Raw genomic sequence first — 56,579 nt, forward strand, 5'->3', positions numbered from 1 at the left:
CTGCCAAGGGCCACGTGATCGCCTACGTCGGCGATGTCGTCGGTACCGGATCATCGCGCAAATCCGCCACCAACTCGGTGCTGTGGTTCACCGGCGAGGACATTCCCTTCGTCCCCAACAAGCGTTTCGGCGGCGTCTGCCTTGGCTCCAAGATCGCTCCGATCTTCTTCAACACGATGGAAGATGCCGGCGCACTGCCGATCGAAATCGACGCCGGCCAGATGGACATGGGCGACGAGATCAACCTCACGGTTGATCGGGAAACCGGCAAGGTCACCGCCACCAAGAACGGTACCGTGATCGCCGAATCGCAGCTCAAGACCCTGGTCATCCTCGACGAAGTCCGCGCCGGTGGCCGCATTCCGCTGATCGTCGGGCGTGGCCTGACGACCAAGGCGCGCGAATTCCTTGGCCTGCCGCAGAGCACCCTGTTCCGCCTGCCGCAGGATCCGGTCGACAGCGGCAAGGGCTTCTCGCTGGCCCAGAAGATGGTCGGCCGCGCCTGCGGCCTGCCGGAAGGCAAGGGTATCCGTCCGGGCACCTATTGCGAGCCCAAGATGACCACCGTCGGTTCGCAAGACACGACCGGCCCGATGACCCGCGACGAACTCAAGGATCTGGCCTGCCTCGGCTTCTCGGCCGACCTCGTCATGCAGTCTTTCTGCCACACCGCCGCCTATCCCAAGCTGGTCGACGTCAAGACGCACCGCGAACTGCCGTCGTTCATCTCGACCCGTGGCGGCGTCTCGCTGCGCCCCGGCGACGGCATCATCCACTCCTGGCTGAACCGCCTGCTGTTGCCGGATACCGTCGGCACCGGCGGCGACTCGCACACCCGCTTCCCGATCGGCATCTCGTTCCCGGCCGGTTCCGGTCTGGTCGCCTTCGCCGCCGCCACCGGCGTCATGCCGCTCGACATGCCGGAATCGGTGCTGGTTCGCTTCAAGGGCAAGATGCAGGACGGCATCACGCTGCGCGATCTGGTCAACGCCATTCCCTACTATGCGATCAAGGCCGGCCTGCTGACAGTCGAGAAGAAGGGCAAGATCAACGTCTTCTCCGGCCGCATCCTCGAAATCGAAGGGCTGCCCGATCTCAAGATCGAGCAGGCATTCGAGCTTTCCGACGCCGCCGCCGAGCGTTCCGCCGCCGCCTGTTCGGTGCACCTCAACAAGGAGCCGATGGTCGAGTACATGAGCTCGAACATCACCCTGATGAAGTGGATGATCGCCGAAGGCTACCAGGATGCCCGCACCCTGAAGCGCCGCATCATCGCCATGGAAGACTGGATCGCCAACGGCACGCTGCTGCAGCCGGATGCCGACGCCGAATACGCGGCGGTAATCGAGATCGATCTCGCCGACGTCAAGGAACCGATCCTCGCTTGCCCGAACGACCCGGACGACGCCAAGCTGCTCTCCGAAGTCGCCGGCGACAAGATCGACGAAGTCTTCATCGGTTCGTGCATGACCAACATCGGTCACTTCCGCGCTGCCGCCAAGGTCCTCGAAGGCAAGTCGGATATCCCGACCCGCCTGTGGATTGCCCCGCCGACCAAGATGGATGCGCTGATCCTGACCGAAGAAGGCTACTACAGCATCCTCGGCAAGTCCGGCGCGCGCATGGAAATGCCGGGCTGTTCGCTGTGCATGGGCAACCAGGCGCAGATCAAGAGGGGCAGCACGGCGATCTCGACCTCGACGCGCAACTTCCCGAACCGCCTAGGCATCGACACCCGCGTCTACCTCGGTTCCGCCGAACTGGCCGCCATGTGCGCGCTGGCCGGCCGCATCGTCACGGTCGCGGAATACATGGAGCAGATCAAGCTGGTCAATGCCAAGGCAGCCGAAGTCTATCGCTACATGAACTTCGACAAGATTGCAGAATTCGTGGAAGTGGCGGAAACCGTCGAGATGTAAGTTGTGAAAATCAACGCTTTTTGAGCGTCGACCGCGCCCGTAGGAAGTGCCCTTGGGGTGCAACAAAGAGCCCCCGCCAGTTTCCCGGCGGGGGCTTTTGGCCTATGTTAGAAGAACTGCCATCCAGTCGGAGATATCAGCCGCTCAACGCGTGCGCGCCCGTCGGCAGGTCGTATCGTGCTTGCGCGGACTTCCCTGAAAAATTTTGGCAACCGCCTGCAGCACACGGTCACCTTGGTTGCGTCCGCCGGTGGCGTTGAATTTCCTAATCACCTGGAGCGTGAGGTGATCCATCAGATTCATACATATCTGCGCGTGAGGCGACAACGCCGCTTCATCTGCTACCGGCGGAGGGGGCGCCGCTTTGGGTGTTGCGTGAGGCCGGCCTTGCCGATACCGACCTGCAACTCAACTGAGATCAGACTATGGGTTCGATCAGCGCACTGCGTGGTAGGGCCAGTCCAGCAACTCTGCTCGATGTTCGCTGGCCCACTTCAACACCATCCTCATCTCCCATAGTGGCATCCGGCCTTCGACGGTTTCAAGCGTTGGAATATCAATCAGCGCTTTGAGTTCCACATAGAGAGAATAAAAATGCGGCAGATCATGTTCGGCATGAATTAATGTTTGGATCAGAATACTGAAGAAGCGGCTAATGGTAGGCATGGAATTCGAAAAGGTATAGCTGGAATTATGGTCTGATCCCTTGCTCAGGTTTGCCACCTTGCGGCCATAGTCGCCTCTGCAGCTTTAGCACCACTACAACTCAGGCAGCCAACAGGAGCTCGATTTCCGCATCGAATATTTCGTCCAGTTCATCATTTGCTGGCTGCCGTCCAACGCCAGCGGAACTGATGCCGAAACCATTCCGAACGAGTTCGAAAACGCGAACTTCCCCGAATTTCATCTGGCTCTGCCGACCACCGAGCACGCGCGCCAGGTTGCCCGCCTGGTCGCCGCGATTCTGCGCCGCCTCCACGTGCAGGCGTATCAGGTCAAGCGGTATCACGTTGGCGGGTAGCGCGGAAAGTATTGTTCGAGCTGCCTCGAACTCTCTCTCGCGAAGCGCCACCAAGGCCAGTCCGCTCCGGAATGCAGCTGGGTCCCGCGGCGCAAGAACTGCTTTCAGCCCCAGTTCGAGCGCAACCCGTGCATCTCCGAGACGGCCCAGATCAAGCAGTATCATCGCGCGCAAATGCAGGTCGTAAGTATCTTGGGGCGTCACTAGACTGCCCGAACGGTCGCTCAATAGTTCAAGCGCCTCGACATGGCGTTTTTGTTTGCGCAACACATTGGCCAAGCCGTTGACAGCGATGCGATCATTCGGCCAGCGCGCCGTGTTTTGCCGGTACTGCGTTTCCGCCGCCTCCAGTTCGCCGCGCGCCTTCAGAACGTCCGCCAGACCGTTGGCCGATACTTCGTCATTCGGCCAGCGCGCCGTGTTTTGCCGGTACTGCGTTTCCGCCGCCTCCAGTTCGCCGCGCGCCTTCAGAACGTCCGCCAGACCGTTGGCCGATACTTCGTCATTCGGCCAGCGCGCCGTGTTTTGCCGGTACTGCGTTTCCGCCGCCTCCAGTTCGCCGCGCGCCTTCAGAACGTCCGCCAGACCGCACGCCGATACTTCGTTATTCGGCCAGCGCGCCGTGTTTTGCCGGTACTGCGTTTCCGCCGCCTCCAGTTCGCCGCGCGCCTTCAGAACGTCCGCCAGACCGTTGGCCGATACTTCGTCATTCGGCCAGCGCGCCGTGTTTTGCCGGTACTGCGTTTCCGCCGCCTCCAGTTCGCCGCGCGCCTTCAGAACGTCCGCCAGACCGCACGCCGATACTTCGTTATTCGGCCAGCGCGCCGTGTTTTGCCGGTACTGCGTTTCCGCCGCCTCCAGTTCGCCGCGCGCCTTCAGAACGTCCGCCAGACCGTTGGCCGATACTTCGTTATTCGGCCAGCGCGCCGTGTTTTGCCGGTACTGCGTTTCCGCCGCCTCCAGTTCGCCGCGCGCCTTCAGAACGTCCGCCAGACCGCACGCCGATACTTCGTTATTCGGCCAGCGCGCCGTGTTTTGCCGGTACTGCGTTTCCGCCGCCTCCAGTTCGCCGCGCGCCTTCAGAACGTCCGCCAGACCGTTGGCCGATACTTCGTTATTCGGCCAGCGCGCCGTGTTTTGCCGGTACTGCGTTTCCGCCGCCTCCAGTTCGCCGCGCGCCTTCAGAACGTCCGCCAGACCGTTGGCCGATACTTCGTTATTCGGCCAGCGCGCCGTGTTTTGCCGGTACTGCGTTTCCGCCGCCTCCAGTTCGCCGCGCGCCTTCAGAACGTCCGCCAGACCGTTGGCCGATACTTCGTTATTCGGCCAGCGCGCCGTGTTTTGCCGGTACTGCGTTTCCGCCGCCTCCAGTTCGCCGCGCGCCTTCAGAACGTCCGCCAGACCGTTGGCCGATACTTCGTTATTCGGCCAGCGCGCCGTGTTTTGCCGGTACTGCGTTTCCGCCGCCTCCAGTTCGCCGCGCGCCTTCAGAACGTCCGCCAGACCGTTGGCCGATACTTCGTCGTCGTGATTCTCGCGACAGGCCTCGCGCAACAATCTTTCCGCCCATTCCAACTCGCCGAAACGTTGCACGATGGTCGCCGCATTGGCCAGAGTCTTGGCCGTATGTAGATATCGGTCTGCAAGCGGTGAGTTGCGCTGCTGTTCGAGCAATTCGTCGAGGAAACGCCGCGCAGCAGCATCGTCGCCTTCGCTCAGGCGGCGTTCGATTTCCGTTAGCGTTCGGTTGACAGCTTCCAAGCGCGCCAGACGATCAATGGATCCCCTGCGTGCAGGACGGTTGTTGTAACCCGATCCGGCCCATTCCTCGCCTTCGTGTTGCGTCATGCTGGAAACGGTTCTTTTACCGGTTGGCCACAGGTGCTCGAGCAATCTGTTGAGTAAGGTGCGAACTGCTTGCGGCGGCTGGCCGGCAATAGTTGGTGGTGAAAAAACAAGGCCGTTAATTAAGTTCCTCGCTTCGTCCGCAGCACCGCGCTGAAGAATGTCGCGCAATTTTTCTTGATCGCTGACCTGCATTGCTGCGACAAGCGCGTCCAAGTCGTCCGGCAACAGCGGCATTTCTTCGTGCGCTTTGGGTTCCAGGCCGGGCCAGGTGCGAGTCGCGACATCCTGCAACAGTTCTGGCCATTTCGCCCAAGCGGGTGACAGATAGCTGACCCAGGTGAGCGGATCGAGCGGATAGGCATTGCCTAGGCGCCACAGCGCCATCTCCAGCAGTGCTATGGCTTCGGGATGGCGTTCGATGCTCCCATGCAGAGCCCGCAATCCCTTGTCGAGACTGGACAGCGTGTCTTGCAGGTCGGCGTCGAAATCCAAGGTAGCGAGCAAGCCGTGCCAAGCTTCGAGCAATTCGGTTCGGCGCGCCGGATTCCAGTTGCGCCCCCGCTCCTCCAGCAAATCCATCCAGTAAGCGCGCAATTCGCTGCCGCTCTGTTGTTCGGCAAGGGCGCGGCGCAACTGGAAACCCACACGATTGTTGGAACTGGCAAGCACCACGTCACGCTGGAAACCAATTTCATGGAAACGCTGCAAGCCAACGAACAATTCTTCTTGGCGGGGTAGTGCTGAGGCCAACAGGAACAGGTTGAAAACGTAGGTTTCGTCTTCCAGGTAACAGCGCTCGAATGCCTGCGTGCTACCGCCAGCAATCGCCGCGCCTTCCAGCGCGGCGAGCCGTTGCTCCAGCGCATCTGTGCGCCGTTGGATCAAACGGGCCAGCAGGCGAGCGATGCGCCGCGCCAGATTGGCGTAGCGGTCGCCAGCCTCAAGCGCATCGTGGATTTGTTCCGCCGCTTCGGCATCATGCGTAGTGGCGGGCAAGCCTGCACCACTCAACAACGCTTGAAGCGCTTCTGCCTTGCCACTGTTAGCGATGTGGACTAGCTGGTCGCGCAGGATGGCCCGTGCGGCTTGAGTGATATTCATGTCAATATGGCGTGCCGTTGCAACCAGGAACGAGCCGGGATCTCCGGCGGCTGATTCTGAACAAGCGCTTGGCCGTGCTCACGTCGCCTTTTCTGGAACCACGGTGCAATGTCATGCGGCCCTCGTACGACCACTGGAATGTTGACAATCCTGCCAAAACCGATGCAGGCTTCGGCACTGATCTCACCCTTGAGCGGTGCGTGAATCAACTCGCGGACAACAGGTAGACCAGCCGCAAGCGGCATCGCTATGCCGTAGCTGGCCAGTGGTGGCGAGGGAAAGTGGAAGGCGTATGAACCGGCTTCGGCTACAGTCGGACGGTAGAGTTTGCCGGCCAACTCCGGCGAATAACGCCAAGCCAGCATCCATTCGCCTTGTTCGACATGCCCTTGCCCGGTTTTCCTGACGGCATCCGTCCAGTCGAAAACGGCGCTCAGGTCCCCGATTTCATGAGAAAACGCTGCCCACCAATGGGGCTCGCTGTTACCAAGTCCGTCGGAAATTGCTTGCGCAAACTCCTTGATCGTATCCAACCCTTTTGTTTGTAGCGCGGTGACCAGTCTATCAATATCGCTGCCGCCTGGAGTCGCGGGAAGGCGAATGCCGGTCAAGCGAACAACAGCGATCTCGAAGTCCACTTTAGCGGCCACCGAAGGCTTCATGAGACGCCTCAGGAGACTATTTACGGATGCTAGGTGCAGAAGTCGATGGTTACGCGCGGGGCGCTCTTCAAACGGTATCAGATTGCTCCGGTTTGCGTTTTCGGCATAGTCAGCGCATGGCACTGCAGCGGGAGAACGACATAGGAAGTGCGCGAAATATTCAGAGATGGCGGCGTCGAAGCCTCCACCGGAACTCCCCGACGGGAAACAACCTGCACTTACTAGATGAGCTTCCCGTTCGGCATCTACCCGCACGTCCATGCGCCAGTTTTGCGCGAGCGGTGCATGTCCGGGCATGCTGCTGCCTTGCAGCGTACCAAGCGCCGCAAGCCACGGATGGGAATTGCGAGCGCGGTCAAACAGAAAGCTCGCAGGTTGAGACGAAACCAACGGAATTGGGACCATGGGGAGTGAGCAGTTTATGCTGAGTAACGGCGACTATCGCGAGTGCTAATTGACAAAACCTGTTTTCATTATCCTATTTTCCTCAGTTAGCTGCTAGCCCCAGCCACAGTGCGCGTGAATCGATGGAAACCCTGCACCGCACCCCGCTCTGGCTTTCTTCGAAGCAGTTGAGTCGCCGTCTCCCCAGAGCCAACTTTTCGTAAATGCGGTGCCCTAAATTTCCATCGGCGCAGCTATGTGAGGGATTGTCTGGCTAGAGCCACCGAGCCGATCCTCGCTTGCCCGAACGATCCGGACGACGCCAAGCTGCTGTCCGAAGTCGCCGGTGACAAGATCGAGGAAGTCTTCATCGGTTCGTGCATGACCAACATCGGCCACTTCCGTGCCGCCGCCAAGGTCCTCGAAGGCAAGTCGGACATCCCGACCCGCCTGTGGATCGCCCCGCCGACCAAGATGGATGCGCTGATCCTGACCGAAGAAGGCTACTACAGCATCCTCGGCAAGTCCGGTGCGCGCATGGAAATGCCCGGCTGTTCGCTGTGCATGGGCAACCAGGCGCAGATCAAGAGGGGCAGCACTGCGATCTCGACCTCGACGCGCAACTTCCCGAACCGCCTCGGCATCGACACCCGCGTCTACCTCGGTTCCGCCGAACTGGCCGCCATGTGCGCGCTGGCCGGCCGCATCGTCACGGTCGCGGAATACATGGAGCAGATCAAGCTGGTCAACGCCAAGGCCGCCGAAGTCTATCGCTACATGAACTTCGACAAGATTGCGGAATTCGTGGAAGTGGCGGAAACCGTCGAGATGTAACAAGCGAAAACCGTCGCCGGACTTTTCTGGGAATTTTGGCGTCGACCGCAACAATCCACCGTCGGCTCGTTGGCAACCGGCTGGCGGCTCCGCAGGCTGCGTTTGGGTACTGCTTGCCGTGGCGCAGCAGGGACATGGCGAACTGGCGCAGGGCCAACAGGGTCTGTGGTAGATGGTCCTTTTGCGCACCCGGCGCTCGTCGTCGCGGAAGCGGACATCGAGCACCCAATGCAGGCGATTTTCCACCCGCCAGGGACGGTGTGCCGCCCAGACAAAGGTCTCGGCATTGGCGGTACCCTTCGAGCCGACGTACAACGTCCGCCAACTTCGGCCAGTGCTGCCGGATCGGGCGACCCAGCCGGGACAGGTTGCTGATCCACAACGCCTGTCGCGTCTCGATTCTCCCATGATCCTTCGCGAGCGTTTGCCATCGACTCACACACAGGGTAAGGTTTACCCGAGCCAAAGAGCAGTGATTTCGATTCGTATCAAGGAAAGAGACCTGCTGCTTTGTCACAATTTCCATCGGCTGCCAATCCGGTAGCGTCGCTGAGGAATCCCAATGGAACCAATTCACGTCTGCAACCACACCACCCAGGAAGCTCTCTACCCTTTCGATGCACGCGGCATCGCCAAGCGTTTCCGCCACGCCGCGATTTTTGGTGCGCTCGATGCGCTGATGCCGGGTGAAACGATGCGCTTCTGCAACGACCATGATCCGCTGCCGCTGCTGGCCCAGTTGCAGCAACGCTACGGCGATCGTCTGGGCATCGAGTACAAGCAGCGCGAGCCGGGCGCCATCGTGATCGACTTTACCGTTGTGAGCTGATTGCTTCATACCGCGAGCCTGACCCTCCTTGCTTTGCTGGGCAGCGCCGTTCTGGCGCTGAGTGGGGTCGGCTCGCCGCTGGCGGTGGCGCATCTGGCGTTCGCCGTCGGCATCGTGCCGCTGATCTTCGCGGCAATGAGCCATTTTGTCCCGGTCCTGACCCGTACCGGCGATCCCGGGCGCTTGGTCACACATTTGCCTGGCGCCGCCCAGTTGGCGGGCATCGTCGTCGTTGCCGCGATGCAGGGCTTGGTGCCGTACTGGCTGTTATATGTGGCTGCCGCGGTCGACCTGCTTTTGGCGGCAATTTTGCTCAACTGGATTGCTGCCCGCGTGCGTGCCACGCTCGGTTCGCCGCATCCCGGCTGGCGCTGGTACGGCGCGGCGCTCGGTTGCCTGATGCTGGCCCTGCTGGCTATTCTGCTGGAGGCGCTCTGGCCGCAGTACTGGAAACCCTTACGCCTGTTTCACCTGCACTTGAACACGCTTGGTCTGGTCGGGCTGGCGGCGCTTGGCACGCTGCCTGTGCTGCTGCCCACTGCGCTCGGCAAGCCCGATCCGGAAGCGGCCAGTTGGCTGCGTCGCCGTCTGTGGCTGGCGGTGGGTGGGGCGCTGGTCATCGCTAGCGGTGTCGCTGTGATGTGGCCATTTGCCATGCCGGGCGCCGCGCTGATGCTGGTTGCCACGATCGGCCTGGCCGGCCAGTGGGTGCGACGTTTCGGAATGCGCAGCCTGCTGGGCGACGGCGTCGCCGTTTCCTTGCTCGGCGCGACAATCGGTCTGCTGATCACGCTGGGCGCCGGACTGGCGCACGGTGCCGGTTTGATGCCGGGACGGCCGACCCTGCTCGCCTGGGGCGTCGGCTTCCTGCTGCCACTGGTGACCGGAGCGCTCAGCCAACTGCTGCCGGTATGGCGCTGGCCGGGGCCGAGCATTCCGGCGCGCCAGATCATGCGCCAGAAACTGGCCGCCACCGGCGGCTGGCGGACAGCGTTGTTTATCGCTGCGGCGCTGGCGCTGCTTGGTGGTTTGAATGAGCTTGGCGGAGCGCTGCTGGCCGGCGGATTGCTGCTGCTCGCCAGCGGGCTGGTGCAGGCTATGCGTGTCTCCCGGTCAACGCGGTAAAATCACTTTTTTCGTATTTCAGGGCTTCGCCATGCATTACATTTCGACCCGCGGCCACGCCGTGCCCCAGTCTTTCTGCGACATCCTGCTCGGCGGGCTGGCCCCGGATGGTGGCCTTTACCTGCCTGAAACCTATCCGCAGATCGGCCGGGCCGAACTCGATACCTGGCGCAAGCTGGCGTACGCCGATCTGGCCTACGCGATCCTGTCACGTTTCATCACCGACATTCCGGCGGCCGACCTCAAGGCGCTGGTCGCCAAAACCTACACGGCGCAGGTCTATTGCCATACCCGCAACGGTGGCGATGCGGCGCAGATCACACCGCTGACCCGGCTCGAAGACCGCTTGTACACGCAGGAACTGTCCAATGGCCCGACCCTGGCCTTCAAGGACATGGCGATGCAGTTGCTCGGCAACCTGTTCGAGTATGTGCTGGACAAACGCGGTGAGTCGATCAACATCCTCGGCGCCACCTCGGGCGACACCGGCTCGGCGGCCGAATACGCCATGCGCGGCAAGCACAATGTCAAGGTCTTCATGCTGTCACCGGACGGCAAGATGAGCGCCTTCCAGCGCGCCCAGATGTATTCGCTGCAGGACGCCAATATCTTCAACATTGCCGTCACCGCCATGTTCGACGACGCGCAGGACATCGTCAAAGCGGTTTCCAACGATGCCGAATTCAAGGCCAGGTACAAGATTGGTGCCGTCAATTCGATCAACTGGGCGCGCGTCGCCGCGCAGATCGTCTATTACTTCCAGGGCTATTTCCTGGCGACGAAATCGAATGACGAGCAGGTCGCCTTCGCTGTACCGTCCGGCAACTTCGGCAACATCTGCGCCGGCCATATCGCGCGCCAGATGGGGCTGCCGATTGCCCGTCTGGTACTGGCCACCAATGAGAACGACGTACTCGACGAGTTCTTCCGCAGCGGCGTCTATAGGCCGCGCACCTCGGTCGAAACCAGCATCACGTCCAGCCCGTCGATGGATATTTCCAAGGCTTCCAACTTCGAGCGCTTCGTGTTCGATCTGGTCGGCCGCGATCCGGCCGTTGTTGCCGAATTGTGGGCCAAGGTGGATAAGGGGCAGGCTTTCGACCTGTCTGCTACGGTCTACTGGAAAAACCTGCCGAATTTTGCCTTCGTTTCCGGCAAGAGCACGCACAACGACCGCATCAAGACTATCCGCTTCGCGCAGGGTCGCTACAACGTGATGCTCGACACCCACACCGCCGATGGCCTGAAGGTGGCGCTCGAACATCGTCTACCCAACATCCCGATGATCGTCCTCGAAACGGCCCAGCCGGCCAAGTTCGAGGAAACCATCCGCGAGGCCCTGGGCACCGAGCCGGTGCGTCCGGCCGACCTCAAGGGTATCGAGAACCTGCCGCAACGCGTGGTCGTCATGGCGCCGGATGTCGCTGCGATCAAGCAGTTTATCGTCGAGCACGTGTGAGTTTCGATTACGAAGCCTTCTGGTCGGCCCGCTATCGCGATGCGGGTGATGACTACCTGTTCGGCACGGCGCCCAACAAGTTTCTCGCCGCGCAGAGCGAATATTTCGGAGCTGGCGTGAATGTGCTGTCGGTAGCCGATGGCGAAGGGCGGAATTCGGTGTGGCTGGCCGAGCAGGGCTGCACTGTTACGGCGACCGAAATTTCGCCGGTGGCGCTGAAAAAAGCGGCGAAGCTGGCGCGCGTGCGACATGTCGCGGTCGACTTCATTGAGACCGATATTTTTGACTGGGACTGGCCGAACGAAGCGTTCGATGCTGTAGTTGGCATTTTCATCCAGTTCGCTGGGCCAGCCGAGCGGCCGCGGCAGATTGCCGGCATGCAGCAGGCGGTCAAACCCGGTGCTTTGCTGTTCCTGCAAGGCTATACCCCGAAACAGCTGGAATACCGAACCGGCGGCCCATCGGCTGTGGAAAACCTCTATACCGAGCCGTTGCTGCGTGAATTATTTTCGGAATGGGAGATCGTGCTGCTAAGAGAGCACGAAGATCTGATCGACGAGGGCAATGCGCACAGCGGACATTCGGCCCTGATCGACCTGATCGCGCGCAAGCCTGCTGCTACAGGTAGATGACCGCCGGAAAAACGGTAACGGCGAGTACCAGAACGAGCCATTCGAGGTTGTTACGGGCAAGGAAGCCCGTGAAATGCAGAATCAGAACCAGAATCGCAACCACGTAAAACAGTGCAAACAGCATTCGAGCCCCCATCAAGAATTGACGTTTTCCGCCAGTCGTTACCGATTATGACCAAAAATCCCGGCAGCGCATAGTCCGTCAGGCTAATCCATGAAGCGCATTGACAGGTCGAGCGCCTTGACGTCCTTGGTCAGCGCGCCAACCGAAATGCGGTCGATGCCGGTTTCGGCGATACCACGGATGGTTTCGAGCGTGACGTTGCCCGATGCCTCGAGTATCGCGCGACCGGCATTGATCGCGGCGGCCTCGCGCAGCGTGGCGAGCGTGAAATTGTCGAGCAGGACCATCGTCGCGCCGGCATCGAGCGCGACGCGCAGTTCGGCGAGCGATTCGACCTCGATCTGGATGAACCTGCAGCGGTCGCCAGCCTGTCCGGCAACCCGCCGTGCCGCAGCCAGGACTTCCGCGATTCCCCCGGCGGCATGGATATGGTTCTCCTTGATCAGGATCGCGTCCCACAGCGCCAGGCGGTGATTGCCGCCGCCGCCGCAGCGCACGGCGTATTTCTGGGCGATGCGCAGTCCGGGCAGCGTTTTGCGGGTGTCGACGACCTGTGCGCCGCTGTTGGCGATCGCGTCGGCGTAGATACGAGCCTTGCTGGCCACCGCTGACAACAGTTGCAGGAAGTTCAGCGCGCTGCGTTCGGCCGAAAGCAACGCGCGGGCATTGGCGCGGATCTGGCAAAGCAGTTGATCGGGTGCGATGCGCTCGCCATCGGCGGCGCGCCAGACGATCTCGGCGGCCGGGTCGAGACCCTTGACGCAGCCTTCGAACCAGGCGCGGCCACAGAGCACGCCGGCTTCGCGCGAAATCACCGTGGCCCGCGAAACATGCCCACCCGGAACCAGACTGGCGGTCAGGTCGCCGGGACCGATATCCTCGGCGAGGGCGGCATCCACATTGCGGGCGATTTCGGCGGCGAGGAGATGATCGATTTCGATGGACATGAGGGCGGCCACAAGGCATGCTGGAGAAACGATTGTACCGTCCGAAGGCGTGCCATGTCCGAGTTAGCCAGCGTTTTTCGTGTCAGCGTCGGCGTTCTGGTAGCGCTGCTGGTTGTCCTGTTCATAGTCTATTGGTTTATCCGGGACATCACGCAGAAGCGCCACACGGTGTTGCGCAATTTTCCGGTCATCGGCCATCTACGTTTCTTCTTCGAGAATCTCGGCGAGTATTTCCGGCAATACCTTTTCCTCAACGACCGCGAGGAAATGCCCTACAACCGCGCAACGCGGGCCTGGGTCTATCGCCTGGCAAAGAACGAGGCCGGGATTCTCGGTTTCGGCTCGACTTATGAACTGTCGCAGCCGGGGGCGCTGGTCTTCGTCAATGCCGCATTCCCGGTCCTCGACAACGAGTTCGTGCCGACGCCGCCGCTGATCATCGGCGAAGGCTGGTGCGACACTCCTTTCGCCGCCCGGTCCGTCATCAACATCAGCGGCATGAGCTACGGCGCCATTTCGCAACCGGCGGTGCGGGCATTGTCGCGCGGTGCCGGGCAGGCCGGCTGCTACATGGATACCGGCGAAGGCGGACTCAGCCCCTACCATCTGGAGGGCGGCTGCGATCTGATCTACCAGATTGGCACGGCCAAGTACGGGGTGCGCGACGCCAGTGGCCGGCTCGATCCGGAAAAGCTGCGCCAAGTGGCCGCGCAGGAAAACGTTCGGGCTTTTGAAATCAAGCTTTCACAGGGCGCCAAACCCGGCAAGGGCGGCGTCCTGCCGGCGGCCAAGGTGACCGAGGAAATCGCCCGCATCCGCGGCATTCCGTTTGGCAAGGATTCGCTGTCACCCAATCGCCATCCGGAAATCGGCAACATGGACGAATTGCTTGACATGGTCGTGCGGGTACGCGAAATCACCGGCAAACCGGTTGGCATCAAGACGGCGATCGGTGGCTGGCAGTTCATGCATCAACTGGTCGACGCCATCCACCGGCGCGGCCTGGGCAGCGCACCGGATTTCCTGACCGTCGACGGTGGCGAAGGCGGTTCAGGCGCGGCCCCGCAGGCCCTTGCCGACCACATGGCGATGTCGATCAAAGAAGCCCTGCCGCTTGTCGTCGACGCCCTGATCGAGAGCGGATTGCGCGAACGGATCAAGGTCATCGCTTCCGGAAAACTGGTGACGCCGGCCAAGGTCGCCTGGGCGCTGGCCTGCGGCGCCGACTGCATCAATACCGCACGCGGCTACATGTTCTCGCTCGGTTGCATTCAGGCACTGCGCTGCCACCAGAATTCCTGCCCGACGGGCATCGCGACCCATTTGCCACGTCTGCAGCGCGGTCTGGTGGTCGAGGACAAGGCCGAGCGGGTTGCCGCCTACACGCGGAACCTGAACAAGGAGGTCGAAATGATCGCTCACGCCTGCGGCCTCCGGCATGCACGGGAATTTCGTCGCGAGCACGCGCGCGTCGTCCAGCCCGACGGCAAGAGCGTCGCTCTCAACATGCTTTATCCGTACCCGCCCACTCGTTGAACAGCACGCGCGCGGCATCGATGACCTCGCCGGCGGTCAGGCCGATCGGCCCGACCCCGCTGGTGACCAGCCGGTCCGCCGCCGCGCCATGCAGATGGACGCCGGCGAGGAGGGCGGCTTCCGCTGGCCAGCCCTGGGCGAGGAGGGCGACGATCATGCCGCTGAGGACGTCGCCCATGCCGGCCGTCGCCATTCCCGGGTTGCCTGTGGAATTGATCCACCAGCGGCCGTCGACTGTGGCAATCACCGTCCCGCAGCCTTTCAGGGCGATGTGGCTGCAATAGCGCTCGGCCAGTTCGCAGGCGGCGCGGACGCGGTCGCCCTGGATCTCGCGGATTGGGCAATCGAGCAGGCGGGCAGCTTCGGCCGGGTGCGGGGTCAGAATGGCGGGGTCGACACGGTTGTGAAGGTGGCCCGCAATGCGTCCGTTGTCAGCCAGCAGATTCAGCGCGTCGGCGTCGAGAAGTAGCTGGACGGGCGCCTTGAGCGATTGCTCGAGGAGGCGGAGTGCCTCCGCCGAGCGGCCCATGCCGGGGCCGCAGGCGAGCGCCTGGAGGTCGCTCTGCAGCAGCGTGTCGGCACGGCGCATCATCAATTCGGGCTGGACGAGATCGACCGCTGGCGCATCCGCATCGAGCAGGCCGAGGTAGATGCGGCCGGCGCCAAGCTTGAGTGCGGCACGACCGGCCAGGAAAGCGGCGCCGACCATGGACTTGCCGCCACCGAGGATGCCGGCGCTGCCAAAACTGCCCTTGTGGGTGTTCAGGCGCCGCGGTTTCAGGTGCGCGGCAAAGTCGGCGAGAGCGACGACGTGCCCGTCGGCGTCGACTTCGGCGGCGAGATGCAGGTCAAGCCTGGCAACGCGGATCTCCCCGCAATGATCCGGGCCGTCCGCGGTCAGCAGCCCGGGTTTGGCGCCGATGAAGGTCAGCGTATGGCTGGCGTGGATGCACGGACTGAAGGCCCGGCCGCTGTCGGCATCGAGGCCGGAAGGGCAGTCAAGAGCGAGCAACGGGCAGACGTCGCGCCCGGCAAGCTGGTTGGCGGTCGCGATCCAGTCAGCGTAACGGCCATCTGGCGCACGAGTGAGGCCGATGCCGAACAGCCCGTCGATGATCAGCGCCCAGCGGCCGTCGCCCGGAATCGTCGGCAGAGTGATGCCGCCGGCTCCGATGAATTGCCGATGGGCGGCTGCCGCATCGGCGGGCAGGTGCCCGGGATCGCCCGCAAACACGACGCAGGTCTTGAAAAAGCGTTCGCGCAGCAGGCGCGCGGCGACGAAGGCGTCGCCACCGTTGTTGCCCGGGCCGGCGAGAATCAGGATCGGCACATCGCTTTCCAGCGCCAAGGCAGAAGCCCAGTCCGCGGCGGCCGCGCCGGCTCGTTCCATGAGGGGTTCGCCGGCGTGAGCGGCTTCGATTTGGCGCAGCCTGGCGCTGTGGTAAAGGTTGGTGTCCATCGGGAAATTTTATCCCCAAATCCGGCGGGCGAGCCGCAGCGTTGATGCGTGGATGGCGACGGTGTCGGCGATCTGCCGGGCATAACCGCCGGCCATGGCGATGGCGACCGGGATCGCATTCATCCGGCAGCGCGAGAGCACCCGACGGTCGCGCTCGGCGAGGCCGGCGAAGCTCAGCGCGAGGCGGCCGAGGCGGTCGTCGCGGTAAGGATCGGCGCCGGCAAGGTAGATGACGAGGTCGGGCCGGGCCCGGTCGAAGGCGGTATCCAGACCTTCCGCAAGGCGGGTCAGATAGGCGTCGTCGGTGCAGCCGTCGGGCAACTCGATGTCGAGGTCGCTGGCTTCCTTGGTGAACGGAAAGTTGCGGGCGCCGTGGATCGAGAAAGTGAAGACGCGGTCGTCGCCGGCAAGGATGCTGGCGGTCCCGTTGCCCTGATGGACGTCGCAATCGACGATCAGCACCCGCTCGGCGCGACCTTCGGCCTGCATGGCGCGAGCGGCGACGGCGGCATCGTTGAAGACGCAGAATCCCTCGCCGCGATCGCGGAAGGCATGGTGGGTGCCGCCGGCCAGGTTGGCCGACACGGCGCCGCCGCGCAGGGCCGAACGACAGGCCGAGATCGTTGCGCCGGCGGAGCGCCGCGAGCGTTCGACCATGCCCGGGCTCCATGGAAAGCCGATGGCTTTTTGGGCCTTTTCCGGCAGTTGACCGCAACAGACCTGCCGGATGTATTCGGGATCGTGGGCGCGCGCCAGCTCCTCGTCGCTGGCGGCATGCGGCAGGTGAAAGTCGCTCTCGGCGAACTCACCGGTGGCGAGCAGTTCGGCGCGTAAGCGAACGTACTTTTCCATCGGGAAACGATGGCCTGCCGGCAGGGGCAGGACAAAGACGTCGGTGTAGAAAAGATCCACCGCCGAGGTACGCGCGGTTCAGTTCAGCGCGGCGGACAGCTTGCGGCGGAATTCGCGAACCAGGTCGTCGTACTGTTCGCTGCCGGCAAGGGCCTCGAAGATTTGCAGCAGCGCCTTGCGACCGGCGCCTTCGTCGAAGAAACGGTCACGGATGACAACCTCAAGCGCATTTTCGAGCGCTTCGCGAAAGCGGTTCTGGCCGGCGTAGGCGCGCGCCAGTTCGAGGCGGGTGGCGTGATCGGCCGGGTCGGCGGCAAGCCTGGACTCCAGTTCGCCGGTGTCGGCAGCGCCAGCGGCCAGCGCCAGACGGGCGCGCAGCGCATTGGCGCGCCCGGCTTCGAGGGTGAATTCGCTGGCGAGCAACTGTCCGGCCTCGTCGTTACGTCCGAGTTGCAGCAGGACATCGATGGCATCGAGACGCAGCGCCTCGTCATCCGGCCTTTCCCGGCTGGCTTCCGAGAGCCTGGCCAGCGCCTCATCGAGACTGCCCTCGGCGACCAGGGCGGCAGCCTCCTCGCGCGGGTTGCCGCCGGCAGCGGGCAGGGCGATGCGGTCGAGGAAGGCGCGGATCTGGCCTTCCGGCAACGCGCCATTGAACTCGTCGACCAGTTGTCCCTGAAAAAGCACCTTGACCGAAGGAATGCTGCGCACGCCGAAATGCTGCGCCAGCTCCGGATTCTGGTCGGAATCGACCTTGGCCAGCAGGAAGCGGCCGGCATACTCCTCAGCGAGCTTTTCGAGCATCGGCTTCAGCGTCTTGCACGGTTCGCACCATGGCGCCCAGAAATCGATGACCACAGGTACCTGCGACGAGGGCTCGATGACCTTGGCTTCGAATTCTTCGATGGAGACGTCAAAGGAAAATTGGGGCATGGGGAAAGGCCAGTCAATAAAGAAAGGGGAATTATAGATTATGCCGATTTGAGGAATTGTTTCCTTTTCGGCTATCATTCGGCTTTCCCGCAGCCTGTCTTTCCATGACCAAATTCGTATTCGTAACAGGCGGTGTCGTGTCCTCGCTGGGCAAGGGCATCGCCGCCGCATCGCTGGGGGCCATTCTCGAATCCCGCGGCATTCGGGTCACCCACATCAAGCTCGATCCCTACATCAACGTCGACCCGGGCACGATGAGTCCTTTCCAGCATGGCGAGGTTTTTGTCACCGAGGACGGCGCCGAGACCGACCTCGATCTCGGACACTACGAGCGCTTCACCAGCGCCAAGATGAGCCGGCGCAACAACTTCACTACGGGTCAGGTCTACGACGCGGTAATCAGGAAGGAGCGGCGCGGCGAGTATCTCGGCAAGACCGTCCAGGTCATTCCGCACATCACCGACGAGATCAAGGGCAAGATCAAGGCGGGAGCCGAAGGCGCCGACGTGGCGATCGTCGAAGTCGGCGGCACGGTCGGCGACATCGAGTCGTTGCCTTTCCTCGAAGCCATCCGCCAGATGGGTATCGAGGAGGGCCGCATCAACGTTTGCTACATGCACCTGACGCTGCTGCCCTACATCCCGACCGCCGGCGAGCTGAAAACCAAGCCGACCCAGCATTCGGTCAAGGAGTTGCGCGAAATCGGCATCCAGCCGGACATCCTGCTCTGTCGTGCCGACCGTTCTATTCCGGCCGAGGAACGGCGCAAGATCGCGCTGTTCTGCAATGTGATGCCCGAAGCGGTCATCGAATGCCTTGACGCCGACTCCATCTACAAGATCCCGGCCATGCTGCACGAGCAGATGATTGACGAGATCGTCTGCCACAAACTCGGCATTCTGGCCAAGGCAGCCGACTTGTCGGTCTGGAAAAGGCTTATTGACGCCCTGGAACATCCACAGCACAGGGTCAGAATCGCCTTTGTCGGCAAGTATGTCGAATTAACCGAATCCTACAAGTCGCTGATTGAGGCGATCAAGCACGCCGGCATCCATACCCGCAGCCGGGTCGATATCGTTTACATCGACTCCGAGGATATCGAGAGGGAAGGCTGCGGGGTGCTGAAAGGCGTCGACGCGATTCTCGTTCCCGGCGGCTTCGGCCGGCGTGGCACCGAGGGCAAGATCGCGGCGATCCGCCATGCCCGCGAGAACAGGGTGCCCTACCTTGGCATTTGCCTCGGCATGCAGCTGGCCGTCGTCGAGTTTGCCCGCAATGTGGCCGGCATGACTGGCGCCCATTCCACCGAGTTCGTTCAGGGCACGCCGTACCCGGTGATCGGCCTGATTACCGAATGGCTCGATGCCTCCGGCAAGGTCGAAAAGCGCGGCGAGGATTCCGACATTGGGGGCACGATGCGCCTCGGCGCCCAGGCCTGCAAGCTGGCCGATGGCTCGCTGGCCCGGGAAATTTATGGCGTACCGGAAATCACCGAGCGCCACCGGCATCGCTATGAAGTCAACAACGCGCTGCTGCCTCAACTCGAAGAGAAGGGTCTGAGGGTCGCGGGACGTGCCCCGGGTACCGAACTGTGCGAAATGGTCGAACTGCCCGCCGAGACGCATCCGTGGTTCGTCGGCTGCCAATTCCACCCCGAATTCACCTCCAACCCGCGTCAGGGCCACCCGCTGTTCATCTCCTACGTGAAGGCGGCGCTGGCCAATCAACAGGCCCAAGGCAGATGAAGCTCTGCGGTTTCGAGGCTGGTCTTGACCAGCCTTTTTTCCTGATCGCCGGCCCCTGCACCGCCGAATCCGAACAATTGTGCGTCGACGTTGCCGGCGCCATGAAGGAAGTCTGCGGTCGACTCGGAATTCCGTACATTTTCAAGGCTTCTTACGACAAGGCCAACCGTAGTTCCGGCACTTCAGTGCGCGGCCTGGGGCTGGACGAAGGTCTGCGCATCTTCTCCGAAGTACAGCGCCAGGTTGGCGTGCCGGTGCTGACCGATGTGCACGGCATCGACGAAATTCCACAGGTGGCAGCGGTTGTCGATGTCTTGCAAACCCCGGCCTTCCTCTGTCGCCAGACCGATTTCATCCATGCCGTCGCGGCGAGCGGCAAGCCGGTCAATATCAAGAAGGGCCAGTTTCTCGCACCCGGTGATATGAAAAACGTAGTCGACAAGGCGCGCGAAGTGAATGGCGGCGCCGACAACCTGATGGTTTGCGAGCGCGGCGCCAGCTTTGGCTACAACAACCTCGTTTCCGACATGCGCAGCCTCGCCATCATGCGTGAAACCGGTTGTCCGGTCGTTTTTGATGCCACACATAGCGTTCAGTTGCCGGGCGGGCAGGGAACGACTTCCGGCGGGCAGCGTGAGTTCGTGCCGGTTCTGGCAAGGGCGGCAGTCGCCGTCGGCATTTCCGGCCTGTTCATGGAAACCCATCCGTGCCCGGAAAAGGCCTGGTCGGACGGGCCGAACAGCTGGCCGCTCGATCGCATGGAATCGCTGCTGACGACGCTGGTCACGCTTGACAGGGTAGTCAAGGCGGCCGGGTTGGAGGAGCTGAAATGAGCCAGAAGGGCTATCTGATTGTCGAGACGAAGGTCAGCGATGTCGCGGCCTACGAGATCTACAAGGGTCTGGCTCAGGCGGCAATTGCCCAGTATGGCGGTCGGTATCTCGTGCGCGGAGGCGCCGCGGAGATTCTCGAAGGGAAGTGGACCGACATTCCAGGTCTGGTCATCGTCGAGTTCGCTTCCACGGAGCAGGCAAAGTCTTTTTATCGTTCTCCCGAATACCAGGCAGCCCGCAAGGCGCGTGAAAGTGCCGCTGAAATGAACATGCTGGTCGTTTCTGGTATTAATAATCTGGTTTAAGTAGTTATTTCAATCCGTTGATAAAAGGAATAAACATGAGTTCAATCGTTGATGTAGTTGCACGCGAGATTCTCGATTCTCGTGGCAATCCCACCGTTGAAGCTGATGTGCTGCTGGAGAGCGGCATCATGGGGCGGGCCGCCGTGCCGTCTGGCGCCTCGACCGGTTCACGCGAAGCCATAGAACTACGCGACGCCGATGCCGGCCGCTATCTGGGCAAGGGTGTCCAGCAGGCGGTCGAAAACGTCAATACCGAAATCTCCGAAGCCATCATCGGACTCGACGCCCAGGAGCAGGCTTTCATCGATCAGACGATGATCGACCTCGACGGCAGCGACAACAAGTCGCGTCTCGGCGCTAACGCCATCCTGGCGGTTTCGATGGCGGTCGCCAAGGCGGCGGCCGAGGAATCCGGCTTGCCGTTGTACCGCTACTTCGGCGGCATGAGCCCGATGCAGATGCCGGTGCCGATGATGAATATCATCAACGGCGGCGAGCATGCCAACAACAGCCTGGATATCCAGGAATTCATGATCATGCCGGTTGGTGCGACCAGTTTCCGCGAAGCCCTGCGCTGCGGCGCCGAGATCTTCCACGCGCTGAAGAAGCTGCTCGACAAGAAGGGCCACTCGACGGCAGTCGGCGACGAAGGTGGCTTCGCCCCGAATCTCGGCAGTCATGCCGAGGCGCTCGAGATCATCATGCAGGCGATCGAGAAGGCGGGTTATGTTCCGGGTCAGGACGTGCTGCTGGCACTCGACTGCGCCGCTTCCGAGTTCTACAAGGACGGTAAGTACCACCTCGCCGGCGAAGGCCTGCAACTGACTTCCGCCCAGTTCACCGATTACCTGGCCAACCTGGCCGACCAGTTTCCGATCGTCTCGATCGAGGACGGCATGTCCGAAGCCGACTGGGACGGCTGGAAACTGCTTACCGAGCGTCTGGGCAGGACGGTGCAGATCGTTGGCGACGACATCTTTGTCACCAACACGCGGATCTTCAAGGAAGGCATCAAGCAAGGCATCGCCAACTCGATCCTGATCAAGATCAACCAGATCGGCACGCTGTCGGAAACCTTCGCCGCCATCGAGATGGCCAAGCGCGCCGGCTACACCGCGGTAATCTCGCATCGTTCCGGTGAAACCGAGGACAGCACCATCGCCGACATCGCCGTTGGTCTCAACGCCGGGCAGATCAAGACCGGTTCGCTGTCGCGTTCCGACCGTATCGCCAAGTACAATCAGTTGCTGCGCATTGAGGAAGATCTCGGCGATACCGCCTCGTACCCCGGTCGTGAGACCTTCTACAACCTGCGCTGACGCCTGATGCGCTGGCTGACGGTCGGCCTTCTCGCTCTGGTCGCCATGCTGCAGTACCCGCTGTGGCTGGGTAAAGGCGGCTGGCTGAAAGTGTGGGATTACGACCGTCAACTGGAGCAGCAGAAGGAAGTGACCAAGAAGCTGGAGATCAGGAATGCGGGCCTCGACGCCGAGGTCCGCGATCTCAAGCAGGGTTACGACGCGATCGAGGAGCGCGCCCGATTCGAGTTGGGCATGATCCGCCAGGACGAGAGTTTCGTTCAGATACCGGAAAAACTTCCCGGAAAATAAGCAAAATAAAGGCGTCGACCGCAGTAGTCACCGGCATTTCCCTCCGCTAGAATCGCTCAAAGCGTTACCTCACTGAGCGCCCAAGGAGAATTACATGCTGCTGAAGGTTGGCGATTACGCACCGGCGTTCTCATTGCCGGATGCCGATATGGCCAGGATCGATCTCGCAAGTTACCGGGGTGGGAAGCACGTCGTTCTCTTCTTCTACCCCAAGGACGGGACGCCCGGGTGCACGATGGAGGCCACCGACTTTTCGGATCACGAGGAGGAATTCGAGCGTCAGGATTGCGTGCTCTTTGGAATAAGTCGCGATGAATGCCTGAAACACGCCGAGTTTCGCGATAAAGAAGGCATCGGCACTGAGTTGCTGTCCGATACGGAAGGCGTCGTCTGCAAGAAATACGGCGTCTGGCAGGCCCGTCAAGTGGATGGCCACCGGAAGTTTGGGGTCGCTCGCTCCACGTTTATCATCGACAAGTCCGGCGTGATTCGTCACGCCCTCTACAACGTCAATTACAAGGGCCACGCACTGAAAGTGCTGCGCCTCGTCAAGGAACTCAATTCATGAACATGCAGGTTGCCAGGAATTCCGTCATTACCCTCGACTATCACGTCACCGATCCCGATGGTGAAGTGGTGGACGAAGGGCGTGAGCCGCTCGTCTATCTGCATGGGGGTTATGAAGATATTTTCCCGAAGATCGAGGAAGCCCTGCAAGGCAAGAAAATCGGTGAATCGGTCAATGTAAAGCTGCAGCCGGACGAAGCGTTTGGTGATTACGACGCCGAAATGGTCCAGGTCGAGCCGCGCAAGGATTTCCCCAAGGAACTCGAGGTCGGCATGCAGTTTGAGGGTGGACCGGAAGAGGGCGATGACGACGATTTCGTCATCTATCGCGTGACCGAGATCGCCGATGACAAGGTGGTGCTCGACGGCAACCATCCGCTGGCCGGCATGGCGCTGATTTTCACCTGCACGGTGACGGCGATTCGGGATGCCAGTGCCGAGGAACTGGAACACGGTCATGTCCACAGCGGGGACAATGACGAGGAAACCTGTCACTGAGCTGGTGGTGGCCAGGGGCGAGTCTCGAAGCGAAACAGTGTCGGTGAATCAGTGTCTATAATTCCGCGCGTCCAGCCCATCAGCGGGTAACCGAAGGTTTCGACACGGGTCAGGTTGGCGATTGGCTTTCCGTTGTCGCCGCGCAACGGATGATCAATCCGGCTGATATGGGTGTCGCCATGAACGGCAACCACCTGGCCACCAAAGGCCAGCGTTTCCCGACGTAAGGTTTCGAGAAATTCGCGAAATCCCCGGTGCACCAGACCTTGTGAAAAGTTCTTGAACCCGGGATCGGCCTGAAACAGCAGCACGATGCCGACCAGTTCTTCTTGCCGGGCGATCACGAAACTCTCTGTAAGCCAATGCAGAACAACGGGATTGCGTGCCTGGAACTCGGCGCTTGCCTGATCGCGCCAGCCAAAATTGTTGTCCGGCCCCGGTAGGTTGAGGGTGACAAAGAGGACTGGCCCGAGGCGGAAGCGCGAGTGTTCCGGGTAATCGCCCGGCTGCCGTTCAAGGGCTATCGTTTTGCGGCCCAGTGAGTCGGGACGCTGCCAGAACAGTACGCGTAGCGCGGCGAGCCTTTCCAGCGGATCGTAGGCACCGTTCGACAGGCGGCTGCAGTCGCTCCATTCGTTATCGCCCGGCACGAAAACGAAAGGTACACGGCTGGCAGCGAATAACTGCCGGCGATCCTTGAAGACTTCGTCGGCGCAACGGCCTTGGCCGTGCTTGATATCCCCGATATGGGCGACGAAGGCAACGTTGGTGTCGGCTATCGCGTCGAGCATGTGCGGTAATTCGCGCCGTTCGTAGTCCGAATAGGGTACGTCGCCAATCAGCGCGAACCGCCAGGTCTCGCCATGCGCCAGAAGCGACAAGCAGAGGCAGGCGCCAAGCAGCCAGCGTTTCATCGCGCCAATTTCTTCAGTTCATAGAGCGCATCGAGCGCCTGGCGCGGGGTCAGGCTGTCCGGGTCGATGGTGGCCAGTCGTTCAAGCGCCGGGTCAGGCTCCGGTTCAGCCGGTTCCGGCGCGCATTGCGCGAAAAGATCCGGTTGCAGCGGGTCGACTACAGCGCGCTGCTCGAATTCGCGCAGTTGCCTGCGCGCTGCCCGGACAACGGTGGCCGGAATGCCGGCCAGTGCCGCCACCTGGATCCCGTAGCTCTGGTTGGCCGGGCCTTCCTCGACCGCGTGCATGAAGACGATGCGGTCGTTGTGCTCGACTGCGTCGAGGTGCACGTTGGCCAATTCGGAATATTCGTGCGCCAGCCGGGTCAGCTCGAAGTAATGTGTCGCAAACAGCGTCAGGCAGCGGTTCTTGTCGATCAGGTGACGCAGGATCGCGAAGGCGAGCGCCATGCCGTCGAACGTCGAGGTGCCGCGCCCGATCTCGTCCATCAGCACCAGACTCTGCGCTGTGGCATGGTGCAGGATGGCAGCGGCTTCGGTCATCTCGACCATGAAGGTTGAGCGCCCGGAAGCGAGGTCGTCGGAAGCGCCGATGCGGGTGAAGATGCGGTCGAGTGGGCCGAGCACACAGCGGTCGGCGGGAACGTAGCTGCCGATATGGGCGAGCAGGGCGATCAGTGCCGTCTGTCGCATGTAGGTCGATTTGCCGCCCATGTTGGGGCCGGTGATCAGCAGCAGGCGGCGGTTTTCGGCGAGCCGGCAGTCGTTGGCGATGAACGTCTCGGCGCCGTTGACCATTTCTGCCTCGACCACCGGGTGGCGGCCGCCTGTTACGGTCAACCCGATTTCGGGGGTAAATTCCGGTTTGCTCCAGTTGCGTTTCAGCGCGGTGTCGGCAAAGCCGGCCAGCATGTCGAGCTGGGCGACGGCGCGGGCGATGGTTTGCAGGACCGGAACGGCCGGCAGCAGTTGGTCGAGGATCTGCTCATAGAGCAGTTTTTCGCGGGCCAGCGCGCGCTCCTGGGCCGACAAGGCCTTGTCCTCGAAGGCCTTCAATTCCGGAGTGATGTAGCGTTCGGCATTCTTCAGCGTCTGGCGCCGGCGATAGTCGTCGGGAATTTTGTCGGTATTGGCGTGGGTGACTTCAATGTAGAAGCCATGCACCTTGTTGAATTCGACCTTGAGGCTGGCGATACCGCTGCGCTCGCGCTCGCGGGCTTCCATGTCGACCAGATAGGCGCCGCAGTTGTCGTTAAGTGAACGCAGCTCGTCGAGATCGGCATCGAAACCGGGGGCAATCGCACCGCCGTCGCGGATCTGGGCCGAAGGTTCGGCGGCGATGGCGCGGACCAGCAGAGCGAGCGTCGCCTGCGGTGTTTCGAGGTCGGCAGTAATCTGGTCAAGCAGGGGCGAGACGGATTCGACCAGCGGCGCGCGCAAGGCCGGAAGTCCAACCAGCGAATCGCGTAGGCTGGCCAGGTCGCGTGGCCGTGCATTGCGTAGGGCGATACGCCCGGCGATACGTTCGATGTCGGCGATGCCCTTCAGTTCGCGCCGCACCTCGCCGGCCATCCGGCCGTAGTCTTCGAGCAGGGCGGCGACCGCGCCATGACGGGCGGCAGGAATATCGCGCTCGCGCAGCGGATGGTGCAGGGTATGGCGCAACAGGCGCGATCCCATGCTGGTGACACAGTTGTCGAGCAGCGAGAACAGCGTCGGCGCCGGCTGGCCGCGTAGGGTTTCGGTCAGTTCCAGATTGCGCCGGGTGGCGAGATCGAGGCCGAGGTAGGCGCCTTCGAGTTCCACGGTCAACGCCCGTAAATGCGGCAAATTGCCGGTTTGCGTGGCCTGTGCGTATTGCAGCAGGGCGCCGGCGGCGCCGATCGCCGGGCGCAGGCCTTCGGCGCCGAAACCGGACAGCGAGGCGACCTTGAATTGTTCGCAGAGCAGACGTCGCGCCGAGTCGAACTCGAAATACCAGTCCGGCTGGCGGGTCCGTGCCACGTCCGGTGTGAAGTCGAATTGCCAGGATTCCGGATAGAGGATTTCGGCCGGGCGGATACGCTCCAACGACGCGGCCAGTTGCTCGACCGGCACTTCAGTCAGGATGAACTCGCCGCTGGCCAGATTGAGGCGCGCCAGTCCAGCGCTATTGCGCGTCGTGGCCAGCGCCAGCAGCCAGATATCACGCTTGTCGTCGATCAGCGCGGCGTCGGTCAGCGTGCCCGGCGTGACGATGCGGCTCACTGCGCGTTCGACCGGCCCCTTGCTGGTGGCAGGGTCGCCGATCTGTTCGCAGATGACCACCGATTCGCCGGCCTTGACCAGGCGGGCCAGATAAGGCTCGAGCGAGTGGAATGGCACGCCGGCCATCTTGATCGGCACGTCCGCCGATTTGCCGCGTGTGGTCAGCGTAATATCGAGCAGGCGCGCTGCCTTCTCGGCATCTTCGTGGAACAGCTCGTAGAAATCCCCCATTCGATAGAAAAGCAGCGTGTCCGGATGCTGCGCCTTGAGCGCGAGATACTGGCGCATCATCGGCGTGTGCGTAGATAAGTCTTCTTTACTCATTAAAAACAATCACTTATATTATTTTAATGTTTTCATTGGGGCAAATTTGGGGCAGTTTGTGCAAGTTTCTTCATGCCCTGCCAGATGCGCCCCAGCTCTCCGGGGGACTCCGAATCTATCCAGCGGCCATAGACCTTCACGAGCATCGAGTAGTCACCTGGGCGTCGGGCGCAAAGGGCCGGCGATCTGCGCAGATGCCGCCCTCAATGGCTTTCCAGCGTTGCAAGGTGCGTAACTCGATGCCGGCTACCTCGCAGGCAAGCCTGAGCCGAGCACCGGCGACATGGGCGGTATGGATGTCTTGGGCCAAGGCTTGGCGATCTTCAAGGCCGATCATTCGGCCTCGCCTTTGTTGAAGATCGCCGCGACTTTTTTTGAGAGAACCAGCAGGGCAGCGGTTTCAGCGAGTGCCCGGTCCTTGCGTAGCAATTCGCGTTCGAGTTCCTTGATGCATTTGCGGTCTTGTCGGGTTGCTTGCGGGCTGGCTCTGACTTCTTCCGGTTCGGCCAACGCTGTCGTGGCGCTGGCCCACCATTTGATCAGCTCGTCCGGATAAACGCCGTGCTCTCGACACCACGCGCTTTTGCTGGTTTCGTCCAGCGCCGCAGTGACGATCACCGCCTCCAGGCGCGCCGCCGCAGTCCATGCCCGCCCGAGGGCGGGCATGGACTGCGCGTCATCTCGCCAACGCTCAAGGGTTCCCGAACCAATGCCTACTTCACGGGCCACCACATCTATTGCTGCATTTTCCGGCGCCAACAATCGTGCTACCGCTCTACCTTTGAACTTCTCTGAGTACCTTGCCATTTCCATCCTTTATCGCCGCCCCAGGGGGAGATTCTATCGAGGCGACAACTATTCTGACGTAGGGGGCAACCCACGACCACACATTGCTATCGCAAGTTGCGGACCCTATCCTGATCGTCTCCAAGTACACGATAGCCCCTTTCATGGCAAGTGATGTCCAAACTAGAAGGAAGGCAAATGATCGATACCGTTAAAGAGAAAGCCAACAGGGATGAGATGGGGCCCGATGTCAACTACCTGAAACCGGACATCCTCGAAACGACTAACCGTATCTTCTTGGACATTGAGCACTGAGCTTCCCCCGAAATTTCGTCTGCCAAGGGTGACGTAAGATTGACGTTACTTTTGGAAGGCAGGAAATGAAAATACCGAAGCAGGCATACACAGCCGAGTTCAAGGAACTGGCGGTGAAACGAGTCAAAGACGGTCAAACCATCAGCGCCGTAGTCAAGGAACTCGGGCTGAGTGACCAGACATTACGCAACTGAGTTAAGGCATCAGCAGAAGGCACGCGTTCGATCCTGCAGCAGTCTGGAAGCGACGCTGTGTGTTCCATTTGCGGGGATGCACCGGTGAGAGACTATCGCCTAGTCGGGCCAAGGGTTCCGGGCGGTGCGATCTGTACCCTGCGACTTTGCACTGATACAAGAACACGATGAGGCTCTCGAACTGATCGTCGCCTAAATCTTCGTAGGCAAACTTCATGGCCACACCTGTGTCATGTTCTCCGTCGTTCAGCGTGTCAACCGATGGCCAGCTTGACCGGCTTGCCGACGCGACTGAGCATTTCCACCAGCGTGTCGATGGTGAACTTGGCCGTCTTCTTGTTCACCACGTCGGACACGCGCGGTCGCGAGACCATCAGGATATCGGCGGCCTCGGCTTGCTTCAGGTGATGCTCGGTAATCCAGGTGGACAGTTCTTCCATCAGTTGCTGCTTCAGCAACTGGGTGTCGTTGATCTGTTTGCGAGAGGCTGCCTGCAAACGCTTGGCTTCAGCGGGTGCGAAGCCAAGCTCCAGGAAGAGGTTCGCTCCCGGCTTCGTCACATGGCGGATTTCGGTGTCGATCTTCATTTCTGTACCTTTCTCGCGTTGACCACGGCGCGGTAGCGCGCCTCGGCAATGCCCTTGTCATGCTTACTGGTCGCCTGCGTCTTCTTTTGGAAGCAGTGCAAGACATATACGGCTTCCTCAAACTTGGCGATGTACATCACCCGATAGATGCCGCCGGTTTCCCGAATGCGGATTTCCTTGGTGCCGGCCCCGACATCATCGAATGGCTTCCAGTCGTCCGGGTCCAACCCAACTTGCACTTTGCCCAACTGAAAACCGGCATAGCGGCGTGGTTCGTCCGGGAATGCCAACAAGTCGTCATAGGCGGAACCTACCCAGCGAATCTCTTTTTCGTCACTCATCACTCCACCGTGTATAAAAATTTATACGCATCAAGGACGCAAGTCAAGCTCTTCAAGATGGGCGTGCGTTGAACCAGTGCTTCCGCCGAGTGAATCAATTGCGCAGTCCGTCGGGCACCGTCATGGTCCAGCGCAGTGTCGCGTGGCCTCCTGAAAACTACGTTCGCACACGACTGGCTATGCCCTAGTATGCGGTCCGATTTTGTGGGGCAAATTTGGGGCAATTTGAGCGCCAAACCATGCCCATCTATGCCAATTCGACCTCCGTGAGGCGATGGCCGTCCTCGGCCCAACTTGTTGCTGCGAAAGAGAAAAGTCGATCTCTGACAGCGCATTGAGTCAGTGTCCCAACAGAATCGGCGTGTGTTTGGAGAAGTCGTCTAGTGGCTTGACCATCGGATCTTGTTGATTATCTGCCTCAATCACTGTGCTTGCCAGATTCGAACTTGTCGGGCTACACATTGCTTGCAGCAAGGCAATTCCTGGCCCAGGTACGTTCAGGCATTGTTGAGCCGGTTAGCCGGCGTGCGTGCGGCGCCTGGTTCGGGCGCGCATCCCCGCATCCCACGGTCAACAATGGATGAGTATTCCACTACCTTGCGAGGCGAGGGCGACGCAGACCGCATCGGCTCCGCGCGGGCGGCGCTTACTGGCGACGGCTGTCGCGCGGCGGACAAGCGGCTCGTCAAGCATTTCGGCTTTGCGGGCGATTGTCCGATCAGCCGGACAATGGCTTGATCACGCGCTTGACCACAGTGTCGTCGGGATGCGGGTGGATACTGAAGCCGAGGCTGGTCATCAGGCTGAACATCTTGCTGTTGGTCGACAGAACGTCTCCGACGACCGCGCGATAGCCCTTCTGGCGTGCACAGTCGATCAGCGCCGTCATCAGCTTGCGGCCGACGCCGCATTTTTGCCAGGCATCGCCCACCGCTAAGGCAAACTCGACCGACTCGCCGTCGGGATTGACCACGTAGCGGGCGACGCCGATCTGGGTTTCCTTGCCTTCATCACCGGCATGGGTGGCGACCAGAGCCATTTCGCGGTCGTAATCAATCTGCGTGAAGCGCACCAGCATCGTCGGCGTCAGTTCGCGCAGGGTATCCATGAAGCGGTAATAGCGCGATTCGTCGGACATGCCCATGACGAATTCCTGCTCCATCTCAGCATCTTCCGGCCGGATCGGGCGGATGGTGACCACCGTTCCATCTTTCATCTGCCATTCCTGCGTCAGGTGGACGGGGTACGGGTAGATCGCCATGTGCGCATAACGATCACCGGTGGCTTCGGAGATATGGTCGATGACGATCCGCGCATCGGCGGCGATGGCGCCTTTCTCGTCGACAATCAGCGGGTTGATGTCGAGTTCCATGAGCCAGGGCAGTTCGCAGACCATTTCCGAGACGCAGAGCAGCACCTCCCGCAGCGCCTTCTGGTCGACAGGAGGCATGTTGTGGAACTCTCCGAGAATCACCGAGGCGCGGGTCGAATCGATGAGATCCCTGGCCAGGAACTTGTTCAACGGCGGCAACGCAACCGAACGGTCGCTGAACACCTCGACATCGAATCCGCCGGCACCGAAAGAAATCACCGGGCCGAAGATGGGGTCGCGGAAGACGCCGATCATCAGCTCGCGGCCGTGCGGGCGCGACAGGAAGGGCTCGATCGAAACACCGTTGATCCGGGCCTTCGGCTGACGCTTCTGCACGGTATCGATGATGTCGTGATAGGCGTTGCGGACGGCCGGCGCATTCTTGATGTTGAGGCGTACCCCGCCGACTTCGGACTTGTGCTGGAGATCGGGCGAGTCGACCTTCATGACGATCGGGAATCCGATCTGTTCAGCCAGAAGCAGCGCCTCGGTCGCGGTTCGGGCAACCATGGTCTGCGCGACCGGCACGCGGAAGGCGCGCAGGATGGCTTTCGATTCCATTTCCGAGAGAATCTTGCGGCGCTCGGAAAGCAGCGCCTCGATCAGCATCTTGGCACCTTCGGCCTCCGGGCGGTCATGCTGGCGGGTTGGCTCGGGTGTCTGCAGGAGCAGCTTCTGGTTCCGGAAATACTTGGAGATGTGATAGCCCGAATTTTTCATAAAAGCAGGCGAATCTCGTTTAACCCATTGATATAATAGGGGTTACGCCAATAACGCTTTGTAAGAAGCCTAAACGAGACCGCCCATGGACCATTCTATCCCAACCCAGCTTCGCTTTCCCGCCAGCGCCGGATTTACGATCCGGGCAGAGTTTGACGGCGGGGCGATGTCCTCCGACTTTGGCGCACTCCTGTTGCGTGGCATCGACCTGCAAATCGGCCTGATTCCCCGCCTGGTCAGCGCGATTCACGACAAACGCCACGCCTCGTACATTGACCATCCCCTGGCCGACCTGCTTCGTCAGCGGATATTCCAGACCGCCAGCGGCTACGCCGACGGTAATGACGCCAACACGCTGCGGCGCGATCCGCTGTTCAAACTGGCGGTCGGTCGTGCCCCGCTGGACGAGGGAAATGACCTGGCCTCCGGCCCCACGCTCTCCCGGCTCGAAAACAGCGTATCGCGCAAAGACATTTACCGCCTGGCCAAAAGCTTCGTCGACGCCTTCATCGCCAGCTACGCCCAAGCGCCTGCCGTGATCGTGCTCGATATGGATCACTCGGAGGATGCCACTCACGGGCAGCAGGAACTGGCGTTCTATAACCCCCACTACGGGAATCACTGCTACCTGCCGCTGTTTCTCTTCGAAGGACTTTCCGGGAAGTTCATTACTGCCGTCCTGCGTCCGGGCAAACGCCCGACTGGCAAGGAGAACGCGGCCATCATCAAGCGCGTGCTGCGCTTGCTCCGCCAGGCTTGGCCCGAGACCCACATCATTCTGCGCGGGGATGGCCACTTCGCGAATCCCGAACTGATGGCCTTGTGCGCGTCCGATCCGCATCTGGACTTCCTCTTCGGCCTGGCCGGCAACCCGGTGCTCTCGCCCAAGGCCGAGCCGCTGCTGAAGAAAGCCCGTGCGCTGCACCAGACACACAGCGCCAACGCCCAGCGCCTGGGGAACGCCGAGCCTGCGGCGACACGACTGTACGACGATATCGAGTATCAGGCGGGCTCGTGGCCCAAGGCTTACCGCGTGGTGGTCAAGGCCGAGGTGATGGCCTTGGGTGACAACCCGCGGTACGTGGTGACCTCGCTGTCCGACCCGACGCCTGATGTGCTTTACAAAGAGCTGTACTGTGCTCGAGGGCAGGACGAGAACTTCATCAAGGCGGTGAAGAACGACTTGGCCAGTGACCGGACCTCCGATCATGCCTTCCTCGCCAATCACCTGCGGCTGTTCTATTCGTGTGCGGCGTATGGGTTGATTCACGGCTTGCGCGAGAACACGCTGGTGCATACGGAACTGGCCAAGGCGCAACCGCTGTCGATTATCCTGAAACTCTTTAAGTTGGCGGTGCGCGTGGTGCAGTACAAGGATCGGATCAAGCTGTCCTTGCCTACGTCGTGTCCGATGAAGGGGTGCTGGCGCGGGTGACCGAGTTGCTTTACCTCGTCCCGCGCCCGCCGGCACCGGCCTGATCGACTCGGCGACGCCGTCTCATGCTACCGACTCGAATCCGCTTGAGCGGAGGTCAGGTCTCGCCAGCGCTCTGTCCAGGGATCGATGGCGGCAGGGTGTGATGCCCAAAAGTTGGGGTATTTGGCCGATCGTGGCGGGTTGGCAGCAAAATTCGCAGCAAGCTGACTCGCATCACGGCTGGAATGGCACGACATTGACATCGCACGGCGGGTTTATGAAACATCCGGGATAGAACATCTCGACTGCGGTTTCCGGCGTGCGGAAGGATGGAATGCCTGATTCCTCGAGCAGCTTGCGGCCACCGGCAACCTGCTCCTCGCCCATCCAGCAGCAAATGACCGAGCAGCTGGTTTCGTCGGCAATCTCAACGATAGTCTTGGCTACTTCCAGAGGGTTGGTCATCGCCTGCGGCGAGAGCATGACCAGCGTGCTGTCGACGCTGACATCTCCGGTGACCAACTCGATGGCTTGACGATAGCGTTCCGGCGTCGCATCGCCGCCAATGTCGACTGGATTGTTGTGCGACCAGTCGGGTGGAAGGATCTTGTTGAGCGTGGCCATCGTTTCGACCGATAACTGCGCTAACGGAATTCCGAGGTCGCCGGCGCGGTCGGCCGCCATCGCGCCCGGCCCGCCGCCGTTGGTGACGATGGCGAGGCGGTTGCCCTGCGGCCGGAATTTCGAGGCCAGCGCCTTGGCGGCATAGAAAAGCTGGCCGATGTTGCTGACGCGGACGACGCCGGCGCGACGGACGGCGGCATCGAAGACCGAATCGGAAACCGCCGCCATTCCCGAGTGGGTGGAAGCCGCCATTGCTCCAGCTTCGTGGCGCCCGGCCTTGAGCAGGATGATCGGCTTGATCCGGGCCGCCGAGCGCAGCGCGCTCATGAAGCGGCGGGCGTTGCGGATGCCCTCGACGTACATCAGGATATAGTGCGTGCGGTTGTCGTAAATCAGGTAATCGAGAATTTCGCCGAACTCGATATCGGCCGTCATCCCCAGCGAAATAACCGATGAAAAGCCGACTTGGTTGCTCTTGGCCCAGTCGAGCACTGCCGAACACATGGCGCCGGATTGCGAAACCAGGGCCAGATTGCCGCGACCCGCGGTCGTGCTGGCAAAGGTTGCATTGAGCCCGATGTCGGGACGGATGATGCCGAGGCAGTTGGGCCCGAGGATGCGGACGTTGTAAGCGCGCCCGATCTCGAGAACCTTACGCTCGAGCGCCGCGCCGACATGGCCGGATTCGGAAAACCCCGAACTGACGATGATGACGTTGCGCACCCCGCTGCGTCCACACTGCTCGATGATCTTCGGCATCGACTGCGGCCGGGTGGCGATGACAGCCATGTCGACGCGGGCGCCGATTTCCTCAATCGACTTGTAGGTCTGGTGGCCCTGGACGGTCGTGTGCTTGGGGTTGATGGCGAAAAGCTGTCCCTTGAAACCGGACGCCAGAATGTTCTTGAAAATGACGTTACCGACGGCATTTTCGCGGTCGGACGCGCCAATGACGGCTACCGCATCAGGTTCGAAAAGCGAGGTTAGATAGTGCTGTTCCAGCATGAAAAGCCTCTTTTTAGGAGATTATGTTGCAATGCACCATATTAACATATCCTAAGAACTAGTTCCATTGCCGGACTAGGGGATACCGCCTAATCGACCAGCTCCGATTCGATCATCAGTGGTTGTTCCAGCGCTTTGTGAACCGGGCATTTGTTGGCGATTTCCAGCAGCCGCGCACGCTGCTCGACGGTCAGATCGCCTTCCAGCGTGATCGCGCGGACGATGCGATCGCGGGGAATGCCGGAGACCTTCACCTTGTCGTGGACCAGGCTGACGCTGATCCGCGTCAGCGGGATGCCCTTGCGTTCGGCATACATGCGCAGGGTCATCGAGGTGCAGGCGCCGAGGCCGGCCATCACGAATTCGAGCGGCGCCGGCCCGGCATCCGCGCCGCCGACGTCGACCGGCTCGTCGGCCAGCAATCGGTGCTCGCCAACGATGACTTCCTGCTGGTATCTTCCCTGACCATTCTCGCGAACGATGACTTCCGCCATGACTGCCTCCCCGAATGAACACCCCGCCATGATAGCCCCGTCGCCCTGGGTTGTCTGCCATCTGCCGCTCGTGGCCGTCGGCGGGCGCGTGCTCGACCTCGCCTGCGGCCGCGGTCGCCATGCCAGGCTGTTGGCGGCGGCCGGTTACGAAGTCGTTGCGGTCGACCGCGATTTCGCGGCGATTTCCAGTTTGCAAGAGGTGGCCGGGATCACGGCGCTTCGGTTCGACCTCGAAGGCGGCGACTGGCCGCTGGCCGGCGAGCGCTTTGCCGGCGTCATCGTCACCAATTACCTGTGGCGGCCACGTCTGCCGGATGTCTGCGCCCTGCTCGACAGTGGCGGCGTGCTGATCTACGAGACCTTCATGGTTGGCAACGAGGTCTACGGCAAGCCGTCCACTCCGGATTTCCTGCTGCGTCACGGGGAGCTGCGTGCCGTGGCCAGGGCCGCCGGGCTGCGCGAGATTGCCGTCGCGGAAGGTTATACCGACAGCCCGAAGCCGGGGATGCGTCAGGCGATCTGCGCCGTCCGCGAGTGAATGATGCGCGCGGCGATGTCGGCGATACCGCTTGCTGAAAGATCATTGGTCGAAAAGCTAGCAGCGTCGCCTGCCGGGAGCGTGTCATTCAAGGCGCCGTAGTCGCTGAAATTGCGGGCCTGCGAGCGGTGATAAAGCCGGTCGTAATGCTGCTCCAGCAATTCCCGAACCAGCGCCGGCCACTCGGCCGCCGCGACCATGTCTCGCCAGCGCTTCATGGTTTCCGCGCTGTGCAGGCTTCGGAGGATGTCGAGGCGCTCATTCAGCAGGTCGGGCATGCCCAGGAAGTAGTCGTAGTCGGCGAGCAGGAAGGTGACACGGGCCGCCAGCGCCGCGTCGATGCTGATGCATTCGCCGGCGCGGATACGTTCGATAAGGGCATCCGGCACCTGCAGGCGGCCAATCTTGCGACTTTCCGCCTCGACGAACACTGGCCGCGCCGGGTCGAAGCGCTCCAGTTCGAGCAGGAGCAGGGTTTCGAACCACTTCTGGCTTGGTTGCGGCTGTCCGGGCAGGACGCCAAGGACAGAACCCTTGTGGCTGGCCAGGGTTTCGAGGTCGAGCACCTGTTCGCCGCGGGCGGCGAGAGCCTGCAGGATGCGCGTCTTGCCGCTGCCGGTGGCGCCGCAGATAACGCGAAAGTTGTAGGCTTGGGGCAGGCGCATGAGTTGCGCGACAACGTGGCTGCGCCAGGTCTTGTAACCGCCGTCGAGCTGGCTGGCTTTCCAGCCGATGGCGCGGAAGACGGTAGTCAGCGAGCCGCTGCGGTTGCCGCCGCGCCAGCAGTAGATCAGGGGTTTCCAGTCCCGCGCCTTGGTGAGAAAGTGCTCACGCAGGTGGTGGCCGATGTTTTCGGAGACCAGCGCGGCGCCGACCTTCCTGGCCTCGAACGGGGATACCTGCTTGTAAATGGTGCCAACTTCGATGCGCTGCGCGTCGTCGAGCACCGGGCAGTTGATGGCACCGGGAATGTGGTCGTCGGCAAATTCGGCGGGGGAGCGGACGTCGATGATTTCGTCGAAATCCGCAAGATCGGCAAGGGGCGTGCGGTCGGCGCTCACGATCTATTTCAGCAGCGGCTGCAGGCCGGGCCAGACGTTGTCGAGGATCAGCGGCTGTGCCTCGGGCGTCGGGTGGATGCCATCGGAAAGGAAGTAGGCCGGGTTGGTGGCAATCGGCGCCAGCAGAAAATCCAGTGCGGCACTCTTCTTGCGCTTGGCGGTGTCTGCGAAGCTCTTTGCGAATTCCGTGGCGTAAGGACCATAATTGGGCGGCAGGCGCATGCCGATAAGCAGCGTGCGCGCCCCGGTCGCCTGGGCGGCATCGAGCATCGCGGCGAGGTTGTCACGCATCTGGGCGAGTTGCAGGCCGCGCAGACCGTCATTGGCGCCGAGGGCGATGACGACGATGGCCGGCTTGTGGCGCTGTAGCGCTTCCGGCAGGCGGGTGCGGCCGCCGGCGGTGGTCTCGCCGGAAATCGAGACATTGGCGACGCTATAATCGAGGTGCTTTTCGCTCAGGCGCTTTTCGAGCAATGACGGCCAGGCCTGTTCGGGACGGATGCCGTAGCCGGCAGAAAGCGAGTCGCCAAGGATCAGGATGGTCCGCGCGGCCAGCGCCGGCGTGGCGGAGAAGAACAGGGCAAACAGGAGCAGGGCAGTCCGCATGATCGAGAAACCAGTGGTTGAAGTGTCGGGGTTGGGGAAGACCGTCGATAACGGCGGCGAGCCGCTGACGATTTTGCAGGATATTTCGTTTTCGGTCATGTCGGGGGAGACGGTGGCCCTCGTTGGCGCCTCGGGTTCGGGTAAATCGACCCTTCTTGGGCTGCTGGCTGGCCTCGATGTTCCCACATCCGGGGAAATCCGTCTCGACGGCGTTGTGCTGGCAGCGCTCGACGAGGACGAACGCGCCCGCCTGCGCGGCAAGCTGCTCGGTTTCGTCTTTCAGTCCTTCCAGTTGCTGCCTTCGCTCAACGCGCTGGAAAACGTCATGCTGCCGCTGGAATTGGCGGGTTCCAAAGGGTCGACCGCAATTGCCCGCGACTGGCTGGTGCGCGTCGGACTCGAACACCGGCTGAAGCATTACCCGAAGCATCTTTCCGGCGGCGAGCAGCAGCGCGTCGCGCTGGCCCGCGCCTTTGCTCCGAGTCCGCGGCTGGTGCTTGCCGACGAGCCAACTGGCAACCTCGACGCGGCGACCGGCCAGCAGATCATCGACATGATGTTCGACCTCAACGCCCGTCAGGGAACGACCCTGGTTCTGGTCACCCACGACGAAGCGATTGCGGCCCGCTGCGCGCGGATTTTGCGGATTCATTCGGGGCGACTCGTCTGAGGCGCCCGGCTGCCGCGCCGGAGTCCGTTTTCGAGCGTCGTCAACCCGCGCTTTCTCCGTCATCTCGACCTTGGCGATGGGCGAGGGAAATTCGTTGCCCACACTCCGCGGTTTTTCCGCTCTTTTGTGCCTGGGCGCTGCTAACATGACCGACAAGAGAACCCGCTTGCGGCAGGACAGCTTGTCCGCATCGTCGGGACGTGGCGTGATGGTAATTTGCTGAAGGAGTCTCCAGGAAATGGTTAAAGCGGCACTCAGATTGTTCATTCTTCGTCATGGGAAGTCCGATTGGAGCACCGGCGAGCCGGATTTCGACCGGCCGCTGGCCGAACGTGGCCGGACCGGCGCGCAGAAGGCAGGCGATTGGATGAAGGACGAGAAACTGATTCCGGATCGGGTCATCAGTTCTCCGGCGCGGCGGGCGCGGGAGACCGCCGAGTCGATATGCCGGTCGCTCGGGCTCAAGGAGCGCGGGATTTGCTTCGACGAGAGGATCTACGGGGGATCGGTCGCGGAGATGCTGGCCAGTCTGGCTGACCATGCCGCCGATGCGCGGCAGGTGCTGCTGGTCGGGCACAACCCGGGCCTCGAGGAACTTGTCTATTTCCTGACACAGGGGCCGCTTACGCAGCCCGATGATGGCAAGTTGCTACCTACGGCCGCGCTGGCGGTACTGCGACCGCTGACCGACTGGCGGGTGCTGGGGCGGGGAGGGGCCGAGTTGATTTCGATCACACGGCCGGGAGAAATGTGAGGCTTGGCGGCCCAGGCTGAGTTTGCGCAGGGTGCTGGCCCCAGAACAACCGGCTTGCATCGTGGTTGAGCGCGTGGAGCGGCTTGTCCGGATCGCGCCCGGCCCGGACTGGACAGGGTGCCGTCAGCCATCTTTTCCTCGTGGATTGTGGCGCTCGAGCGACCGCGTTCCCGATGCAGAATTGAACCTAAAAACCGCAGTTAGCCAATGCAATTTGCATGATTTGTGAGGAATTGGCGAGATTGAGGAGCCGATACAGGCGAAGGTCTTCTTGAAATGATCGCCGACGAGGCTCCAGGACTCGTATACGACCCAGAACCTGGAGCGCTGCAAGCTGTCGGGTAACCGTCTGCCCACCACCGTCTTTCGGGGTTAGCGCGAATAAGGCAGGCGAGGATTAGCTGGGTGAGCAATTTGCACAGCGACCTTCCACGGGCAGTGAGTCGCTGAGGCGGTTGACCCATCCCATTACACACAACTTCAACACCTCTGCGTAACATGCTGACTTTACAAGAAATGCTGGGTGGATGTGATGGGTTGGGCAGCGGAAGAATTCAAGGCGATCGACCTGGGCGACCGGCGTCTGGACAAGCGCACGGTGCTGCTGGCGGAGCGCATGGCAGCCAATCCGATGGCCAGTATCCCGCAAGCCTGCGGCGGCTGGGCGGAAACCCAGGCGGCGTATCGTTTTTTTGCGCAGGACGACATCGAATGGGAAGCCATCCTGGCCTCGCACTGGGGAAGCGCCGAAACGCGCATGCGGGCGCATCCGGTGGTGCTGTGCATCCAAGACACCACGGAACTCGACTTCAATGGTCAGCGCATTGCCGGTCTGGGGCCGCTCTCGTATGAAGCCCAACGCGGGATGTACGTGCATTCCACCTACGCGGTCAGTCCGCAGCGTGAACCCTTGGGTGTTCTGGACGCCTGGATGTGGGCACGCGAACCCAAGGACGCGAGCGGCCAACGAGGTGGCCTGCTGGAAAGCACCCGCTGGACGGAGGGCTACACCCGCATCGCGGAGTTGGCGAGCAGCATGCCGGACACCCGGCTGGTGTATGTGGCGGATCGGGAGGCGGACATCGTGGCCCTGATGGTGCAAGCCCGCGAGCTGGGGCATCCCGCCGACTGGCTGATTCGTTCCCAGCACAATCGGGCGCTTCCCGAGGGCGGCAAGCTGTGGACTGAGGTCCTGGCCAGCGAAGCGCTCGGCGGCATCCGCTTCACGATGCCTTCGCGGCAAGGACAGAAGGCGCGGGACGTTCGGCAACGAGTCTGGGCAAAGCGGGTGACGGTCTCCGACGGCAAGGGGAGCCGGATCGAGGTGAGTTGTCTGGTGGCGCGAGAAGAAAGTGCCCCCGAGGGCGTGAAGCCGGTGGAATGGCGGCTGCTGACCAATCGGCCGATTAACTCTTTCGAAGCGGCGACCGAACTGATCGACTGGTACCGGGCGCGCTGGGAGATCGAACTGTTCTTCCATGTCCTCAAGAACGGCTGCCGCGTAGAGGCGTTGCAGTTGAGCACCGTGGCGCGGCTGGAACGGGCGCTGGCGCTGTTCATGGTGGTGGCTTGGCGGATTGCCCGACTCATGCGCCTGGGCCGTACCTGCCCAGACCTGGATGCGGCCTTGCTGTTCGAGCAGGACGAATGGCAAGCGGCTTACATCCTGAATCGGAAGAAGGTGCCCAAGACGCCGCCCAGGCTCAATGAAGTGGTGCGCTTGGTGGCGATGCTTGGCGGATTTCTGGCCCGCAAGGGCGATGGCGAGCCAGGGGTGAAGACCCTTTGGCTTGGCCTTCAACGCGTCGTCGATTTCGCCGCCGGGATCAGATTCGCGAGAGAGGCTCATGCGTTATGACGCGAGTTCAACTTCAAAGTGTAATTTTGAATAATTTGTGTGTAATGGAATGCGGTTGACCGGGTAATCCGCGATGTGCGCAATGACGAAACGCAGATAACAGTTGGCAATATTGGGCAGGTTGGTGAATTTGGGAGGTTGAATCGCAATGACCAGTCGCGAACCGGTACGCCTTGCTGGCGATGCATGGAGCCTTCGCCGGTTCAGCCGCCGCCGACGGCGGCAATGATTTCCAAGCGGTCTCGGGAGTCGAAAAAGGTTTTTGCATACTGGCTTTTCGGAACAATTTCGCCATTTCTTTCGATGACGATGCGCTTGCCGGTATACCGAAGCTCCACTAGCAGTTCAGCCAGGGTGACAGACGGTTTGGACAGTCATTTCTGACCATTGACGATAATCAGAAACATAATAGACCTCAAATCTTGCGATAAACCTCGGCGCCGGCCTTGACGAACTCGACCGCTTTCTCCTCCATGCCCTTCGCCAGCGCCTCGGCTTCGGCAATTCCTTGCGCCGCGGCGTATTCACGCACATCCTGGGTAATCTTCATCGAGCAGAAGTGCGGGCCGCACATCGAGCAGAAGTGGGCGACCTTGGCCGATTCCTTCGGGAGCGTCTCGTCGTGGAATTCACGCGCCTTGTCGGGGTCGAGGCCAAGATTGAACTGGTCGTCCCAGCGGAATTCGAAGCGCGCCTTGGACAGGGCGTTGTCACGAATCTGTGCCCCGGGGTGACCTTTGGCGAGGTCGGCAGCATGGGCGGCGAGCTTGTAGGTGATGATGCCGACCTTGACGTCGTCCTTGTCCGGCAGGCCGAGGTGTTCCTTGGGCGTGACGTAGCAAAGCATCGCGGTGCCGTACCAGCCGATCATCGCGGCGCCGATGCCGCTGGTGATGTGGTCGTAGCCGGGGGCGATGTCGGTGGTCAACGGGCCGAGGGTGTAGAACGGGGCTTCGCTGCACTGGTCGAGTTGCAGGTCCATGTTCTCCTTGATCAGATGCATCGGCACATGGCCGGGACCTTCGATCATCACCTGGACGTCATGTTTCCAGGCGATCTGGGTCAGTTCGCCGAGGGTCTTGAGTTCGCCGAGTTGGGCTTCGTCGTTGGCGTCGTAGATGGAACCGGGACGCAGGCCATCGCCGAGGCTAAAGGCGACGTCGTAGGCCTTCATGATTTCGCAGATGTCCTCGAAATGCGTGTAGAGGAAGCTTTCCTTGTGATGCGCCAGACACCACTTGGCCATGATCGAACCACCGCGGCTGACGATGCCGGTCATCCGGTTGGCGGTCAGCGGGACGTAGCGCAGTAGCACACCGGCGTGGATGGTGAAGTAGTCGACGCCTTGTTCGGCTTGTTCGATCAGCGTGTCGCGGAAGATTTCCCAGGTCAGGTCTTCGGCCTTGCCGTTGACCTTTTCCAGCGCCTGATAGATCGGCACGGTGCCGATGGCGACCGGGCTGTTGCGGATGATCCATTCGCGGGTTTCGTGGATGTTCTTGCCGGTGGACAGGTCCATGACGGTGTCGCCACCCCAGCGGATCGACCAGGTCATTTTCTCGACTTCTTCCTGAATGGAAGAGCCCAAGGCCGAGTTGCCGATGTTGGCGTTGATTTTGACCAGGAAGTTGCGGCCGATGATCATCGGTTCGCTTTCCGGGTGGTTGATGTTGTTGGGGATGATGGCGCGACCACGAGCGATTTCGCTGCGCACAAATTCGGGGGTGATTTCTTCGGGAATGCTGGCGCCGAAGTTTTGGCCGGGGTGCTGGCGGCCAAGCAGGGCCGCCATTTTTTCGCCCATTTTGCCGGTTGACCGTAGCGACTCCATGTAGGCGCGGCGGTTGTTATTTTCACGAATGGCGACGTATTCCATTTCCGGGGTGACGATGCCTTGGCGGGCATAGTGCATCTGGGACACATTTTTGCCGGCTTTGGCGCGCAGGGGCTTGCGGTGCAGGCCGGGGAAGCGTAGTTCGTCGAGCGCCTTGTCAGCGGCACGGATGCGGCCGAATTCGGAGGTCAGGCCGGCGAGTTCTTCGATATCGCCACGTTCGGCGATCCACTGGGCGCGCAGCGCTGGCAGGCCGGCGCGGATGTCGATCTTGGCTTGTGGGTCGGAGTAGGGGCCGGAGCAGTCGTAGACGTAGAGCGGCGGGTTCTGTTCGCCACCGAAGGCGGTTGGCGTGTCGTCCTGCGAAATTTCGCGCATCGGCACGCGGATGTCCGGGCGGGAACCTGCGATGTAGACCTTGCGCGAATTGGGCAGCGGCTGGACTGCGGCCGCGTCGACGTGAGCGGTCGCAGCGAGGAAGGGGACGTTGGCGTTCATTGTCTTCTCCATCTGGAGAGAAAAAGCTTGCTTACCCCACGATTTTTCGCAGGGTAAGCAAAAATTCGGACATGCAGGAGGCTACGAATCTAGTCTGTGGCTCTTACCACGTGCAGGAAATTCGTATTGCCTGAATGGCCGGAAGGGAGGCCAGCAATAACAATTACATCATCACCGGGTGCAGCAAAGCCCTGTTCGACAGCTACCCGGCCGGCATCGATGACCATGGCTTCAAGATTGGTGGCTTCCTGGAAGGCAACGGGATGCACGCCCCAGGCAAGCGCCAGGCGCCGTGCGGTTTCCTTGCTGGTGGTCAAGGCCACGATCGGCGTCTTGGGGCGCTCGCGGCTGGCGCGCAGGCAACTGAAGCCGCTGACCGTATAGGCGACCGTTGCCGCTGGTGCCAGCAATTCTGCGACACGACGAAGCGCGCAGCAGATCGCATCCGGTGTCGTTGCCTCGGCCGGAGTATGGCTGGCATCCAGTCCGACGCGCCAGGCGGGATCGGATTCAACCTCGCTGATGATGTGATTCATGATCGTCACGGCTTCGAGCGGATATTTGCCGGATGCCGACTCGGCCGAAAGCATCACCGCATCGGCTCCTTCGTAGATTGCGGTGGCCACGTCGGAAGCCTCGGCACGGGTTGGAACCGGCGACAGGATCATCGACTCAAGCATCTGCGTGGCAATGACCACCGGACGGCCGGCCGCCCGCGCCGCCCGCACGATACGTCGCTGAATGACCGGAACCTGCTGCGGCGGCAATTCGACGCCAAGATCGCCGCGGGCCACCATGATACCGTCGGCCTGGGCCACGATCTCGTCGAGATATTCGATCGCCATCGGTTTTTCCAGCTTGGCCATGATCCACGCCCGATCACCGATCAACTGGCGGGCTTTCGCGATATCCTCCGGTCGCTGAACAAAAGACAGGGCTACCCAGTCCACCCCAAGTTCCAGGCCGAACGCCAGATCGCTGCGATCCTTCTCGGTCAACGGCGAAATCGGCAGCAATACGCCGGGGACATTGACCCCCTTGCGGTCGGACAGGCCGCCCCCGACCAGGACGGTCGTCTCGGCGAAATCCGGTCCGAAGGCATCGACGCGCAGACTCAGCTTGCCATCATCAAGCAGCAGGTGCGTGCCGACCTGCAACGCCGCGAAAATCTCCGGATGCGGCAGGTTGGCGCGACGGGCATCACCGTCGGTCTTGTCCAGATCCAGGCGGAAGCGACTTCCCTCGACCAAGGTGGTCTTGCCGCCGGCTATCTTGCCTATGCGCAGTTTCGGCCCCTGCAAGTCCATCAGAATACCGATCGGTCGACCGATCTCGTCCTCGATCTTGCGGATCATCTGGTAGCGCTCAGCATGGTCGGCATGACTGCCATGGCTGAAATTCAGGCGAAAAACATCGGCCCCGGCATCGACGAGTGCGCGAATGTCGTCCTTGGTCGAACTGGCCGGCCCCAGCGTGGCCAGAATCCGCGATCTGCGAAAGCGCCTCATGCTGCCTCCTTCAATGAATGGATTACAGCAACCCCGGCCCGTGCCACCTGCGCATCTTCGCCAGCCTTCACGCCAGACACCCCGACCGCCCCGATGATGAAGCCGTTGACGGTGATCGGTTCGCCGCCCTCGAGCGGCACCACCGGCATGGCCAGCGCCGCATAACGGCCATTGTTAACCATGTCTTCAAACACCTTGCTCGGCTTGCCGCTCAGCACACAGGTCCGTGCCTTCTCGGGCGCCACCATGGCGCTCATCAGCGGCGCACCATCCATGCGTTGCAGCCACAGAGCATGGCCACCGGCATCGCAGACGGCGATGCTGACTGACCAGCCACAATTTTTGGCTTCCTGTTCTGCCGCTGCTGCGATCTGGCGAACATCATCCAGCGTCAGCACATTCGTTTGTTTCATGTCTTGTCTCCTTGTTGTTTATGTCGCCCGGTTTCAGGCAATCAGGATGGCCCGAAAATCGTTGACGTTGGTCAGCGTTGGCCCGGTAATCAGCGCGTCGCCCAAGGCTTCGAAGAAGCCATGGCCATCGTTGGCGTCGAGGCTGGCCAGCGGCTTGATACCCTTGGACCAGGCCCGAGCGAGGGTGCACGGCGTAACGAATGCGCCGGCAACCTCCTCCTGGCCATCCACCCCGTCGGTATCGCCGGCCACCGCGAACACCTCTTCTTCGGCGTTCAGGCCGATGGCCAGCGAAAGCAGGAATTCGACGTTGCGCCCACCCCGCCCCTTGCCGCGTACGGTCACGGTGGTTTCTCCACCGGACAGCAGCACGCAGGGGCGTGCAATCGGCTGCCCGCGCCGGGCCACCTGCAGCGCGATGCCGGCCATTACCTTGCCAACGTCACGCGCCTCGCCTTCGATGCTGTCACCGAGGATCACCGGCCGCACACCGGCCGCTTCGGCAACCGCAGCCGCGGCTTCGAGCGCCATCTGCGGCGTCGCGACGAGACGGGTAGAAACACCAGCCAGACGCGGATCGCCGGGCTTGACAGTTTCACCGCGGCCGCTCTCAAGCAGGGCGCGCGCACCGTTCGGCAACTCAATGCCGTAACGGCGAACAATCTCCAGCGCATCCTGGCAACTGGTCGTATCGGCTACCGTTGGGCCGGATGCAATATCCATCGGGTTGTCGCCCGGCACATCGGAAATCAGCAGATTCACCACCCGTGCCGGATAGCAGGCGGCAGCGAGGCGCCCTCCCTTGATCCCCGACAGGTGGCGACGCACGCAGTTCATTTCGGAAATGGTCGCGCCCGATTTAAGCAAGGCACGACTGATCGCCTGCTTGTCGTCCAGCGTCACCCCTTCGCCCGGCAGCGGCAACAACGCCGAGCCACCACCGGAGATCAGGCAGATCACCAGATCGTCCGGCGTGAGATTGCCGACCAGTTCCAGCACGCGAAGCGCCGCTGCGGCACCAGCCGCATCGGGCACCGGATGCGCCGCCTCGACGATCTCGATGCGTTCGCATGGCACCGCATAGCCGTAGCGGGTAACGACCAGGCCACTCAGCGGCCCCGGCCAGTTTCGTTCCAGCGCCTGAGCCATGGCTGCCGAAGCCTTGCCGGCGCCGATAACGATGGTGCGCCCCTTGGGCGGCTCGGGCAAAAAGCGTGGAATACAATGCTCGGGTTGGGCTGCATTGACTGCTGCGGTGAACAAATTGGCGAGCAACTCGCGAGGTGGGGTGTTCATATCGCTTCTTCCTTGTCTGTCAGCATTCACCGAGATCAGAAATACGTATGCTTTGCGCGCCCTTCCACAGAACGGAGCGCCCCATGTCCAACAATTGGTGATCGCCTTCGATCACGGTCATGAAATGGTTGGCGGCCAGTTGCCCCATCTTGCTGGCGAACTGGCAACTGCCGTAAGCGAAAAGGATTTCCGTTTCAGAAATCCCTCCCGGATACCACAGCACGTCGCCGCGCGAAGGATGGCTGGTGTGATTCTCGAAGCCAAAATCGGTTTCAAGTTCTCCTTGCGGAATCCAGACCGCTTCACCGCTCCAGCGCACATGGATGACCTGACTGGAAAATGGCATCGATTTCATGAAAGCTGCACAGGTTCGCGGTGCAGCCTCTTCTTCCAGGCGGGCGACGAAGCGGTACGCCCCCACCTCAATAGCGAGATGACGCATCCGGATCACCTCACTGACCGATTTCGAAGTTGGCCATTTTTTCCAGGGCCCTGACCATCGCCGAATGGTCCCAGCCGGCGCCATCATGCGCTGCGCAGGTATTGAACAACTCCTGCGCCGTAGCCGTGTTGGGCAGGGCAACGCCAAGTTGGCGCCCGGTTGCCAACGCCAGATTAAGATCCTTCTGGTGCAATTCGATGCGGAAGCCTGGGTTGAAGGTGCGCTTGATCATCCGCTCACCATGCACTTCGAGAATGCGCGAATTGGCAAAGCCACCCATTAGTGCTTCACGAACCTTGGCTGGGTCGGCACCCGCTTTGGCAGCAAGCAGCAGAGCCTCGCCAACAGCTTCGATCGTTAAGGCGACAATGATCTGGTTTGCCACTTTGGTGATCTGACCATCGCCGTTGCCACCAACCAAAGTAATGTTCTTGCCCATCAGCTCCAAAAGCGGCTTGACGCGTTCAAAAGTAGCAGGACTGCCACCGACCATAATGGTCAGGCTAGCGGCTTTTGCCCCGACTTCACCACCCGAAACAGGTGCGTCCAGGTATTCGCAACCTAACTGGTTAATCTTCTTGGCAAACTCTTTCGTTGCAACCGGCGATATCGAACTCATATCGATAATCACTTTGCGTTCGTTAAGTCCGTCGGCGACACCACTGTTCTCCTGCAGGACGCTGGAAAGGCCTTTGCTACCAAACAGCACATCTTCAACATGCGGCGTATCCGGCACCATGATGAAAATAATGTCTGCCTTGCCGGCAACGTCTGCCGCATTTGTACAAACAATAGCGCCTGCGGTGATCAGTGTTTGCGGCACCGAGCCATGCGTAAAGGCATAAAGCGTATGGCCAGCAGCAATGAGATGTCCTGCCATAGGGGCGCCCATGATACCGAGGCCGATGAATCCGATTCTTGCCATTTTCTGTCTCCTTTTATGAAATTAAATTAATTGCGATTTGCTGCTAATGTAGCGATCCAGCCCAAGCCTTCACGCGTGCCGGCCGCCGGCTTGTACTCGCAGCCGATCCAGCCGGTGTATCCGAGTTGATCAATGTGGCGGAACAGCCACGGGTAATTGATTTCGCCAGTTCCGGGCTCGTTGCGACCGGGATTGTCGGCGAGCTGGATGTGAGCGATACGCGCCAGGTTCTTGGCGATGGTGTTGCCCAATTCACCTTCCATGCGTTGTGCGTGGTAGATGTCGTACTGAACGAACAGATTGTCGGCGCCGACCTCATCGATGATTTCAAGTGCCTGCGCTGTCCGGCTCAGGAAGAAACCAGGGATGTCGTAGGTATTGATCGGCTCGATGAGCAGTTTGATCCCGGCGGCCTTCAGCTTGTCGGCAGCAAAGCGCAGGTTGTCGACGAAGGTACGATGCGCCGTATTCTGGCAGGCGCCGGCCGGGACGATGCCGGCCAGGCAGTTGATCTGCTTGCAACCGAGAGCCGTTCCATACTCGATGGCACGGTCGACACCCACCCGAAACTCCTCAACGCGCTCCGGCAACACCGCAATACCACGTTCGCCACCAGCCCAATCGCCGGCCGGCAGGTTGTGCAACACCTGCGTCAGGCCGTGCTTCTTCAATTCGGCTGCGAGCACTGCTGCCGGAAAATCATAAGGGAAGAGATACTCGACACCCTTGAAGCCGGCTTCCGCAGCCGCTTGAAAGCGTTCGACGAAAGGCAGCTCGGTGAAGAGCATGGTCAGATTAGCGGCAAACTTTGGCATTATTTTTTCCTTCTTAAGGCTTGTCGGTTAGTCGAGCATCGAAATGGCGGTCGGCGCATCTTTACCCGATGCGGCCAGTTCTTCGAACTCGGTGACGGCGTTGATTTCGGTACCCATCGAGATATTGGTGACACGCTCAAGAATAATCTCGACCACCACCGGCACGCGGAACTCTTCCATCCACAGCTTCGCCTGGGCGAAAGCCGGCTGGATATCTTCTGGCTGACGGACACGGATCGCTTTACAGCCGAGACCTTCGACCACTGCAATATGATCGACGCCATAGCCTTCAGTTTCCGGCGCATTGATATTTTCGAAGGCGAGCTGAACGCAGAAGTCCATGTCGAAACCGCGTTGCGACTGGCGAATCAAGCCCAGATAGGCGTTATTGACCACCACGTGCAGGTAGGGCAGCTTGAACTGGGCGCCAACGGCAAGTTCCTCGATCATGAACTGGAAGTCGTAGTCACCGGAGATCGCCACCACCTTACGTGAGGGATCAGCAGCGCAAACGCCAAGTGCAGCCGGGATGGTCCAGCCGAGCGGGCCGGCCTGGCCACAGTTGATCCAGTGGCGTTCGCGGTAAACGTGCAGGAACTGGGCAGCGGCGATCTGCGACAGGCCAATGGTACTGACGTAGCAGGTGTCCTTACCGAAAGCGGCGTTCATTTCTTCATAAACGCGCTGCGGCTTCATCGGCACCTCGTCGAAGTGGGTCTTGCGCTGCAGCGTACGCTTACGCTCCTGACATTCGCCAAGCCAGGCTTGACGGTCACGCAGCGTACCGGCAGCCTTCATTTCCTTGGCCACTTCAATCAGTCGATCAAGCGCCGCACCGGCGTCGGAAACGATGCCATAGTCCGGGCCGAAGACGCGGCCGATCTGTGTTGGCTCGATGTCCACATGGACGAACTTGCGGCCTGCGGTATAAACCTCGACCGAGCCGGTATGACGGTTGGCCCAGCGATTGCCGATGCCGAACACGAAGTCTGACGCCAGCAGCGTCGCGTTGCCATAGCGATGCGAGGTTTGCAGGCCAACCATGCCGACCATCAGCGGGTGGTCGTCAGGGATAACGCCCCAGCCCATCAGCGTCGGGATCACCGGAACGCCGGTCAACTCGGCAAATTCCTGCATCTTGGCGGAAGCATCGGCATTGAACACGCCGCCACCGGAAACGATCAACGGACGCTCGGCTTCATTGAGCATGGCCATTGCTTTTTCGGCCTGGGCACGGGTGGCGGCGGGCTTGTAGGCGGCCAGCGGCTCGTAAGTTTCAATGTCGAACTCGATCTCGGCCATCTGCACATCGAACGGCAGGTCGATCAACACCGGGCCGGGACGGCCGGAGCGCATCAGGTGGAAAGCCTGCTGGAAGACACGCGGCACCAGCGCCGGTTCGCGAACGGTAACTGCCCACTTGGTCACCGGCTTGGCGATCGATTCGATATCGACTGCCTGGAAGTCTTCCTTGTACAAGCGAGCGCGCGGTGCCTGGCCGGTAATGCAAAGAATTGGTATCGAGTCAGCCGATGCCGAGTACAGACCGGTGATCATGTCGGTGCCAGCCGGGCCGGAGGTGCCGATGCAGACGCCGATGTTGCCGGCCTTGGCCCGGGTGAAGCCTTCAGCCATATGCGAAGCGCCTTCGACATGGCGAGCCAACACGTGGTTGAAGCCGCCATTTTTACGCATGGCCGAATAAAGTGGGTTGATTGCCGCACCAGGCACACCGAAAACGGTACCGATGCCTTCTTTTTTCATCACCGCGGCGGCGGCGTCAATTGCTCTCATCTTTGCCATTTGTCTCTCCGTGAATTAGTGTGGGGTGTTGCGACGGATTCAGAATAGCGAGAAAAGCTCGCCAGTTGAATTGCTGCTACCATTGTTTCTGTCGATACTTGGAGTACCGGATGGATCGTCATACCGAGATCCGCAGCTTTGTTCTCGTCGCCGAAAAAGGCAGTTTCGCCGCCGCTGCACTGAGCGAGGGCGTCACCCCGGTCGTCATGGGACGCCGCCTCGATGGCCTGGAGGCCCGCCTCGGCGTACGCCTGATGCACCGTTCGACGCGCGGCCTGACCCTGACCGCGCTTGGCGAAGAATTCATGGAGCAGTGCCGGCAGCTGCTGCGCGACTTCGACACCGTCGAGAGTGGCATCAGCGCTAGTCGCAGCACCGTGCGCGGCCACCTGGTCATCTCCGCCCCGGCCGCCTTCGGGCGACGCCATATCGCGCCGCACGCGCCGGCTTTCCGTGCCATTTACCCGGAGCTCAAGCTGTCGTTCAATTTCACCGACAGCGTCGTCGACCTGGTGCGCGAGGGTTACGACATGGCGATCCGCATCGGTGAGGTCACCGATCCCAACTATGTGGCGGTGCCGCTCTATCCGAACTGCCGTGTCGTCTGCGGCACACCTGGCTACTTTGAACGGCACGGGGTGCCGCGCATTCCGGAAGACCTCGCCGACCACAACTGCCTCGCCTTCAACCTGCAGGGCGGGCAGCATCGCGGCTGGAATTTCATGCGGGACGGCCGCTTGACCGCGGTACGCGTTGACGGCGACCTCGCCTGCAACGACGGTGAACTGCTGTACACCTGGGTCAAGAAGGGGTTGGGCATTGGCTGGCGGTCGACCTGGGAAATCCAGGCCGAATTGAAGCGCGGCGAACTGGTCACCGTGCTCGACGAATTCGCGGCGCCGAGCTATCCGATCCAGGCCGTCTACCCGCAGCAGCGTTACCTGCCGGCCAAGGTCCGGCATTGCATCGACTACCTCAAGGAAACCTACAACCGGCCAAGTTATTGGGAAGGCGAACATGCTTGAGGGGTCGTTTGCCATATTGTCAGTGACTCAACCGAGGCGGCCGGTCAGCAGCAGATAGCCGGGCAACCCGCCAGTGAGCACGCCCTGAGCGATAGCGACGCCACCGGTCGCGCGCGTCCATGGCTTGCCGCAGACCAGGACGAGGAAAAAGAGATACCACAGGCCGGCCCAGGCGGCCCATGACAAGGCCTGCCAGTAACCCCAGGCAGAATTTGCGGCAATCAGCGCGTCGACCGCAACCGGCAGCGCGGTAAGGGTAACGAGCAGGCTGAACCAGCCCAGACCGCGCCCGTCGCTGCCGTTGTAGCGATTGAAGGCAACCCACAGGTAGGTGCAGGCAAAAAGCAGGGAGAAGGCGGCAGTGCGGATCGACGCCGCATCGGCATCGGCACCGAAGGCTAGCCTGAGCGACACCAGCAGGCTGATCCCGCCGACAAAGGCGTTGATCAGCGGGATCTCCCGGTCGTCGATGCGACCGAGCATCCACAGGCCGTTAAGAATCAGCACGGCGCCGACATAGAAAAGAACCAGCCCCTGGTACATGCCGCCGCCGCCTAACGCCGCCCGAACGCCGCCGACCCGGCGAAGCGTGCCGCGCTGCCCAGCTCACGCCCGATCATCAGCAGACGATTGTATTTTTCGATGCGATCCGAACGACTGGCCGAGCCGGTCTTGATCTGACCGCAGGCCGTCGCCACGGCAAGATCGGCAATCGTCGTGTCACCCGTTTCTCCGGAGCGGTGCGAAACGATAGCGGCATAGCCGTGCTCGCGTGCCAGGCGCATCGCGGCCAGGGTTTCGCTCAGGGTACCGATCTGGTTGACCTTGATCAGGATGGAATTGGCTATGCTATTTTCAATGCCACTGGCCAGAATCGCCGGATTGGTCACGAACAGGTCGTCGCCAACCAGTTGCACGCGGCGCCCCAGACGATCCGTCAACAACGCCCAGCCGTCCCAGTCGTCCTCGGCCATGCCGTCTTCGATACTGAGGATCGGATAGTCGTCGACCAGTCCCGCCAGGTAATGACTGAACTCGGCGCTGGATAGCTCCTGTCCCTCGCCGGCGAGCACGTAGCGGCCATCGCGATAGAATTCCGAGGCGGCGCAATCGAGCGCCAGGCTGATCTCCCGACCTGGCTCATAGCCGGCCAAGCCAATGGCTTCGACAATCAGGTCGAGCGCATGCCGGGTTGAACGGACATTCGGCGCGAAACGGCCTTCATCGCCGACCGAGGTCGGGAATCCGGCACGATCAAGCAGGCCGCGCAGCGCATGAAAAACACCGACCCCGGCACGCAGCGCATCGCTGAAATTGTCAAAGCCATGCGGCACGATCATGCATTCCTGGATATCCAGGCTGTTGTTGGCATGGGCACCACCGTTGACCACGTTCATCAGCGGCACCGGCAGTACAGGCTCGATGCCCGCTGCGGCCAGGTAACGATACAGTGGCTGCCCCTCGGCTTGTGCTGCCGCGTGCGCTGCCGCTAGCGACACGGCGAGGAGGGCATTGGCGCCAAGCCGCGACTTGTCGGTCGTGCCATCCAGTTCGCCCAGCAAACGATCGATACCCGCCTGATCGCGGCCATCATGGCCGAGCAAGGCAGCGGCAATCGGCCCTTCGATATTGGCCAGCGCCTTGAGGACACCCTTGCCGCCATAGCGCGCCGGGTCGCCATCGCGCAGTTCAAGCGCCTCGCGCTTGCCGGTCGATGCCCCGGAGGGAACCGCTGCCCGGCCGGCATCACCGGATTCGAGTTCGACCGTCGCCTGCAGCGTCGGGTTGCCACGCGAATCGAGAATCTCGATGCCGGCGATATGAGTAGTTTTGTACATGTCGTTCAAATGGCCTGAATAAACTGTTGCAGTCTGCCCTGGCCGGTCGATGTAACCGGTAACCAGCAATGCAACTACAAGGTTTCAAAAGTGGGTGATTCCCGGTGGTCTCGGCCCCCGTTCAACCACCCGCTGCCTGAAGTACCTGGTGAAAATTGCAGCGGCTTAAAAGTGAAATTCGGCCTGGAACATCAGAGCATCGGTGTCGATGCCTGGCTTGGTGGCTCCGGACTTCGTATATTGATTGCCAAATTTATTGCGCCACAACTCGTAGCCAAGGCCCACTAAAACCGTGTTTTTCTTCCACGATGCCATTTGCCCGACATCGATCATTAGCGCGGTTCGCATCAGCGTTTCAGCAGATGTAGGGACCCCTGCATAGTCTGGCCCCTTCTCGCTCAGGTAATTGATGAATCCCTTGAAGACAAACGGTACCGGACCAGTCTGGAAGGGAATACCCCAGGCCGCTGCCAGAATCCACTGCGGATCAAACACAATGTTTTCCGTCGGGCAAGCAGGCTTTCCCAAACCGCAATGATTCCATTCGCGTCCATAGTACAGACTAAAGTCCAGAAAGCCGGGAACACCAATGGTTCCCATAACGTCGAACTTGAGCGTCGGGCCAATAACCAAAAGTCTCTTCGCCGGAGCGAACTTGGTGTTTTTTGTATTTAGATCGAAACCCGCAGTCAGTGCGATATCCTTGACTGGGCCAAATGAAAGATCTCGGTCGAAGATCTTTCCTAAATACAGTTGTCCGCGATAGGTCAGGTAGGCTTCAGTCGCACCGGTAGAGCCGTCGCCGCTGGCTGGGTCGTTGGAGTCGGACTTGAAGACATCCAGATTGACAAAATTCTGCCCGATTGAATAGCCACTGGCATGGGTGAATTGCAGAATATTCTTGGTGACATCATTGTTGTTATTGGGCTCACGGAACTGGGTGCCGTAGCGATATCCGATAAATGTATCGCTCCAATCGGCGGCCTGCGCCTGACCTGCAACGCAAGCGACGGCAGCGAAAATGGCGGCATGTTTCTTGATATTCATTTGAAATAATCCGTTATAGTTTATTTAGTGCGCATGAGCCGAAGCGGAATCAAGGGATTCACCCTTGCCAAACCCGTTCAGGAAGACGTTGAGCACCACGGCTGAGATTGCCGAGAGCAGGATGCCGCTGTGCAACAAGGGACCCAAGGCTGTCGGCATGGCATGGAAGAAGGTTGGCGAAACGAGCGGGATCATGCCCAGACCAAGGCTGACCGCGACCACGTAAAGATTGTTGCGGTTACCGCCGAGGTTGGCGCCCATCAAAATCTTGATACCGGTTGCCGCCACCATGCCGAACATCACGATACCGGCACCGCCGAGCACGAACTGCGGGACCGAAGCAATAATATGTGCCATCTTGGGGAGCAGAGCGAAAGCTATCAAAATCACGCCACCCAGCACGCAGACCCAGCGACTCTTGACCCCGGTTACGCCAACCAAACCAACGTTTTGCGAGAATGAAGTATGCGGAAAGGTGTTGAAAAAACCGGCGATCAGCGTCCCCAGGCCATCGGTGCGCAAACCTCGTGTCAAGTCGTTACGCATCACCCGGCGCCCGGTCAGATCGCTCAGTGCCAGAAACATGCCAAGCGACTCAACCATGACGACGATCATTACCAGACACATGGTGGCAATCGATACCGGATCAAAGACCGGCATGCCGAAGTGCATTGGTTCAACTATGGCGACCCAGGGCGCGGCACCGAGACCTTCAAAGCTGACCTTGCCAAGCGCCATCGAAACAAAAAAGCCGACCAGCATACCGATCAGCACCCCGACGTTGGCCATAAAGCCGCGACCGTAACGGGTGATCAACATGATGGTAAGCAATACCAGGCCAGCAATCGCCAGGTTCTCGAGAGAACCGTAGTTTGGATTGTTGACCATCTGGCCGCTGGCCACATCCTTGATCATTGGCTGGCCGCCAGCCGCCCAGTTGACCGTAACCTTCATCAGTGAAATACCGATAATGGCGATAATGCTGCCGGTGACGACGGGCGGGAACAAGGGCAGACAGCGTGCCACCAGCGGCGCAAAGATCATGCCGAAAATACCAGCGGCTATAGTCGAACCAAGAATCGCATTGATCCCCAGTTCCGGCGATACGGCCATCGCCACCATCGGACCCACAGCGGCAAAGGTAACACCCATCATTACTGGCAGGCGGATACCGAACGGACCGACACCTAACGACTGGATGATGGTGACCAGACCGCAGACGAGCAAATCGGAATTGATCAGAAAGGCAATCTGATCCTTGGGCATTTTCAGGGCGCCGCCAATGATCAGCGGTACCGCGATGGCCCCCGCGTACATGACGAGGACGTGTTGCAGACCGAGCGTGAAGAGGCGTACCGGCGGTAGCACCTCATCCACCGGATCAACCTGCTTGGGAATTTCCCCCATTGATTTTTTCGACATGGTAAATCTCCTTCCTTTGGGTTTTTAGGCATCGCTCCAATGCGACAAGAGCGTAAGGGAACGACGCACCGTGCCGTTGCGTGTTTTCTTGGCCATCTAACGGCAACCGGGTGATAACCCGATTCGAGATGGTTGGCAGGCTCTTGGCCTCACGCTTGGCAACAATGTGATTGCAGTGTAGAGAGCCACAAAAGCACCGCAATCCCCTGACCGCGATACGCGACATAACGAATTTCGTATTGTCGCGACGCAGCAATCACCAGCCCCGCAATGGCAACCTCTTCACCGGGACGATCAGTGAATTTGCTGCGCCGCAGCATGCACAATCACTTTTCGCTCGGCGGTTTCCGCCTGGCCTTCCGCTATGCTTCCTGCCTCCAGACAATGTGCAGCGCCTTGAATGCAGCGCCATCGCGTCGAGAAGGCATTAATCGGGTCCTGAAAAATACAAATGAAACAAGCCCCTCCCCGTCACTTCGCCGGCCTGGCACTGATCGTGTTATCACTGATCTGGGGGTACAACTGGGTCGTCATGAAACAGGTCATACCCTATGTTGACCCCTTCGATTTTTCCGCACTGCGTACGCTGCTCGGTGCGGGCGCGTTGTTCATATGTCTGCGCCTGCTCAAACGCCCGATGGCTATTGCCCAGCCTGGTAGCATCGTCCTTCTCGGCCTGGTGCAGACAGCGGCCTTTACCGCACTGATCCAGTGGGCGCTGGTGGCGGGCGGTGCCGGCAAGACGGCTGTGCTGGTCTATGCCATGCCTTTCTGGCTGATCCCGCTGGCCTGGTTGCTCCTCGACGAACGCATTCGCGGTGGACAATGGGTTGCTGTCGCCACCGCCGCCGGTGGTTTGCTGCTCTTCCTTGAGCCCTGGCAGTCTGGCGGCACCTGGTTCAGCAACCTGCTCGGCCTCGCTGCCGGGCTGACCTGGGCGCTCGCCACCCTGCTTGCCAAGCGCCTGCGCGCCCGGCACAAGTTTGATCTGCTCGCCCTGACTGCCTGGCAGATGCTGTTCGGCGCGCTGGCCTTGTGCATCGTGGCGCTGCTCTTCAGTACCCGGCCGATTCAGCCGACGCCTTATTTCTTCGGTGCGCTGGCCTTCAACGCGCTGCTCGCCACCGGCCTGGCCTGGGTGTTGTGGCTCTATGTTCTACAACACCTGCCGGCCGGGCTGGCCGGGCTTTCTTCGCTCGGCACGCCGGCCATTGGCGTTCTGGCCGGCTGGATCGAACTGGGTGAAACACCGAGCCCGGCGGAATTCTCCGGCATGCTGCTGATCGGTGCCGCACTGTTTGGGCTATACCTGCTCTCGCTGCGGGCGACGCGAAAAAGCAGTTAAGCCGCTCAATCCTGGCGTTCGGACCAGAGCACGCCACCGGTTGCTCCTTGGCAGACCAATTTCCAGAGATGGCTCAATACATCGGTTGGCTGCCACTATCACCTCCAAGCATTGATCTGTATTATGTACAAAATTCTGCAACATTAACCAGCGAGGCTTACCATGTCCATTTTTGCCAGTGACGTCATCCCCTTCTCACAAGCCCGCGCCAAGCTCTCCGACCTGGCAGACCAAGTCAAAGCGGGTGCCGAGAAGATCATCACCAAGAATGGTGAAAGCTACGTCGCGCTGATTGACTCTGATCGGCTGGACTACTACC

52 protein-coding genes and 5 pseudogenes (2 of these 57 only partly in view) are annotated in these 56,579 nt (G+C 61.0%); 23 read left to right on the forward strand and 34 right to left on the reverse strand.

The genetic code is table 11. The annotated features are described in order from the left end of the window. Positions 1 to 1,919 carry the 3' portion of a bifunctional aconitate hydratase 2/2-methylisocitrate dehydratase gene (gene acnB / locus IPP03_22020; protein MBL0355180.1) on the forward strand. It extends 679 nt beyond the left edge of the window, so 1,919 of the gene's 2,598 nt are visible here — the last part of the coding sequence; the start codon falls outside the window, past its left edge; the stop codon is at positions 1,917 to 1,919. Positions 1,920 to 2,063: 144 nt separating this feature from the next. On the opposite strand, the gene IPP03_22025 is transcribed toward acnB, so the two are convergent. The 4 genes from IPP03_22025 to IPP03_22040 form a co-directional block, all read right to left on the reverse strand. Beyond that, the gene (locus IPP03_22025) at positions 2,064 to 2,222 is read right to left on the reverse strand and encodes a diguanylate cyclase (protein ID MBL0355181.1); all 159 of its coding nucleotides are present in this window, start codon (positions 2,220 to 2,222) and stop codon (positions 2,064 to 2,066) included. Between the two features lie 132 nt (positions 2,223 to 2,354). Continuing rightward, positions 2,355 to 2,585, reverse strand: coding sequence for a DUF4160 domain-containing protein (locus IPP03_22030; protein ID MBL0355182.1), 231 nt, complete (start codon positions 2,583 to 2,585; stop codon positions 2,355 to 2,357). 100 nt (positions 2,586 to 2,685) lie between these two features. Next, positions 2,686 to 5,889 (reverse strand): tetratricopeptide repeat protein, encoded by a 3,204-nt coding sequence (locus IPP03_22035; protein MBL0355183.1) that lies wholly within the window; start codon positions 5,887 to 5,889, stop codon positions 2,686 to 2,688. Beyond that, entirely contained in the window at positions 5,886 to 6,551 is a 666-nt protein-coding gene (locus IPP03_22040; protein ID MBL0355184.1) for a hypothetical protein, read from the reverse strand. The genes IPP03_22035 and IPP03_22040 overlap by 4 nt, the downstream gene beginning before the upstream one ends. Before the next feature lie 669 nt (positions 6,552 to 7,220). Between IPP03_22040 and IPP03_22045 the strand changes: the two are divergent. From IPP03_22045 to IPP03_22065, 5 genes and pseudogenes are all read left to right on the forward strand, one after another. Then, positions 7,221 to 7,769, forward strand: a pseudogene (locus IPP03_22045) (aconitate hydratase B). Between the two features lie 562 nt (positions 7,770 to 8,331). Further along, positions 8,332 to 8,598, forward strand: a complete 267-nt coding sequence (locus tag IPP03_22050) for a DUF2249 domain-containing protein (protein MBL0355185.1) — start codon at positions 8,332 to 8,334, stop codon at positions 8,596 to 8,598. Continuing rightward, complete coding sequence (locus IPP03_22055) at positions 8,599 to 9,723, forward strand: hypothetical protein (GenBank protein MBL0355186.1); 1,125 nt, start codon at positions 8,599 to 8,601, stop codon at positions 9,721 to 9,723. A gap of 31 nt (positions 9,724 to 9,754) precedes the next feature. Continuing rightward, positions 9,755 to 11,182, forward strand: coding sequence for a threonine synthase (locus tag IPP03_22060; protein MBL0355187.1), 1,428 nt, complete (start codon positions 9,755 to 9,757; stop codon positions 11,180 to 11,182). Then, positions 11,179 to 11,814: a class I SAM-dependent methyltransferase gene (locus tag IPP03_22065; protein ID MBL0355188.1), complete on the forward strand. Its 636-nt coding sequence runs from the start codon at positions 11,179 to 11,181 to the stop codon at positions 11,812 to 11,814. The genes IPP03_22060 and IPP03_22065 overlap by 4 nt, the downstream gene beginning before the upstream one ends. Here IPP03_22065 and IPP03_22070 read toward each other — a convergent pair. Together IPP03_22070 and nadC are read right to left on the reverse strand one after the other, a co-directional pair. Continuing rightward, entirely contained in the window at positions 11,801 to 11,938 is a 138-nt protein-coding gene (locus IPP03_22070) for a hypothetical protein (GenBank protein ID MBL0355189.1), read from the reverse strand. The genes IPP03_22065 and IPP03_22070 overlap by 14 nt on opposite strands. Positions 11,939 to 12,021: 83 nt before the next feature. Then, the gene (gene nadC / locus IPP03_22075) at positions 12,022 to 12,885 is read right to left on the reverse strand and encodes a carboxylating nicotinate-nucleotide diphosphorylase (protein ID MBL0355190.1); all 864 of its coding nucleotides are present in this window, start codon (positions 12,883 to 12,885) and stop codon (positions 12,022 to 12,024) included. Positions 12,886 to 12,939: 54 nt separating this feature from the next. Here nadC and IPP03_22080 point away from each other — a divergent pair, with 54 nt between their 5' ends. Continuing rightward, positions 12,940 to 14,421: an FMN-binding glutamate synthase family protein gene (locus tag IPP03_22080; protein ID MBL0355191.1), complete on the forward strand. Its 1,482-nt coding sequence runs from the start codon at positions 12,940 to 12,942 to the stop codon at positions 14,419 to 14,421. Here IPP03_22080 and IPP03_22085 read toward each other — a convergent pair. Genes IPP03_22085 through IPP03_22095 form a run of 3 tightly spaced genes read right to left on the reverse strand, consistent with a single transcriptional unit; the run spans position 14,387 to position 17,665 of the window. After that, the gene (locus IPP03_22085) at positions 14,387 to 15,880 is read right to left on the reverse strand and encodes an NAD(P)H-hydrate dehydratase (GenBank protein MBL0355192.1); all 1,494 of its coding nucleotides are present in this window, start codon (positions 15,878 to 15,880) and stop codon (positions 14,387 to 14,389) included. The genes IPP03_22080 and IPP03_22085 overlap by 35 nt on opposite strands. Before the next feature lie 9 nt (positions 15,881 to 15,889). Beyond that, on the reverse strand, positions 15,890 to 16,792 hold the full coding sequence (locus tag IPP03_22090) for a histone deacetylase (GenBank protein MBL0355193.1): 903 nt from the start codon (positions 16,790 to 16,792) through the stop codon (positions 15,890 to 15,892). Between the two features lie 18 nt (positions 16,793 to 16,810). After that, on the reverse strand, positions 16,811 to 17,665 hold the full coding sequence (locus IPP03_22095; GenBank protein ID MBL0355194.1) for a tetratricopeptide repeat protein: 855 nt from the start codon (positions 17,663 to 17,665) through the stop codon (positions 16,811 to 16,813). Between the two features lie 104 nt (positions 17,666 to 17,769). Here IPP03_22095 and IPP03_22100 point away from each other — a divergent pair, with 104 nt between their 5' ends. From IPP03_22100 to IPP03_22130, 7 genes are all read left to right on the forward strand, one after another. Next, positions 17,770 to 19,410 (forward strand): CTP synthase, encoded by a 1,641-nt coding sequence (locus tag IPP03_22100; GenBank protein ID MBL0355195.1) that lies wholly within the window; start codon positions 17,770 to 17,772, stop codon positions 19,408 to 19,410. After that, positions 19,407 to 20,243, forward strand: a complete 837-nt coding sequence (gene kdsA / locus IPP03_22105) for a 3-deoxy-8-phosphooctulonate synthase (protein ID MBL0355196.1) — start codon at positions 19,407 to 19,409, stop codon at positions 20,241 to 20,243. The genes IPP03_22100 and kdsA overlap by 4 nt, the downstream gene beginning before the upstream one ends. After that, positions 20,240 to 20,548 carry a DUF1330 domain-containing protein gene (locus tag IPP03_22110; protein MBL0355197.1) on the forward strand — a complete coding sequence of 103 codons (309 nt, stop codon included), beginning with the start codon at positions 20,240 to 20,242 and terminating at the stop codon, positions 20,546 to 20,548. The genes kdsA and IPP03_22110 overlap by 4 nt, the downstream gene beginning before the upstream one ends. A gap of 35 nt (positions 20,549 to 20,583) precedes the next feature. Further along, the gene (eno, locus tag IPP03_22115) at positions 20,584 to 21,867 is read left to right on the forward strand and encodes a phosphopyruvate hydratase (GenBank protein ID MBL0355198.1); all 1,284 of its coding nucleotides are present in this window, start codon (positions 20,584 to 20,586) and stop codon (positions 21,865 to 21,867) included. A 6-nt stretch (positions 21,868 to 21,873) separates the two neighbouring features. Then, positions 21,874 to 22,158, forward strand: coding sequence for a cell division protein FtsB (gene ftsB, locus IPP03_22120; protein ID MBL0355199.1), 285 nt, complete (start codon positions 21,874 to 21,876; stop codon positions 22,156 to 22,158). A gap of 97 nt (positions 22,159 to 22,255) precedes the next feature. Then, positions 22,256 to 22,726: a peroxiredoxin gene (locus tag IPP03_22125; protein MBL0355200.1), complete on the forward strand. Its 471-nt coding sequence runs from the start codon at positions 22,256 to 22,258 to the stop codon at positions 22,724 to 22,726. Between the two features lie 2 nt (positions 22,727 to 22,728). After that, positions 22,729 to 23,223, forward strand: coding sequence for a peptidylprolyl isomerase (locus tag IPP03_22130; GenBank protein MBL0355201.1), 495 nt, complete (start codon positions 22,729 to 22,731; stop codon positions 23,221 to 23,223). Here the strand turns inward: IPP03_22130 and IPP03_22135 are convergent. From IPP03_22135 to IPP03_22150, 4 genes are all read right to left on the reverse strand, one after another. Next, the gene (locus IPP03_22135; protein MBL0355202.1) at positions 23,217 to 24,137 is read right to left on the reverse strand and encodes a hypothetical protein; all 921 of its coding nucleotides are present in this window, start codon (positions 24,135 to 24,137) and stop codon (positions 23,217 to 23,219) included. The genes IPP03_22130 and IPP03_22135 overlap by 7 nt on opposite strands. After that, positions 24,134 to 26,707: a DNA mismatch repair protein MutS gene (gene mutS / locus IPP03_22140; protein MBL0355203.1), complete on the reverse strand. Its 2,574-nt coding sequence runs from the start codon at positions 26,705 to 26,707 to the stop codon at positions 24,134 to 24,136. The genes IPP03_22135 and mutS overlap by 4 nt, the downstream gene beginning before the upstream one ends. A gap of 136 nt (positions 26,708 to 26,843) precedes the next feature. Continuing rightward, complete coding sequence (locus tag IPP03_22145; protein MBL0355204.1) at positions 26,844 to 27,044, reverse strand: hypothetical protein; 201 nt, start codon at positions 27,042 to 27,044, stop codon at positions 26,844 to 26,846. After that, the gene (locus IPP03_22150) at positions 27,041 to 27,514 is read right to left on the reverse strand and encodes a transposase (protein MBL0355205.1); all 474 of its coding nucleotides are present in this window, start codon (positions 27,512 to 27,514) and stop codon (positions 27,041 to 27,043) included. The genes IPP03_22145 and IPP03_22150 overlap by 4 nt, the downstream gene beginning before the upstream one ends. 359 nt (positions 27,515 to 27,873) lie before the next feature. Between IPP03_22150 and IPP03_22155 the strand changes: the two are divergent. Continuing rightward, positions 27,874 to 27,999, forward strand: a pseudogene (locus tag IPP03_22155) (transposase). A 257-nt stretch (positions 28,000 to 28,256) separates the two neighbouring features. Here the strand turns inward: IPP03_22155 and IPP03_22160 are convergent. The 3 genes and pseudogenes from IPP03_22160 to IPP03_22170 form a co-directional block, all read right to left on the reverse strand. After that, positions 28,257 to 28,589, reverse strand: a complete 333-nt coding sequence (locus tag IPP03_22160) for an XRE family transcriptional regulator (protein ID MBL0355206.1) — start codon at positions 28,587 to 28,589, stop codon at positions 28,257 to 28,259. Then, positions 28,586 to 28,930 (reverse strand): type II toxin-antitoxin system RelE/ParE family toxin, encoded by a 345-nt coding sequence (locus IPP03_22165; protein MBL0355207.1) that lies wholly within the window; start codon positions 28,928 to 28,930, stop codon positions 28,586 to 28,588. Before IPP03_22165 ends, IPP03_22160 begins: the two co-directional genes overlap by 4 nt. A 718-nt stretch (positions 28,931 to 29,648) precedes the next feature. After that, positions 29,649 to 31,007 (reverse strand): annotated as a pseudogene (locus IPP03_22170) (GNAT family N-acetyltransferase). A gap of 100 nt (positions 31,008 to 31,107) precedes the next feature. On the opposite strand from IPP03_22170, the pseudogene IPP03_22175 reads away from it, so the two are divergent. Further along, a pseudogene (locus IPP03_22175) lies at positions 31,108 to 32,501 on the forward strand (IS1380 family transposase). Between the two features lie 229 nt (positions 32,502 to 32,730). Here the strand turns inward: IPP03_22175 and IPP03_22180 are convergent. Next, positions 32,731 to 34,068, reverse strand: a pseudogene (locus IPP03_22180) (CoA-binding protein). 89 nt (positions 34,069 to 34,157) lie between these two features. After that, positions 34,158 to 34,592, reverse strand: coding sequence for an OsmC family protein (locus IPP03_22185; protein MBL0355208.1), 435 nt, complete (start codon positions 34,590 to 34,592; stop codon positions 34,158 to 34,160). On the opposite strand from IPP03_22185, the gene IPP03_22190 reads away from it, so the two are divergent. Next, positions 34,561 to 35,100: a class I SAM-dependent methyltransferase gene (locus tag IPP03_22190; GenBank protein MBL0355209.1), complete on the forward strand. Its 540-nt coding sequence runs from the start codon at positions 34,561 to 34,563 to the stop codon at positions 35,098 to 35,100. The genes IPP03_22185 and IPP03_22190 overlap by 32 nt on opposite strands. On the opposite strand, the gene mnmH is transcribed toward IPP03_22190, so the two are convergent. Continuing rightward, positions 35,073 to 36,161: a tRNA 2-selenouridine(34) synthase MnmH gene (mnmH, locus tag IPP03_22195; protein ID MBL0355210.1), complete on the reverse strand. Its 1,089-nt coding sequence runs from the start codon at positions 36,159 to 36,161 to the stop codon at positions 35,073 to 35,075. The two genes, IPP03_22190 and mnmH, sit on opposite strands and share 28 nt — an antisense overlap. 3 nt (positions 36,162 to 36,164) lie before the next feature. After that, positions 36,165 to 36,767, reverse strand: a complete 603-nt coding sequence (locus IPP03_22200) for an arylesterase (GenBank protein ID MBL0355211.1) — start codon at positions 36,765 to 36,767, stop codon at positions 36,165 to 36,167. Between IPP03_22200 and IPP03_22205 the strand changes: the two genes are divergently transcribed. The 3 genes from IPP03_22205 (at position 36,766) to IPP03_22215 (ending at position 40,049) form a co-directional block, all read left to right on the forward strand. After that, the gene (locus tag IPP03_22205) at positions 36,766 to 37,437 is read left to right on the forward strand and encodes an ABC transporter ATP-binding protein (GenBank protein MBL0355212.1); all 672 of its coding nucleotides are present in this window, start codon (positions 36,766 to 36,768) and stop codon (positions 37,435 to 37,437) included. The two genes, IPP03_22200 and IPP03_22205, sit on opposite strands and share 2 nt — an antisense overlap. 238 nt (positions 37,438 to 37,675) lie before the next feature. Further along, positions 37,676 to 38,191 (forward strand): histidine phosphatase family protein, encoded by a 516-nt coding sequence (locus IPP03_22210; GenBank protein ID MBL0355213.1) that lies wholly within the window; start codon positions 37,676 to 37,678, stop codon positions 38,189 to 38,191. A 532-nt stretch (positions 38,192 to 38,723) separates the two neighbouring features. Next, on the forward strand, positions 38,724 to 40,049 hold the full coding sequence (locus IPP03_22215) for an IS4 family transposase (GenBank protein MBL0355214.1): 1,326 nt from the start codon (positions 38,724 to 38,726) through the stop codon (positions 40,047 to 40,049). Between the two features lie 203 nt (positions 40,050 to 40,252). Here the strand turns inward: IPP03_22215 and thiS are convergent, their stop codons facing one another. The 9 genes from thiS to gcl all read right to left on the reverse strand — a co-directional run bounded on the left by thiS (position 40,253) and on the right by gcl (position 49,583). After that, entirely contained in the window at positions 40,253 to 40,423 is a 171-nt protein-coding gene (thiS, locus tag IPP03_22220) for a sulfur carrier protein ThiS (protein MBL0355215.1), read from the reverse strand. A 41-nt stretch (positions 40,424 to 40,464) separates the two neighbouring features. Continuing rightward, positions 40,465 to 42,381 carry a phosphomethylpyrimidine synthase ThiC gene (thiC, locus tag IPP03_22225; protein MBL0355216.1) on the reverse strand — a complete coding sequence of 639 codons (1,917 nt, stop codon included), beginning with the start codon at positions 42,379 to 42,381 and terminating at the stop codon, positions 40,465 to 40,467. An 89-nt stretch (positions 42,382 to 42,470) separates the two neighbouring features. Then, entirely contained in the window at positions 42,471 to 43,889 is a 1,419-nt protein-coding gene (pyk, locus tag IPP03_22230; GenBank protein ID MBL0355217.1) for a pyruvate kinase, read from the reverse strand. Next, on the reverse strand, positions 43,886 to 44,302 hold the full coding sequence (locus tag IPP03_22235; protein MBL0355218.1) for a heme-binding protein: 417 nt from the start codon (positions 44,300 to 44,302) through the stop codon (positions 43,886 to 43,888). The genes pyk and IPP03_22235 overlap by 4 nt, the downstream gene beginning before the upstream one ends. Before the next feature lie 33 nt (positions 44,303 to 44,335). Continuing rightward, a complete protein-coding gene (locus IPP03_22240) occupies positions 44,336 to 45,598 on the reverse strand; it encodes a glycerate kinase (GenBank protein MBL0355219.1) in 1,263 nt (420 codons plus the stop codon). A 19-nt stretch (positions 45,599 to 45,617) separates the two neighbouring features. Next, positions 45,618 to 46,040: a DUF3830 family protein gene (locus IPP03_22245; GenBank protein ID MBL0355220.1), complete on the reverse strand. Its 423-nt coding sequence runs from the start codon at positions 46,038 to 46,040 to the stop codon at positions 45,618 to 45,620. 10 nt (positions 46,041 to 46,050) lie between these two features. Continuing rightward, positions 46,051 to 46,965: a 2-hydroxy-3-oxopropionate reductase gene (locus IPP03_22250; protein ID MBL0355221.1), complete on the reverse strand. Its 915-nt coding sequence runs from the start codon at positions 46,963 to 46,965 to the stop codon at positions 46,051 to 46,053. 26 nt (positions 46,966 to 46,991) lie between these two features. Continuing rightward, entirely contained in the window at positions 46,992 to 47,780 is a 789-nt protein-coding gene (gene hyi, locus IPP03_22255) for a hydroxypyruvate isomerase (GenBank protein ID MBL0355222.1), read from the reverse strand. Between the two features lie 27 nt (positions 47,781 to 47,807). Further along, positions 47,808 to 49,583 (reverse strand): glyoxylate carboligase, encoded by a 1,776-nt coding sequence (gene gcl, locus IPP03_22260; GenBank protein MBL0355223.1) that lies wholly within the window; start codon positions 49,581 to 49,583, stop codon positions 47,808 to 47,810. Positions 49,584 to 49,693: 110 nt separating this feature from the next. On the opposite strand from gcl, the gene IPP03_22265 reads away from it, so the two are divergent. Continuing rightward, positions 49,694 to 50,608 carry a LysR family transcriptional regulator gene (locus tag IPP03_22265; protein MBL0355224.1) on the forward strand — a complete coding sequence of 305 codons (915 nt, stop codon included), beginning with the start codon at positions 49,694 to 49,696 and terminating at the stop codon, positions 50,606 to 50,608. A gap of 27 nt (positions 50,609 to 50,635) precedes the next feature. On the opposite strand, the gene IPP03_22270 is transcribed toward IPP03_22265, so the two are convergent. The 5 genes from IPP03_22270 to IPP03_22290 form a co-directional block, all read right to left on the reverse strand. Further along, the gene (locus IPP03_22270) at positions 50,636 to 51,151 is read right to left on the reverse strand and encodes an AmiS/UreI family transporter (protein MBL0355225.1); all 516 of its coding nucleotides are present in this window, start codon (positions 51,149 to 51,151) and stop codon (positions 50,636 to 50,638) included. A gap of 11 nt (positions 51,152 to 51,162) precedes the next feature. Further along, positions 51,163 to 52,446 (reverse strand): phosphopyruvate hydratase, encoded by a 1,284-nt coding sequence (gene eno / locus IPP03_22275; protein ID MBL0355226.1) that lies wholly within the window; start codon positions 52,444 to 52,446, stop codon positions 51,163 to 51,165. 165 nt (positions 52,447 to 52,611) lie between these two features. Next, positions 52,612 to 53,493 carry a hypothetical protein gene (locus IPP03_22280; GenBank protein MBL0355227.1) on the reverse strand — a complete coding sequence of 294 codons (882 nt, stop codon included), beginning with the start codon at positions 53,491 to 53,493 and terminating at the stop codon, positions 52,612 to 52,614. Between the two features lie 24 nt (positions 53,494 to 53,517). After that, the gene (locus tag IPP03_22285; protein ID MBL0355228.1) at positions 53,518 to 54,900 is read right to left on the reverse strand and encodes a purine permease; all 1,383 of its coding nucleotides are present in this window, start codon (positions 54,898 to 54,900) and stop codon (positions 53,518 to 53,520) included. A gap of 164 nt (positions 54,901 to 55,064) precedes the next feature. Then, the gene (locus tag IPP03_22290) at positions 55,065 to 55,235 is read right to left on the reverse strand and encodes a hypothetical protein (protein ID MBL0355229.1); all 171 of its coding nucleotides are present in this window, start codon (positions 55,233 to 55,235) and stop codon (positions 55,065 to 55,067) included. Between the two features lie 131 nt (positions 55,236 to 55,366). Here IPP03_22290 and IPP03_22295 point away from each other — a divergent pair, with 131 nt between their 5' ends. Both IPP03_22295 and IPP03_22300 read left to right on the forward strand, forming a co-directional pair. Beyond that, the gene (locus IPP03_22295) at positions 55,367 to 56,260 is read left to right on the forward strand and encodes an EamA family transporter (GenBank protein MBL0355230.1); all 894 of its coding nucleotides are present in this window, start codon (positions 55,367 to 55,369) and stop codon (positions 56,258 to 56,260) included. Positions 56,261 to 56,422: 162 nt separating this feature from the next. Next, on the forward strand, positions 56,423 to 56,579 hold the 5' portion of the coding sequence (locus IPP03_22300; protein MBL0355231.1) for a type II toxin-antitoxin system Phd/YefM family antitoxin. Its footprint extends 140 nt past the window's final position; only the first 157 of its 297 coding nucleotides appear in the window; its start codon is at positions 56,423 to 56,425; the stop codon falls past the right edge of the window.

The organism is Candidatus Dechloromonas phosphoritropha, assembly GCA_016722705.1.
In the GTDB taxonomy this organism is placed as follows: domain Bacteria; phylum Pseudomonadota; class Gammaproteobacteria; order Burkholderiales; family Rhodocyclaceae; genus Azonexus; species Azonexus phosphoritrophus.

Excerpts from the sequence above, each read along its gene's own strand:
- IPP03_22025 (MBL0355181.1), bottom strand. The coding sequence starts at position 2,222 with ATGAATCTGATGGATCACCTCACGCTCCAGGTGATTAGGAAATTCAAC.
- IPP03_22030 (MBL0355182.1), bottom strand. The coding sequence starts at position 2,585 with ATGCCTACCATTAGCCGCTTCTTCAGTATTCTGATCCAAACATTAATT.
- IPP03_22035 (MBL0355183.1), bottom strand. The coding sequence starts at position 5,889 with ATGAATATCACTCAAGCCGCACGGGCCATCCTGCGCGACCAGCTAGTC.
- IPP03_22040 (MBL0355184.1), bottom strand. The coding sequence starts at position 6,551 with ATGAAGCCTTCGGTGGCCGCTAAAGTGGACTTCGAGATCGCTGTTGTT.
- IPP03_22050 (MBL0355185.1), top strand. The coding sequence starts at position 8,332 with ATGGAACCAATTCACGTCTGCAACCACACCACCCAGGAAGCTCTCTAC.
- IPP03_22060 (MBL0355187.1), top strand. The coding sequence starts at position 9,755 with ATGCATTACATTTCGACCCGCGGCCACGCCGTGCCCCAGTCTTTCTGC.
- IPP03_22070 (MBL0355189.1), bottom strand. The coding sequence starts at position 11,938 with ATGCTGTTTGCACTGTTTTACGTGGTTGCGATTCTGGTTCTGATTCTG.
- nadC (MBL0355190.1), bottom strand. The coding sequence starts at position 12,885 with ATGTCCATCGAAATCGATCATCTCCTCGCCGCCGAAATCGCCCGCAAT.
- IPP03_22080 (MBL0355191.1), top strand. The coding sequence starts at position 12,940 with ATGTCCGAGTTAGCCAGCGTTTTTCGTGTCAGCGTCGGCGTTCTGGTA.
- IPP03_22085 (MBL0355192.1), bottom strand. The coding sequence starts at position 15,880 with ATGGACACCAACCTTTACCACAGCGCCAGGCTGCGCCAAATCGAAGCC.
- IPP03_22095 (MBL0355194.1), bottom strand. The coding sequence starts at position 17,665 with ATGCCCCAATTTTCCTTTGACGTCTCCATCGAAGAATTCGAAGCCAAG.
- IPP03_22100 (MBL0355195.1), top strand. The coding sequence starts at position 17,770 with ATGACCAAATTCGTATTCGTAACAGGCGGTGTCGTGTCCTCGCTGGGC.
- kdsA (MBL0355196.1), top strand. The coding sequence starts at position 19,407 with ATGAAGCTCTGCGGTTTCGAGGCTGGTCTTGACCAGCCTTTTTTCCTG.
- IPP03_22110 (MBL0355197.1), top strand. The coding sequence starts at position 20,240 with ATGAGCCAGAAGGGCTATCTGATTGTCGAGACGAAGGTCAGCGATGTC.
- eno (MBL0355198.1), top strand. The coding sequence starts at position 20,584 with ATGAGTTCAATCGTTGATGTAGTTGCACGCGAGATTCTCGATTCTCGT.
- ftsB (MBL0355199.1), top strand. The coding sequence starts at position 21,874 with ATGCGCTGGCTGACGGTCGGCCTTCTCGCTCTGGTCGCCATGCTGCAG.
- IPP03_22130 (MBL0355201.1), top strand. The coding sequence starts at position 22,729 with ATGCAGGTTGCCAGGAATTCCGTCATTACCCTCGACTATCACGTCACC.
- IPP03_22135 (MBL0355202.1), bottom strand. The coding sequence starts at position 24,137 with ATGAAACGCTGGCTGCTTGGCGCCTGCCTCTGCTTGTCGCTTCTGGCG.
- mutS (MBL0355203.1), bottom strand. The coding sequence starts at position 26,707 with ATGAGTAAAGAAGACTTATCTACGCACACGCCGATGATGCGCCAGTAT.
- IPP03_22145 (MBL0355204.1), bottom strand. The coding sequence starts at position 27,044 with ATGATCGGCCTTGAAGATCGCCAAGCCTTGGCCCAAGACATCCATACC.
- IPP03_22150 (MBL0355205.1), bottom strand. The coding sequence starts at position 27,514 with ATGGCAAGGTACTCAGAGAAGTTCAAAGGTAGAGCGGTAGCACGATTG.
- IPP03_22160 (MBL0355206.1), bottom strand. The coding sequence starts at position 28,589 with ATGAAGATCGACACCGAAATCCGCCATGTGACGAAGCCGGGAGCGAAC.
- IPP03_22165 (MBL0355207.1), bottom strand. The coding sequence starts at position 28,930 with ATGAGTGACGAAAAAGAGATTCGCTGGGTAGGTTCCGCCTATGACGAC.
- IPP03_22190 (MBL0355209.1), top strand. The coding sequence starts at position 34,561 with ATGACTGCCTCCCCGAATGAACACCCCGCCATGATAGCCCCGTCGCCC.
- IPP03_22185 (MBL0355208.1), bottom strand. The coding sequence starts at position 34,592 with ATGGCGGGGTGTTCATTCGGGGAGGCAGTCATGGCGGAAGTCATCGTT.
- IPP03_22205 (MBL0355212.1), top strand. The coding sequence starts at position 36,766 with ATGATCGAGAAACCAGTGGTTGAAGTGTCGGGGTTGGGGAAGACCGTC.
- IPP03_22200 (MBL0355211.1), bottom strand. The coding sequence starts at position 36,767 with ATGCGGACTGCCCTGCTCCTGTTTGCCCTGTTCTTCTCCGCCACGCCG.
- IPP03_22210 (MBL0355213.1), top strand. The coding sequence starts at position 37,676 with ATGGTTAAAGCGGCACTCAGATTGTTCATTCTTCGTCATGGGAAGTCC.
- IPP03_22215 (MBL0355214.1), top strand. The coding sequence starts at position 38,724 with ATGGGTTGGGCAGCGGAAGAATTCAAGGCGATCGACCTGGGCGACCGG.
- thiC (MBL0355216.1), bottom strand. The coding sequence starts at position 42,381 with ATGAACGCCAACGTCCCCTTCCTCGCTGCGACCGCTCACGTCGACGCG.
- pyk (MBL0355217.1), bottom strand. The coding sequence starts at position 43,889 with ATGAGGCGCTTTCGCAGATCGCGGATTCTGGCCACGCTGGGGCCGGCC.
- IPP03_22235 (MBL0355218.1), bottom strand. The coding sequence starts at position 44,302 with ATGAAACAAACGAATGTGCTGACGCTGGATGATGTTCGCCAGATCGCA.
- IPP03_22240 (MBL0355219.1), bottom strand. The coding sequence starts at position 45,598 with ATGAACACCCCACCTCGCGAGTTGCTCGCCAATTTGTTCACCGCAGCA.
- IPP03_22245 (MBL0355220.1), bottom strand. The coding sequence starts at position 46,040 with ATGCGTCATCTCGCTATTGAGGTGGGGGCGTACCGCTTCGTCGCCCGC.
- IPP03_22250 (MBL0355221.1), bottom strand. The coding sequence starts at position 46,965 with ATGGCAAGAATCGGATTCATCGGCCTCGGTATCATGGGCGCCCCTATG.
- hyi (MBL0355222.1), bottom strand. The coding sequence starts at position 47,780 with ATGCCAAAGTTTGCCGCTAATCTGACCATGCTCTTCACCGAGCTGCCT.
- gcl (MBL0355223.1), bottom strand. The coding sequence starts at position 49,583 with ATGGCAAAGATGAGAGCAATTGACGCCGCCGCCGCGGTGATGAAAAAA.
- IPP03_22265 (MBL0355224.1), top strand. The coding sequence starts at position 49,694 with ATGGATCGTCATACCGAGATCCGCAGCTTTGTTCTCGTCGCCGAAAAA.
- IPP03_22270 (MBL0355225.1), bottom strand. The coding sequence starts at position 51,151 with ATGTACCAGGGGCTGGTTCTTTTCTATGTCGGCGCCGTGCTGATTCTT.
- eno (MBL0355226.1), bottom strand. The coding sequence starts at position 52,446 with ATGTACAAAACTACTCATATCGCCGGCATCGAGATTCTCGATTCGCGT.
- IPP03_22280 (MBL0355227.1), bottom strand. The coding sequence starts at position 53,493 with ATGAATATCAAGAAACATGCCGCCATTTTCGCTGCCGTCGCTTGCGTT.
- IPP03_22285 (MBL0355228.1), bottom strand. The coding sequence starts at position 54,900 with ATGGGGGAAATTCCCAAGCAGGTTGATCCGGTGGATGAGGTGCTACCG.
- IPP03_22290 (MBL0355229.1), bottom strand. The coding sequence starts at position 55,235 with ATGCTGCGGCGCAGCAAATTCACTGATCGTCCCGGTGAAGAGGTTGCC.
- IPP03_22295 (MBL0355230.1), top strand. The coding sequence starts at position 55,367 with ATGAAACAAGCCCCTCCCCGTCACTTCGCCGGCCTGGCACTGATCGTG.